Annotated in this window: 45 protein-coding genes (1 of these 45 only partly in view); 23 read left to right on the top strand and 22 right to left on the bottom strand. The window is 63.7% G+C overall.

Annotation, left to right across the window (positions count from 1 at the left end; all coding sequences use genetic code 11):
- The 6 genes in view from OIT41_RS03495 to OIT41_RS03470 are tightly spaced (at most 36 nt apart) and all read right to left on the bottom strand, a layout consistent with a single transcriptional unit that may run on beyond the window.
- Positions 1-658 carry the 5' portion of a glycoside hydrolase family 3 protein gene (locus OIT41_RS03495; RefSeq protein WP_241708040.1) on the bottom strand. 1,223 nt of this gene lie to the left of the window's left edge, so only the first 658 of its 1,881 coding nucleotides appear in the window; it begins with the start codon at positions 656-658; the stop codon falls past the left edge of the window.
- A 31-nt stretch (positions 659-689) separates the two neighbouring features.
- The gene (locus OIT41_RS03490; RefSeq protein ID WP_241708039.1) at positions 690-2,606 is read right to left on the bottom strand and encodes an ABC transporter ATP-binding protein; all 1,917 of its coding nucleotides are present in this window, start codon (positions 2,604-2,606) and stop codon (positions 690-692) included.
- A 1-nt stretch (position 2,607) separates the two neighbouring features.
- The gene (locus OIT41_RS03485) at positions 2,608-3,513 is read right to left on the bottom strand and encodes an ABC transporter permease (RefSeq protein ID WP_241708038.1); all 906 of its coding nucleotides are present in this window, start codon (positions 3,511-3,513) and stop codon (positions 2,608-2,610) included.
- Positions 3,513-4,505, bottom strand: a complete 993-nt coding sequence (locus OIT41_RS03480) for an ABC transporter permease (protein WP_241708037.1) — start codon at positions 4,503-4,505, stop codon at positions 3,513-3,515. Before OIT41_RS03480 ends, OIT41_RS03485 begins: the two co-directional genes overlap by 1 nt.
- Before the next feature lie 15 nt (positions 4,506-4,520).
- Positions 4,521-6,179, bottom strand: coding sequence for an ABC transporter substrate-binding protein (locus OIT41_RS03475; protein WP_241708036.1), 1,659 nt, complete (start codon positions 6,177-6,179; stop codon positions 4,521-4,523).
- Between the two features lie 36 nt (positions 6,180-6,215).
- On the bottom strand, positions 6,216-7,214 hold the full coding sequence (locus tag OIT41_RS03470) for a LacI family DNA-binding transcriptional regulator (RefSeq protein ID WP_241708035.1): 999 nt from the start codon (positions 7,212-7,214) through the stop codon (positions 6,216-6,218).
- 118 nt (positions 7,215-7,332) lie between these two features.
- Between OIT41_RS03470 and OIT41_RS03465 the strand changes: the two genes are divergently transcribed.
- From OIT41_RS03465 to OIT41_RS03455, 3 genes are all read left to right on the top strand, one after another.
- The gene (locus OIT41_RS03465) at positions 7,333-9,825 is read left to right on the top strand and encodes a beta-galactosidase (RefSeq protein WP_241708034.1); all 2,493 of its coding nucleotides are present in this window, start codon (positions 7,333-7,335) and stop codon (positions 9,823-9,825) included.
- Positions 9,826-9,828: 3 nt separating this feature from the next.
- Entirely contained in the window at positions 9,829-10,872 is a 1,044-nt protein-coding gene (gene mgrA, locus OIT41_RS03460; RefSeq protein ID WP_284762511.1) for an L-glyceraldehyde 3-phosphate reductase, read from the top strand.
- 135 nt (positions 10,873-11,007) lie between these two features.
- Positions 11,008-12,231 carry an amidohydrolase gene (locus tag OIT41_RS03455; protein ID WP_241708033.1) on the top strand — a complete coding sequence of 408 codons (1,224 nt, stop codon included), beginning with the start codon at positions 11,008-11,010 and terminating at the stop codon, positions 12,229-12,231.
- A gap of 384 nt (positions 12,232-12,615) precedes the next feature.
- Here the strand turns inward: OIT41_RS03455 and OIT41_RS03450 are convergent, their stop codons facing one another.
- Entirely contained in the window at positions 12,616-14,229 is a 1,614-nt protein-coding gene (locus OIT41_RS03450; protein ID WP_241708032.1) for a phospholipase D family protein, read from the bottom strand.
- Positions 14,230-14,339: 110 nt separating this feature from the next.
- On the opposite strand from OIT41_RS03450, the gene OIT41_RS03445 reads away from it, so the two are divergent.
- Positions 14,340-15,197: a phosphatase PAP2 family protein gene (locus OIT41_RS03445; protein ID WP_241708031.1), complete on the top strand. Its 858-nt coding sequence runs from the start codon at positions 14,340-14,342 to the stop codon at positions 15,195-15,197.
- A gap of 36 nt (positions 15,198-15,233) precedes the next feature.
- Here OIT41_RS03445 and OIT41_RS03440 read toward each other — a convergent pair whose 3' ends face one another.
- Positions 15,234-15,425, bottom strand: coding sequence for a hypothetical protein (locus tag OIT41_RS03440; RefSeq protein ID WP_241708030.1), 192 nt, complete (start codon positions 15,423-15,425; stop codon positions 15,234-15,236).
- 63 nt (positions 15,426-15,488) lie between these two features.
- On the opposite strand from OIT41_RS03440, the gene OIT41_RS03435 reads away from it, so the two are divergent.
- Positions 15,489-15,611 carry a hypothetical protein gene (locus tag OIT41_RS03435; protein WP_264637437.1) on the top strand — a complete coding sequence of 41 codons (123 nt, stop codon included), beginning with the start codon at positions 15,489-15,491 and terminating at the stop codon, positions 15,609-15,611.
- Here OIT41_RS03435 and OIT41_RS03430 read toward each other — a convergent pair.
- The 6 genes from OIT41_RS03430 to OIT41_RS03405 all read right to left on the bottom strand — a co-directional run bounded on the left by OIT41_RS03430 (position 15,608) and on the right by OIT41_RS03405 (position 23,135).
- A complete protein-coding gene (locus OIT41_RS03430; protein WP_241708029.1) occupies positions 15,608-16,585 on the bottom strand; it encodes an NAD-dependent epimerase/dehydratase family protein in 978 nt (325 codons plus the stop codon). The genes OIT41_RS03435 and OIT41_RS03430 overlap by 4 nt on opposite strands.
- Positions 16,582-19,278 (bottom strand): alpha/beta fold hydrolase, encoded by a 2,697-nt coding sequence (locus tag OIT41_RS03425; RefSeq protein ID WP_241708028.1) that lies wholly within the window; start codon positions 19,276-19,278, stop codon positions 16,582-16,584. The genes OIT41_RS03430 and OIT41_RS03425 overlap by 4 nt, the downstream gene beginning before the upstream one ends.
- Positions 19,272-20,324, bottom strand: a complete 1,053-nt coding sequence (locus OIT41_RS03420; protein ID WP_241708135.1) for a 3-oxoacyl-ACP synthase III — start codon at positions 20,322-20,324, stop codon at positions 19,272-19,274. The genes OIT41_RS03425 and OIT41_RS03420 overlap by 7 nt, the downstream gene beginning before the upstream one ends.
- 85 nt (positions 20,325-20,409) lie before the next feature.
- Positions 20,410-21,702, bottom strand: coding sequence for an MFS transporter (locus tag OIT41_RS03415; protein WP_241708027.1), 1,293 nt, complete (start codon positions 21,700-21,702; stop codon positions 20,410-20,412).
- Complete coding sequence (locus OIT41_RS03410; protein WP_241708026.1) at positions 21,699-22,157, bottom strand: MarR family winged helix-turn-helix transcriptional regulator; 459 nt, start codon at positions 22,155-22,157, stop codon at positions 21,699-21,701. The genes OIT41_RS03415 and OIT41_RS03410 overlap by 4 nt, the downstream gene beginning before the upstream one ends.
- 93 nt (positions 22,158-22,250) lie before the next feature.
- A complete protein-coding gene (locus tag OIT41_RS03405) occupies positions 22,251-23,135 on the bottom strand; it encodes an SDR family oxidoreductase (RefSeq protein WP_241708025.1) in 885 nt (294 codons plus the stop codon).
- 84 nt (positions 23,136-23,219) lie between these two features.
- Between OIT41_RS03405 and OIT41_RS03400 the strand changes: the two genes are divergently transcribed.
- A complete protein-coding gene (locus OIT41_RS03400; protein ID WP_241708024.1) occupies positions 23,220-23,792 on the top strand; it encodes a TetR/AcrR family transcriptional regulator in 573 nt (190 codons plus the stop codon).
- Positions 23,793-24,100: 308 nt separating this feature from the next.
- Entirely contained in the window at positions 24,101-24,628 is a 528-nt protein-coding gene (locus OIT41_RS03395; protein ID WP_241708023.1) for a hypothetical protein, read from the top strand.
- A 1,241-nt stretch (positions 24,629-25,869) separates the two neighbouring features.
- Here the strand turns inward: OIT41_RS03395 and OIT41_RS03390 are convergent.
- The 4 genes from OIT41_RS03390 to OIT41_RS03375 form a co-directional block, all read right to left on the bottom strand.
- Positions 25,870-26,832: a carbohydrate kinase family protein gene (locus OIT41_RS03390; protein ID WP_241708022.1), complete on the bottom strand. Its 963-nt coding sequence runs from the start codon at positions 26,830-26,832 to the stop codon at positions 25,870-25,872.
- A gap of 118 nt (positions 26,833-26,950) precedes the next feature.
- Positions 26,951-27,745 (bottom strand): ATP-binding cassette domain-containing protein, encoded by a 795-nt coding sequence (locus OIT41_RS03385; protein ID WP_241708021.1) that lies wholly within the window; start codon positions 27,743-27,745, stop codon positions 26,951-26,953.
- Entirely contained in the window at positions 27,742-28,788 is a 1,047-nt protein-coding gene (locus OIT41_RS03380; RefSeq protein WP_234750546.1) for an ABC transporter permease, read from the bottom strand. The genes OIT41_RS03385 and OIT41_RS03380 overlap by 4 nt, the downstream gene beginning before the upstream one ends.
- A 95-nt stretch (positions 28,789-28,883) precedes the next feature.
- The gene (locus OIT41_RS03375) at positions 28,884-29,999 is read right to left on the bottom strand and encodes a substrate-binding domain-containing protein (protein ID WP_241708020.1); all 1,116 of its coding nucleotides are present in this window, start codon (positions 29,997-29,999) and stop codon (positions 28,884-28,886) included.
- Between the two features lie 166 nt (positions 30,000-30,165).
- Here OIT41_RS03375 and OIT41_RS03370 point away from each other — a divergent pair, with 166 nt between their 5' ends.
- Both OIT41_RS03370 and OIT41_RS03365 read left to right on the top strand, forming a co-directional pair.
- Positions 30,166-31,164: a LacI family DNA-binding transcriptional regulator gene (locus OIT41_RS03370; RefSeq protein WP_241708019.1), complete on the top strand. Its 999-nt coding sequence runs from the start codon at positions 30,166-30,168 to the stop codon at positions 31,162-31,164.
- A gap of 46 nt (positions 31,165-31,210) precedes the next feature.
- Positions 31,211-31,504, top strand: a complete 294-nt coding sequence (locus OIT41_RS03365) for a putative quinol monooxygenase (RefSeq protein ID WP_241708018.1) — start codon at positions 31,211-31,213, stop codon at positions 31,502-31,504.
- Between the two features lie 543 nt (positions 31,505-32,047).
- Here the strand turns inward: OIT41_RS03365 and OIT41_RS03360 are convergent.
- On the bottom strand, positions 32,048-34,654 hold the full coding sequence (locus OIT41_RS03360) for a GH32 C-terminal domain-containing protein (RefSeq protein WP_308196776.1): 2,607 nt from the start codon (positions 34,652-34,654) through the stop codon (positions 32,048-32,050).
- A 377-nt stretch (positions 34,655-35,031) separates the two neighbouring features.
- Between OIT41_RS03360 and OIT41_RS03355 the strand changes: the two genes are divergently transcribed.
- The 8 genes from OIT41_RS03355 to OIT41_RS03320 all read left to right on the top strand — a co-directional run bounded on the left by OIT41_RS03355 (position 35,032) and on the right by OIT41_RS03320 (position 45,205).
- Positions 35,032-36,102 carry a LacI family DNA-binding transcriptional regulator gene (locus tag OIT41_RS03355; protein WP_241708017.1) on the top strand — a complete coding sequence of 357 codons (1,071 nt, stop codon included), beginning with the start codon at positions 35,032-35,034 and terminating at the stop codon, positions 36,100-36,102.
- Positions 36,103-36,180: 78 nt separating this feature from the next.
- On the top strand, positions 36,181-37,857 hold the full coding sequence (locus OIT41_RS03350) for an ABC transporter substrate-binding protein (RefSeq protein WP_241708016.1): 1,677 nt from the start codon (positions 36,181-36,183) through the stop codon (positions 37,855-37,857).
- Between the two features lie 127 nt (positions 37,858-37,984).
- On the top strand, positions 37,985-38,962 hold the full coding sequence (locus OIT41_RS03345) for an ABC transporter permease (protein ID WP_241708015.1): 978 nt from the start codon (positions 37,985-37,987) through the stop codon (positions 38,960-38,962).
- Positions 38,963-38,972: 10 nt separating this feature from the next.
- On the top strand, positions 38,973-39,899 hold the full coding sequence (locus OIT41_RS03340; protein WP_241708014.1) for an ABC transporter permease: 927 nt from the start codon (positions 38,973-38,975) through the stop codon (positions 39,897-39,899).
- On the top strand, positions 39,896-40,858 hold the full coding sequence (locus OIT41_RS03335) for an ABC transporter ATP-binding protein (RefSeq protein ID WP_241708013.1): 963 nt from the start codon (positions 39,896-39,898) through the stop codon (positions 40,856-40,858). Before OIT41_RS03340 ends, OIT41_RS03335 begins: the two co-directional genes overlap by 4 nt.
- Positions 40,855-41,925: an ATP-binding cassette domain-containing protein gene (locus OIT41_RS03330; RefSeq protein WP_241708012.1), complete on the top strand. Its 1,071-nt coding sequence runs from the start codon at positions 40,855-40,857 to the stop codon at positions 41,923-41,925. Before OIT41_RS03335 ends, OIT41_RS03330 begins: the two co-directional genes overlap by 4 nt.
- Positions 41,922-43,478, top strand: a complete 1,557-nt coding sequence (locus OIT41_RS03325) for a glycoside hydrolase family 32 protein (RefSeq protein ID WP_241708011.1) — start codon at positions 41,922-41,924, stop codon at positions 43,476-43,478. Before OIT41_RS03330 ends, OIT41_RS03325 begins: the two co-directional genes overlap by 4 nt.
- A 233-nt stretch (positions 43,479-43,711) precedes the next feature.
- Complete coding sequence (locus OIT41_RS03320) at positions 43,712-45,205, top strand: glycoside hydrolase family 32 protein (protein WP_241708010.1); 1,494 nt, start codon at positions 43,712-43,714, stop codon at positions 45,203-45,205.
- A 672-nt stretch (positions 45,206-45,877) separates the two neighbouring features.
- Here OIT41_RS03320 and OIT41_RS03315 read toward each other — a convergent pair.
- On the bottom strand, positions 45,878-46,864 hold the full coding sequence (locus OIT41_RS03315; RefSeq protein ID WP_241708009.1) for a response regulator transcription factor: 987 nt from the start codon (positions 46,862-46,864) through the stop codon (positions 45,878-45,880).
- A gap of 358 nt (positions 46,865-47,222) precedes the next feature.
- Here OIT41_RS03315 and OIT41_RS03310 point away from each other — a divergent pair, with 358 nt between their 5' ends.
- The 4 genes from OIT41_RS03310 to OIT41_RS03295 all read left to right on the top strand — a co-directional run bounded on the left by OIT41_RS03310 (position 47,223) and on the right by OIT41_RS03295 (position 53,062).
- Positions 47,223-48,386: a LamG domain-containing protein gene (locus tag OIT41_RS03310; RefSeq protein WP_264637436.1), complete on the top strand. Its 1,164-nt coding sequence runs from the start codon at positions 47,223-47,225 to the stop codon at positions 48,384-48,386.
- Between the two features lie 123 nt (positions 48,387-48,509).
- Positions 48,510-49,916, top strand: coding sequence for an APC family permease (locus OIT41_RS03305; protein ID WP_241708007.1), 1,407 nt, complete (start codon positions 48,510-48,512; stop codon positions 49,914-49,916).
- Between the two features lie 438 nt (positions 49,917-50,354).
- Positions 50,355-50,702, top strand: coding sequence for a hypothetical protein (locus tag OIT41_RS03300; RefSeq protein ID WP_241708006.1), 348 nt, complete (start codon positions 50,355-50,357; stop codon positions 50,700-50,702).
- 5 nt (positions 50,703-50,707) lie between these two features.
- Positions 50,708-53,062: a N,N-dimethylformamidase beta subunit family domain-containing protein gene (locus OIT41_RS03295; RefSeq protein WP_241708005.1), complete on the top strand. Its 2,355-nt coding sequence runs from the start codon at positions 50,708-50,710 to the stop codon at positions 53,060-53,062.
- Between the two features lie 432 nt (positions 53,063-53,494).
- On the opposite strand, the gene dctA is transcribed toward OIT41_RS03295, so the two are convergent.
- Both dctA and OIT41_RS03285 read right to left on the bottom strand, forming a co-directional pair.
- Entirely contained in the window at positions 53,495-54,805 is a 1,311-nt protein-coding gene (gene dctA, locus OIT41_RS03290) for a C4-dicarboxylate transporter DctA (protein WP_241708004.1), read from the bottom strand.
- A 57-nt stretch (positions 54,806-54,862) separates the two neighbouring features.
- Positions 54,863-56,002 carry a PrpF domain-containing protein gene (locus OIT41_RS03285; RefSeq protein WP_241708003.1) on the bottom strand — a complete coding sequence of 380 codons (1,140 nt, stop codon included), beginning with the start codon at positions 56,000-56,002 and terminating at the stop codon, positions 54,863-54,865.
- Between the two features lie 125 nt (positions 56,003-56,127).
- Here OIT41_RS03285 and OIT41_RS03280 point away from each other — a divergent pair, with 125 nt between their 5' ends.
- Positions 56,128-57,063, top strand: coding sequence for a LysR family transcriptional regulator (locus tag OIT41_RS03280; protein ID WP_241708002.1), 936 nt, complete (start codon positions 56,128-56,130; stop codon positions 57,061-57,063).
- Between the two features lie 167 nt (positions 57,064-57,230).
- The gene (locus OIT41_RS03275; RefSeq protein ID WP_264637435.1) at positions 57,231-57,521 is read left to right on the top strand and encodes a single-stranded DNA-binding protein; all 291 of its coding nucleotides are present in this window, start codon (positions 57,231-57,233) and stop codon (positions 57,519-57,521) included.
- Positions 57,522-57,671 lie beyond the last annotated feature (150 nt).

Genomic DNA, 57,671 nt, shown 5'->3' with positions numbered 1-57,671 from the left:
GATAGGCCGTCGCGAAGTCCGAAGTCCGTTGCCAGTCCTGTCCAAAGGTTCCGGCCTGCCGCGCCCATCGCGGTTCCGTGGAGAGGTCGACGGTCGGGTGCAGCGCGGCCCGAATGCCGACGGCGGTGTATTCCTGCCGCGCTATGTCGGCGAAGCGCCGGATTAGCGCCCGGTCACCCGTGGCGGCCAGTCCGATTGGTTCGGGCCATTGCGAGAAATGGTTGGCTTTGAAGGACACGCCGGAGTTTTCGATGAAGGCGTGGCGGGGGTCCGTGGAGATGGTGACCGGGATACCGTGGGGGTTTCCTTCCGCGAGCTTCTGGAGAGCGTTGCTCCAGCGCGCGGCTTCCCTCGGAGTTCCGAGGGCATGAACGTTGAAGTGGTTCATTTTCTTGTCGAGGATCACGACGCTCGTGGCGGATTTGCTGATGTTGCCTGGCCGTTCAAGGAGTGTGCCTTCGGGGCCGGTCTCGATCACTGTGTGGAACATGAGGCCGGCCTTCTCTTCGAGGCTGAGCCTTGGTATCAGGTCCGCCACGCGCTCTTCAGCGCTGAGGTGCGGGTTCTCGAAGGGGTCCATGACCCCGTTGCCGTTCAGGTCCCGGAACTTTGTTCCGTCAGGGGCGGTGAGGGTCTGCAGGCCGGTGGTGGGAATCATAAGTTGATGGCTTTCTGTTGAATTTCAGGCGCTAGGCCCGGGCAGAAGTACTTGAGGCTGCGGGAATCGAAGGGACGTTTCGACGGGATTGCCAGGGATTCGGGATCGAGGACAGGAGCAATTTGGTGTAGTCATGGCGGGTCTGGGTGAGCACTTGGTTCGTGCTGCCCGTCTCGACGATCTTCCCTTCGTGGAGGACGAGTATTTCGTCCGCGATCAATCGTGCGCTGAGCAGGTCATGGGTGATGTAGAGCATGGCGATGCCGTTGGAACGTGTGAGTTCGTTGAGGACCTGGAGGATCTCGGCACGAATGGACACATCGAGCATGGAAATGGGTTCGTCGGCGACGATAATCTCAGGCTGCGCGGCCAGGGCTCGTGCGATGACCACCCGCTGTCTTTGGCCGCCGGAGAGCTCGTGGGGCAGCCGGTCACGATATTCGCTAGGCGGTGTCAGTCCGACTTGGCCCAGAATCCTGTCCACCTCCTCACGCACTTCGCTCCCCCGAAGTTTTCTGTGATTCACGAGGGGCCGGGAGATGGCGTAGCCAACGGAGGAAGCCGGGTTGAGCGCCTGGAACGGGTCCTGGAAAATCAGCTGGACTTTGCTCCGGTAGTTCCGGAGGGTCCGACGCTTCAGCGACCCGACATCCACGCCGGCAACGGTGACCGTTCCCGAACTGGGCTTTTCAACGCCAGTGAGAATCCGCCCGATAGTGGTCTTGCCCGATCCGCTTTGTCCAACAAGGGCCGTCACCGAGCCTTTCCTGAGCTCGAAACCGACGCCTATTACAGCGTGGTTCTCGGTGTGTTTCAGGCCCTTGCGCGTCGAGTAGGTCTTGTTCAGGTCCTCGACCCTGCAGACCACTTCGCCGGCGCCAAGAGCTGCGTGATGGACGTCGATCTGTTGGCCGACCTCGTCGAAGATCGTCGGTGCGGGCAATGGATCACTGGTTTCGGATCCGAAGAGCACGCATTTGATGGAGCGGTGTCCCGCCGGGGAGTCGATTTCCGCCGTCGGAATCTTTGGTTCCCGGCACTCCTGCGTGGCCAGGCCGCACCGGTCCGCAAAAGCACAACCGACCGGAACCGAGTCAAGGCTCGGCGGGCGGCCCGGTATGTATCGGATATTGATCTCCGCGTCGCGAGGGTCGGCGTAGGAACCGAGCAGCCCGATCGTGTAGGGATGGGCCACTCCGGACAACGCATCGGCTGCCGGGGAATTTTCGACAACCTCCCCGGCATACATGATCATCACCCGGTCGGCCATTTCCATAACCGTGCCCAGGTCGTGGCTGATGAAGAGCACAGCAAATTTCATGCTCTCCTGCAAGGTCTTCAGCCTGGACAAGATTGACTTCTGGACCACGACGTCCAGCCCCGTGGTGGGTTCGTCGAAGACGATAAGGTCCGGGGACAGGAGCACGGACATCGCCAAAGCGACGCGTTGCTTCATTCCGCCGGAGAGCTGGTGGGGATAGAAGTCGAGGTATTTGTGGTCGATGCTCACCAAGTCGAGGGATTTTTCAACCGTCATCTCCCGTTTCGCGCCAGAGGCACCACGGTGGGCGGCAAAGACGTCCTCCATCTGGGCACGCACAGTCATCACCGGGTTCAAAGACGCCATGGAGGACTGGAAGACGGTCGAGATTTCAGACCACCGCAGGATCCGCAGGTCTTCCGCCGGAATGGTGAAAAGGTTCCTGCCTCTGTACAGCAGCTCTCCGGAAGTAACCCTCGCTGTGGGAGTGAGGAGATTCAGAATGGCGTTGCCAAGGGTGGATTTGCCTGATCCGGATTCGCCAAGGAGACCAACGAATTCGCCAGGACGGATCTCGAACCCGACATTGCGGATGACCTGGCGGTCATCCCGGTACTTGGAGACAAAGGAAATATTCAGATCCTTGACGGTCAGGATCGGTTCATCAATGCTGTTCGCGGCGGGCATCTTATTCCTCACGCAATTGCGGGTTCGATAGCGCGTCAATGCCGAAGTTGATCAGCGTGAGCGCGGTGATGAGCAAGGACAGGGCAAGGCCGGGGGCAAGGAGCCAGGCCCATTGCCCGGTCAACATGGCCCCGTTCGAGTTTGCCCAGTAGGACATGCTCCCCCAGCTCACCGTGGACGGGTCGCCCAAGCCAAGGAAGGACAACCCCGCCTCGGCGCCAATCGCCCCGATGGCAGCGCCCATGAATCCAGCCACCACCAGCGAGACCATGTTGGGCACGAGTTCGCGGAAGACGATGCGCCACAGCCCGTCGCCGGAAAACCGTGCCGCTGTCACGAAGTCCTGGCTTCGCAACAGCAGGACCTGGGCGCGCTTCATCCGGGCGCCCCAGGCCCAACCTGTCAGGGCGATCACGAAGATGATCAGGGACAGGCCGTGAACCGGTGAATAGGCTGCGATGGTCACCATGAGCGGCAGGGCAGGGACCACGAGCGCCAGGTTGATGGAGAAGCTCAGGATCTCATCCACGACCCCTTGGAGCAGGCCTGCGACCAGGCCGATGACCAACGCGATCAGTGTGACCACGACGCCTGCCAACAACCCGACAATCAAGGAAACTTGGGCGCCGTACACCAGTTGGGAAAAGATGTCCTGGCCCAGGTTGGTGGTACCCAGGAGGTAGGCGCCACCTGGCTGCAAACCAGGGGGCAGAGTCGAGTCTTTAGGGTTGAACGGGGCTATCACGGGAGCACAGACGGCCACCGCCACGAACAGCGCCAGAATGACGATTCCGGTTCGCGCTTTGCCGTTTGACCAGACGACCTGCCAGCCGTTGCGGCGTTTGACGGTTTTCGCCGGCCGGTCGGGGGGAGTTTCCCTGGGGACCAGGGTTTCTACTTCGGTCATTATGAACTCTGCCTCCTAACGCGGGGGTCAAGGACACCGACGAGCACGTCAGCCAGGAAGTTGGCCAGCAGGACCGCCACTGTAGTGATGAGGAAAATCGCCTGAAGCAACGGGAAATCCCTGTTGCCTATGGCGTCGTACATGAGTTTTCCCATCCCGGGATAGGAGAAGATCTGCTCAACGATCAAGGTGCCGCCGAAGACGCCGCCGAGGGAAATGGCAAAGCCGGTGAAGTTGGGCAGCAGGGCGATCCTGGCCGCGTAGGTCCAGGCGACGCGCCGTTCCTTGAGGCCTTTCGCGACGGCGAGGCGGGTGTAGTCGCTTCCGAGCGATTGCACCATGTTGTTGCGCATACCCAGGATCCATCCGATGGAGCCGGTGATCAGCAGTGCAAGCGCCGGCAGTACCGCGTGGTAGGCAAGGTCGGCAACGAAGCCACTGGAGAATGCGGGGACGATTTCTCCGCTGTAGGCGCCGCCTTCGGGGAACCAGTGAAGCGTGTTCGCCAAGACGTAAATCAGCATCAGCGCGATCCAGAAGAACGGCAGGGTGCTCAGGAACGTGGACCCCAAGGAAATGAATGAGTCGATTTTGGTATTGCGCCGCCAGGCGGCCCAGGCCCCAAGGCCTGTGCCCGCAACGAACGCGATGATTTGGGTGACTCCCACCAGGGTCAAGGTATAGGGAAGCGCCTCGGCAATCATGTGTGTCACCGAGTATGGAAAGTATCCGTAGCTCAGGCCGAAATTTCCGTGCACCAGCGCGTTCAGATAGTCCCAGTATTGGTTCCAGAGCGAGGTGTCGGGCACGCCAAGCATGAGGCGGATGGCGCGGATCTGTTCCGGATCGACTTGTTGGGCCTGGCCGGCAAGTTTCTGGACGATTGCTTCGGCCGGATCTCCGGGCTGCAGGCGCGGAATCAGAAAATTCAGCGTCACTGCAGCCCAGAGGGTCAGCACAAACAATCCCGTCTTACGCAGGAAGTAAAGCATCTGGATCCGATACCGCTATTTGGCCGGCGTCAGGTGCGTCAGCCAGAGCAGCTGATCTCCTGGATAGGCGTAGGGATCATCCTTGCTGGGCCAGCCCACGGCGTTGGCCGTCCGGTACTCGAACCACACGGCGCCGTACCACAGCGGGATCATCGGAACCTGGTTAACCATGATCTGTTGGATCTGGCTGACGATCTTGTGCTGGCTATCGGCATCCGGGGCGGCGGCGAGCTCGCCGAGGAGCTTGTCGGTCTGCGGGTCCTGCCAGCGGGCAAAGTTGCTGGACGCCTTCTGTCCCACGGGTGCGCTGAAGCTGCTTCCCAGCGGGAAGGCGAAATTGCGGTACATGTTGCATTCCCCGCCCTGCACGCCGAACACCATGTCATAGTTGCCGGTGGCCCGGGCATCCTCAACCACTGATGGAGCCGGAGTCTGGACGTCCACCGAGATACCAAGGTTCTTCATGTCGTTCTGCAGCAATCCGGCCGCCTGGACCCAGTCGTTCCAGCCCTGCGGGACTTTGAAGGACATGGTCAACGGTTTCCCGTCCAGGCCGAGACGGGTTCCCGAGGAATCCTTGGTGTAGCCCGCAGCGGTGAGTGCCGCGTCGGCCTTGGAAGCGTCGAAAGCGACCATACCCTTGTCTGCGACCGAAGGATCAAGCCAAGAATCCTGGATTGGAAGCTTCAGCCCCGTTTGGCTGGCCTGGGTCACATATCCCAGCTCGGCCTTGTCAATCATGGCCTTGCGGTCGATCCCGCCCGAGATCGCCTTGCGGAAGTTCACGTCGTTGAACGGCTTCTTCGTCAGGTTCATGTCCAGGGTGATCGATGATCCGGCAGGGAACCAGTACTTGTTGTGGGCCGGATCTTTCTGTACGTAAGCCTGCTCGACCTGGGGAATGAACATCGCGTTCGTGTCGTAGCCGCCGTTGGCGAGCTTGAGCTGGTCGACCTGGCCGCCGCCGTCGGCCTTGGTGTACTGGATCTGTTCGACCTTGATCTTGTCCGCCTGCCAGTAGTCGGCGTTGCGCTTCATGGTCAGCTGGCGCGGGTTGAATGTGCCCAGAACGTACGGGCCGGTTCCGATAGCGGTCCCGTTGACAAAGGTCTTCGGATCGCCGGCGGTTTCGAATATATGCTGCGGAACGATCATCTGTTCGGTGATCTGCTGCTGGAAGGGGATGCCTGAAGTGTTGAAGCTCATCACGAGGGTGTTCCCAGTGGCTTTGACGTCGGTGAGGACTTTCCAGAGCCCGAAGCTGTCGATGGCCGGGTATTTCTTCATGAGGTTGAACGTGAAGGCGGCGTCGTCCGCGGTGAAAGCCTTGCCGTCGCTCCATTTGACGTTGTCGCGGATGTCGAAAGTGAGTGTCTTGGAGTCCTGGGACCAGGTCATTTTGGTTGCCAGATCCGGTACGCTGTCGCAGTTTGCGTGGTTTGTGGTCATCAGCGATTCGAAGATGAGGTTGGTGCCGGAGAGTTTGTTGGGAGAAAAGGGATTGAAGTTGACCTGAGGGTTGGAACCTCCCCCGAAGTCACCGAAATTCAACTGGGATATCATCCCGGCGTTGCCCGACGACGTCCCGCTGTTCACGGTCTGGGTGGGGCTGCACCCCGTCAGAACCATGGCAAAACCCGTGCACATCAGGACAATCTTGGTGGTTTTTTTCATATTCTTCCTTGAATAGTCTGGCCGAACCCGTGGACGTCAACATCCACAGCTTTGGCGAATGATCAGTTCCGTAGGGAGGCACATGGATTCCATGCCGGTGCCCTGCAGGGCCGGCCGGGCGCGCTCCAACAGGATTTCCGCCGACCGCGCGCCGATGTCATGGAAAGGCTGCCGGGCCGTGGTGAGTGAAGGGGTGATCAGTGAAGCAAGCTCGATGTCATCGAACCCTGTCATCTTGAGGTCGCCAGGCACCGAGATGCCTGCAGCCGAGCAGGCCAGAAGGGCTCCGAGGGCAACTTCATCCGTGGCGCAGACGAGGCCTTCGGGGCGCCCGCCGCGATCCAGAATTGCCCGCATGGCCTTGAAGCCGCCCGCCTCGGTGAGACTGCACGGTTCAGCGGGGCGCCGAACCTCCACCTGGGCCTCGGCAAGGGCATCCTGGAACCCTTGGAGTCGCTGTTGGACATCCGGCGATTGGGCCGCTTCGCCCAGGAAGAGCAGGTCACGCAGGCCGTGCTCCCCGAGCAGATGCCTCGTCAGGCCCCGGGCTGCTTCGAAGTTGGTGACGTTGACGCTGTGAGTGGCTGCGTCGGGGTTTCCGGCAACGCGAACAATCGGCATCCGGTCCGCGATGGTCGACACGATGCCATCTCCGGCGAATGAGCCGAAGACGCACATGCCATCCACCCTTGTTGACAGATCCTTCAGCTGCGTCTGGAAGCGGTCTGGGTCCTGGGCGACGAGGACGTGGAACGTTATCCCGGTCCCAGCAAGTGTGGCTTCGAAGCCCTTGAGCAGGCCGGCGAACAAGGCGCCGCCCAGGCCCGGAAGCACCAGCGCGAAGGCGTTGTGACGCTTCAGCGCCAAGGCCTGGCCCAGCCGGCTGGGCTCGTAGCCCAAGCTCGTCAGGGCGGCGTTGACCCGGTTGAGTGTGTCCTCGGAAACCTTGGCATTTCCGGAAGTTACCCGTGACACTGTGGCCACTGACACCCCGGCCCTGCGTGCTACGTCACGGATCGTGATCGACGGCGTCATGACAACCCCCTTTCAAAATGTGATCTGCGTCTCTAGTATGTAACCGGTTACATGACTATAAAGCGAACTTGGCATCCTGCCAAGGGGCAATCCGGCAACGTGAGGAACCAGTGATTTGATGACTGTTGAATTTGTTCGCCAACAGGTGGTGATCGACGGCAGGCCCACGCTGGTCATCGCCGGGGAAGTCCACTACTTCCGGCTGGAGCGGAGTGAATGGCGTAGACGGCTGGAGCAGCTGGCGGCAGCCGGCGCCAACGCGGTCGCCACGTACATTCCCTGGCTTGTCCATGAACTTCCCGATGGAACCATCGATGTCGAAGGCACTTCGGCGGAGTGGCGAGATGTCGGGGCTTTCCTGGACACGGCCCGGGAAGTGGGTTTGTATGCCATTCCCCGGCCCGGCCCGTTCATCATGGCAGAGCTGAAAAACGAAGGCATTCCCTACAGGCTCTACGGCATCGAGGGAACCCGTGCCCGCAGCTGGGGAGGGGCGGAAAATCCGACCCGGACCCTGGACTATTCCTCGCCGGAATTCCTGGCCGAAGTGGAGGGCTGGTTCGCTGCCATCGTCCCGGTACTGTCCGCAAGGCATATCGACCGGGGCGGCAATGTCATCGCCGTCCAGCTGGACAACGAAATCGGCATGCTCAGCTGGGTGTCCAACTCCCCGGATCTTTCCCCCGCCGTGGCACGCGAATTCGCGGCATGGCTGGCATCGCAATACGGGACCGCCGAGTTGGCCGAACGGTACCCCCTGCTTCCCTTGGACCCTGCTGCCGCCGCAGCACATCTGCAGAGAGGCGGGGGCGGGGCAGGAGGCGCCTCGGACCCGGCCTCGGAGCATCGGCTGGCGCTTGACCTGGCGCGGTTTTCGCGGCATCGCTTTCGAGCCTACTCCCGGGTTCTCGTCGGCCTCGCGGAGAAGCACGGCTGCACCGGCTTGCCCTTCCTGATCAACATCCACGGCACATCAGCGGGCCGTGGCCGCACCTACCCCATCGGTATTTCCCAGCTCCTGGGGACCTGGGCCGGCGAGGAGTCCATCCTGGCGGGCTCGGACATGTACCTGGGTGAGCTGACCACGGGAAACCTTCCGGACTTCGTCACCGGAAACCTCTTTGCGCACGCCACCCAGCCCGCCAACCAGCCCTTGGCGGCGCTTGAATTCGAAACCGGGAGCAGCGACTACGGAGAGGACCTGGCCAACCAGACCTCCCCGAACGCCACCGATCTCAAGACCCGTCTTGCTGTGGCCCTCGGCAACCGGATGCTGAACTACTACTTGTTCGCGGGCGGCCGCAACAAGCCTCTGGAAGCGCCGGTCGGTGACGGCAACAACCGGGTCGCCTTCACCGGAGAACGGCACGGCTTCGCCGCGCCCCTCACGCCTGAAGGCGAAACGACGCCCCACTACTTCGCCATCCAGGATGCCGCGCGGACGCTCCGGGCCTACGAGCGCTGGATCTGCACCAGCCGACCCAGGCGCACAGGGCTAAGCCTGGGATTCATTCCAGACCAGTACCTCACCGAATATCTTGTCCCAGGAGACGACTACGGCAAGAAGATCCGGGAGGACCACGAACGCTACCGGGGCATGGGGCCTCGGGACATCCTCGCCCGTGCCATGTCGCTGTCCTCACTGGATTTCAATGCGGTGAACCTCTCGTCGCTTTCCGAACTCGGCGCGGCGAATCCTGCAGGCGAAATACCGGAATCGACCACCACCCTGATGGTCGCGAGCGGTCACTATATGGCCGCCGATGTCCAGTCCAGGCTTGGAGAGTTTGTCCTTAGTGGAGGGAAATTGCTTGTCGCCGGGGTGCTGCCGACCCACGACCTGGACGGCGCCCCCTGCACTGCCCTCTCCGATGCCTTGGGCATCGGGATCAGCGGCGAGGTGGGGGCCCACCGGATCGATGGTTTCGGGATGACCACCGACTATTACCCGTCCGTCAAGATCGTCGACGGCACGGGACTGCCCTCCCGGGCGGAAGTCCGGGTGGGTTCGGCGCAGCTCTACGATGCCGAGGGGTCCACAACCCTATTGAGGGAGGTCCAGACCGGAGAACCTTGCGCCGTCGAGGTCGCCGTCGGACGGGGACGGGCAATTGTGTGGGGAGCGGACTATCCCTGCGACCTTGAGGTCCATCGGGAACTTTTCCGGCGCCTGGACGCCACGGCAAGGGTGCACTTTTCAGAGTCCGCCCCGGGCCTGATCGCCTACACACAGGTGTCGGACGCGGATCAGTCCGAATTGCTGAACATTTTCAACCTTGCAAGCTATCCGGTCACCACCACCGTGGCCGTGGACGAGCAGCCGGCGTTTGGCGGCGCGAAGATCCGCCTCCCTGCCCGGAGCGGCTTGCTCCTCGGCCGCAACCTGGACCTCGGCAACGGCCGCAGGCTTTTGTGGTCCAGCGCCGAGCTCGTCGGCACGTCCGCCGCTGAACTCACCTTCCGCCTGCACGACGGCGACAACCTTGCGTGCTTGGAACAAGACGGTGTCCGTTCGATCGTCGAACTCGACGCACAGGCGGGGTCGCGGCCGCTGGAGGACCGGAGCCGGTTCGCCACCATTCAACTCCCCGTGCAAGAAAGGAAACACTGACCCGTGTCGTACCAACCTTCCGAGAACCGATACCCATCAGCCGGACAGACTGCCATGCCCTATCGCAGGATCGGCCGCAGCGGATTGCGCCTGCCGGCCGTATCGTTGGGGCTTTGGCACAACTTCGGAGACGAAAAGCCCTTCGAAACGCAGCGGGCGATCCTGCGCCGTGCCTTCGATCTCGGGATAACCCACTTCGACCTCGCCAACAACTACGGAACGCCGGACGGTTCGGCCGAAACCAACTTCGGGCGGCACGTGAAAGAAGACTTCGCTCCCTTCCGGGATGAATTGATCATCTCCACGAAAGCCGGCTACCGCATGTGGCCCGGACCGTACGGGGATGGCGGTTCCCGCAAGTACCTGCTCTCAAGCCTGGATCAGTCGCTCAAACGGATGGGGCTGGAATACGTCGATATCTTCTACAGCCACCGATTCGATCCCGACACCCCGCTCGAGGAAACCATGGCTGCGCTGGACACCGCAGTGCGATCGGGACGTGCCCTCTATGCGGGTATTTCCAGCTACTCGGCGGAATACACTGTCAAAGCCGCCAGAATCCTCCGGGAACTCGGTACTCCCATGGTGATCCACCAGCCGAACTACAACATTGTTGACCGCTGGATCGAAAAGGGCGAACCAAGCCTTTTGGACGTCCTGGAAGACGAAGGCGCGGGGACAATCGCGTTCGCACCCCTTGCAGGGGGCCTGCTCACTGAGCGGTACACGCAAGGCATCCCCCAGGATTCCCGCGCAGCCACGGGGTTCTTTTCCGAAACGTCGTTCACCCAGCAGAAAAAGAAGCTCGTCCACGACCTCGCCGGCATCGCCGCCGGGCGCGGCCAGACGCTTGCACAGATGGCCATTGCCTGGGTATTGCGCGAGCAGCACAAGGGCGCGACTGTGGCGTCTGCCTTGGTCGGTGCCTCGAGCGTGAAGCAGCTGGAGGACAACGTGGGCGCCGTGGCCACGCTTGATTTCCAGGCAGAGGAATTGGCGGCCATCGACTCCCTCCTCACAGGAGACAGGGTCCCCGCTCACAGCTGACGGACGCCTCGCGACCCGGCAGAAACCTGTGGGGCCGAAGAGCACTCCCCTGCTTCGGTTTCCGGGTCTATGCTGGGTTTCCTGGTTGCGCCGCCTCGCCCAGGCGCTCCGAACTTCTACCGGGAGCGATGATCCATGAACAGCTGCGAAACAGTCCTGGCAGGCCTTGAAGCAGAATTAGGCTGGATCCGGGACACGTACATCGATCTTCATAGGCACCCCGAGCTGAGCCTTGAGGAGCAGGGGACTTCAAAGCTCGTCGAGGGCAAACTCGCGGCATTCGGCTATGACGTAACCCGCGTCGGGGGCACCGGCGTCGTCGGAATCCTTGCAAACGGGGACGGCCCAACAGTGCTTGCCCGCGCGGACACGGACGCGTTGCCCGTCGCCGAGGCGACCGGGCTGCCTTATGCCTCGGCCGTGGACGGGGTCATGCACGCGTGCGGGCACGACCTTCACGTCGCCGCACTGCTCGGCGCGGCCAAGCTCATGGCGGACGCCCGCACAGCCTGGTCCGGGACGTACATCGCGCTGTTCCAACCCGGGGAGGAGATCGGAGCCGGATCCCAAGCAATGCTCGACGACGGACTCGTCGCCAAAGTGCCGCGGCCCGACGTCGCCTTCGCCCAGCATGTGATGCCGCTCCCGGCGGGGATGGTCGCCACCACGGCCGGGCCTGTCCTCTCCGCCGCCGATTCGCTCAGGATCACCGTGTACGGGAAGGGCGCGCACGGCTCGATGCCGCATATGTCCGTTGACCCCGTGGTGCTGGCTTCCTCTATCGTGCTACGGCTGCAGTCCATCGTCTCGCGGGAGACCAAGCCGGGCGATTTCGCGGTTGTCACGGTGGGGGCGCTCAACGCCGGAGCGACGGCGAACATCATCCCCGACCGCGCCACCCTCCTGCTCAACATCCGCACGTACGATACCCAGGTCCGCGCGTCCGTGCTCGCGGCCATCGAGCGGATAGTCAAGGGCGAGTGCTCCGCCGCCGGATCGCCGCACGACCCCGATTTCGAGTACTACGACCAGTTCCCGCTCACCAGCAATGACCCTGCGGTAACGGAGAAGGTCCGGGCCGCATTCCTGGACCGCTTCGGGGCGGACTCCGTGCGCCAGGCCATACCGCAGACAGCGTCGGAGGACTTCAGCCGCATTCCCGACGCATTCGGCGTGCCATACACGTTCTGGCTCCTGGGCGGCGTGGACCCCGGAAGCTACCGGGCCGCCGTCGAACGCGGGACAGTGGCCCGGGACATACCGGCCAACCACTCGCCGCTCTTCGCACCGGTGATCGACCCGACCCTGTCCCTAGGCGTCCAAACCCAGGTGGCTGCAGCGCTGTCGTATCTGGCTTAGGAGTACCACTGCCACTCGGGAGGGGCCCAGCCCGCCGGAACCTGATGGCTGTCCTTCGTACCGCACCGTGCGCAGCTGTAGCTTGCCGACGGGGGCCGCAATCCGCTGCCATCGACGGCGTAGACCGCCGGAACATACTCATGGAATGTCAGGGGAAACCCCGGGCCGCACCGCCCGCATGCCGGCACCCTGGGGGGCGCGGCGGGGACACAGGCACGATGAGCGGCCATTCGATGTACAGCACGAGCAAGCGGCATGGTTCTCCCTCACCTCATCCAGCGGGTAGTGGGTCAAACCTTATGCCAGGATTCGCCGAAGGGCCATGGGCACGTCGAAAGAGATGGTTCGCAATCAGTTATGGTGTGGCGCTGTGGTGCTTCCTTGCTAGAACCGGGTAGTGCCGCGCAGCCGGCGGGGACGGCCGTCCGGGTCCACGACGAAGCGGCTGAGCGGATCCGCCCACAGACGTTGGAGGGACGGCACGGGTTCCGGGGTGTGGTGCCGCACGTTTCCGGTGGGGCGGGGCGAGCGGCGCCCGGATTCATGCCAGTGGTCCAGAATGTCGGCGGCGGCGTTCCATAGCTTGAGCCCGGCCGCCGGGTCGTGGAGCACGGGATCGTCCTGGTCCAAGCCCAGGTGTTCGGCCCAGAGCTGGCGCCGGAGCCCGCTGGCCAACGGGCGGGAAGCGTCGCGGCCGTTATCGGATCGAGGCAGTTCCCCCTCGTCGGTAGTCGTGTCGACTACGGCACAGGTGAGCTCGCTGTCAGTGGTCCAGGAACGGCGGTTGAAATTGTCTGAACCGCAGGTGAACCAGATGTCGTCGATGATGCAGATCTTGGCGTGGACGTAGATCGGCGTTCCGGAACTGTTCTCCAGGTCGAACACGCCGACCCTGTCTGGTGCCGTCCGACGCAACATCCTGAGGGCGCGAATTTGCCCGATCCGGCTCGCCGGCCCCATCAGCGAACCGTCGGAGTCGGGGTAGCGGGGCACGACGGCGATCACCCTCAGCTCGGGGTTCCGTTCGAGGGCCGCTGCGATTCCGGCCGCCACCTCTGCGGACCACAAATACTGGTCCTCGATGTAGATCAGCGAGCGGGCGCGGGCGAAGGCTTTCGCGTAGCCGCGGGCAATGCTGCGTTCCCCTTCGGGCGCGAACGGGAACGGCGGACGTTTCACCCCGTAGGTGCGCAGGAGCTGGACGGAATGGGGGCCGGCCGCCGGTGGCGGCGGTGCAGCCGCAGGGAGCGGCTCGGGGTGCCGGGGCATGCGGGCCAGGCACTGCAGCAGCATCCGGTACGGGGTGCGCCGGTCCAATGGATGGGGGTCGTTCCACCGTTCAGCGAACACTGCCAGCACATCCGCCACCACGGGTCCACGCAGTTCGAGCGCGGCATCATGCCACGGGGGACGTTTCCCGTACCACGGATCCATGGTCACCGCCTGCGGGTCCCCCGTATGGCCGGCGTCGTCCCGGCGGCTGTGCGAAAGGTCGAGACCGCCAATAAACGCGACGTCCCGCGACGGATCGTCACGACGCCGGATGACGAACATCTTCTGGTGGTGGGAGCCGAACAGGCGCACACGCTGATCCAACAGCACCTCTCCGCCGGCGTCGTTGATCTTGCGACTCAGGAGTTCGTTGGATCGCCCGCTCATCGGGGCCGATACCCGTTCTCCGTGGGATCTCCAGACAAGGCCCCGCACTTCCACCCCGGAGCGGGCCAGCCCGGCCAGCAAGTCACCGATCGTCGGCCCGTCTTCCAGAAGCCGCTCGTCCGCGTCGCCGCGCCAGTCGGTGAACCACACGCGGTCTCCCGCCCGCAAGGCAGTCAGCTCTTCATGCAATCGGGCAAAGTAGCTCGATCCGTGAATCAAGGGCCGCACGAGGTTGCCGTCGGACCACGATGGAGAACCCGCACCGCCTGAGTGCACCTCCGTGGCCAGATTCCCCCGCTCAGCGCGGCTCAGGAACCAGCTACCAGCGTCGTTGTCCACTCAGTGCTCCTTCCGGGGGCCCGGAGGCCAATCCTCGAATGTCCCGTCTGCAAACAGCATAGAAGGTAACCTTACTGATCAAGTCCATGCGCATTGGAAGGCGGAAGACGATGGGTGTTCACCCCGAAGGCACGTCGGACAACGAGTCAGCCGGAGGCACGGGCGAACTCACTGACGACCGGTTCGTCGGTGACGCCGACCTTGCCCGGTGGAAGACCCCTGCCGGCAGGTGGCTTGCCTCCCGCGCGCAACGCGTCAGCGCCCGGCTCGGCCCCTATGGCGTGCTGATCCTGATCCTGGCTGCCGGAGCCGTGGTCGCATCACTGCTGGCCTTCACGACAGGCCTTGTATATGAGGCGGTAACAGAAGCAGATGGCGTCGCCGCCCTGGACCACCCGGTCCTTGAAGCAGCGATGACCCTGCGCAGCCCCGCACTGGACGCGGCAGCCACTGCATACACCGATCTGGGTGGAGGAATCGGGATGCCGATCCTTGCGGTGATCGCGACGGCCGTTCTGGTTCTGCGGCGCCGTTCCTGGACCCCCGCGATCCTCATCGTGACAGCCGCGGCCGGTTCCCTGCTCATGACAGTCGCCGGCAAGCAGCTCATCGGCCGGGCCCGGCCGCCGCTCAGTGACGCTGTGCCGCCCTACGAGTATTCGCCGTCGTTTCCCAGCGGGCATTCGCTCAACTCGTTCGTGATCGCCGGAATTGTCGCCTATCTGATCATCCTGCGCTGCCGCTCCCGCCGGGCCCGCGCCTGGACGGTGACCGGGGCTGCCCTCTTCGCCCTGACCATTGGGCTGAGCCGCGTGTTCCTGGGTCATCACTGGCTCACGGATGTCCTGGCGGCGTGGACCCTTGGCGCCGCCTGGCTGGTCCTGGTCATCACCGCGCATCGCCTTTACCTCACCGCCCGAAAGACTGAGAAGCAGGGCCATTCCCTGGGCGGGACCGCAGGCGGTTGAAAGCCGGACCCGCTGCGGCCGGGCGACAGGAACACATCATGGGTGCTGTTGGTCCTTCATGGCAGGGTCCGCCTCGTCGAGGGCGGTGATCATCCGTTCCAGGCGGGCCACGCCGGCAAAGCCGCCGGCGTTGTCCGTGACCAGCAGCGGACTGAACCGGGTGTCCTGGGTCCGGGTCATGGAACGCGCCAGCGCCTCGCTGAGCGGTGTGTCGAGATTGACCTTCATTCCCGGAGTGGCGCCGGATCGCAGAAGCTCGCGCTCAACCCGGGCCAGGCCAAGACTGTTGTGATGCAGACTCAGGGCGGCTGGTACGACCTCAAGCTCACCGCTGCGGCGGATCCGAAGCTCCTTCGGATCCTGGCAGGACGGCTCGACGACGGCCGGGCGCTCACGTCCGACCCCCGGCTTTAGCCCCCGGCGCCCCGATAGTGCTCGGCCAGCCGTGCCAGTCCCTCATCAAGGGAGACCGCGGGCGTCCAGTCGAGGAGTTCCCGGGTCTCGCGCTGGTCGAACCAGTGGGCGGTGGAGAGCTGCTCGGCGAGGAATCTGGTCATCGGCGGCTCTTCTTGGCGCCCTGTCCAGGTCCAGAGCCTTTCCACCACGGCTCCCGCCGCCCGCGCCACAGCACCCGGCACGGTCCACGACGGCACGGCGACGCCCCCTGCTGCGCATATGCCTGCGAGCAGTTCGCCGACCGGGCGCGGCTCGCCGTTGCTCACGACGACGGATCGGCCATGGACATGTTCCATGCGGTGCAGCGCGGCGACGATGGCCGAGGCGGCGTTGTCCACGTAGGTGGTGTCGATGAGGGCCGCACCGGCGTCGAGCAGCGGGAGGCGGTTGCGGCTGGCCCGGGCCAGGACCCGTTCCACGAGCTGGGTGTCGCCGGGGCCCCAAACGATATGGGGGCGCACCGCGGCGACCCGGAAGTCCGGAGCGTCCGCTGCTAGCGCCAGCAACTCAGCTTCGGCCTTGGTGCGGGAGTAGTTGCCGTGCGCATGCTGCGGATCGGCTGGCTCCGCCCCCAGCCCGACGATCGAGGTGCCGGAGTTGGCCACCGACGGGGAGGAGACGAAGACTACGTCCCGTACCCCGGCCGCGCGGGCGGAATGGAGCACCTTGCGGGTCCCCTCGACATTCACCTCGTCGAACTCCGCTGCACGGCCCGTGAAGGATACTTTCGCGGCCAGGTGGATGATTCCCTCCGAGCCTTCGACTGCTCTCCGGAGTGCCGCAGCGTCCGTCAGGGAACCGCGGAAGTCCGTCGCGCCGTCGACTCCTGAGGGACGGCGCTGAAACGTGGCCACGACGTGGCCTTGGCGGACCAGTAGCCGGGCAACTTCCCGTCCGAGCAGCCCGCTCGCGCCGGTGACGAGGACCCTCACGGCTCTCCAGGCCGGCCGCCGGCCAACACCCGTGAAGCCCAGCGGGACAGCCGGGTCCTGTCGATCTTGGCGTTGTGTCGGATATCGGTGGGCTGCGCGGGGACCGCGAGCACAGCGGAGACCATGACGCCAGCCTCAAGGGCTGCCTCGCGGACACGTGCGGCGAGCGCCGGCGCAGCAAGGCCGGCTTTGCGGGAGGGAGGGACAGTCTCGACGACGGCGACGACGGCCTGGGTCCCCGCCGGTCCGACGCCGGTGATGGCGGCCAGCCGGACGCAGTTGAGGCTTTCGATCGCCCGTTCGGCACCCACGGGCGTCACCACCGCCCCGGGCGCCGTCACGACATGGGCGAGACGTCCTTCCACCCAGAGCCGTCCGGCGTCGTCGAAGTGGCCCACGTCGCCGGTGCGGTGCCATCCGGGCGGGCTGATGCTCCCCCGCTGGGTCAACCACAGCCTGTCGTAGGCTTCCTTGACGTGTGCGGCGCTGACGAGGATTTCCCCGGTCACGCCAGCTTCCGTCACTGCATGGGATCCAGGTGCGGTCCCATCCGCAGCCAGTGGGACGACGGCCACTCTGGCGCCATGCACGGGCTTCCCGACGCACACGCCGTTGCCTGCTCCCGCAACCGTACCGGCGGCGGCTTCGGCGTCGGCGGCCTGGATTTGTTCGAGGCTGATATCGGTGACAGGCAGCGCCTCGGTCATCCCGTACGGGGTATGCAGCGAAGCCCGGGGCAGCAGCTGCTGCACCTGCGCCAAGAGCCGTTCCGGGACGGGCGCGCCGGCAGAGAGAAGCAACCCGACACCTTCCAGGGCTGGATGCCCTGCCCCGCTCACGTCATCCCGGGTGGCAAGGACGTTGCGCAGCGCAGCCGGAGAAGCGAAGACGACGGTAGCGTCGATGGCCGCTGCTGCGTCCGCCAGCGCGCGGGCCGTCAAGGTGCGGGGCGCAGTAACGTCCATGTCTGGCGTCACCGAAACAGCTCCGAGCGCGGGCCCCAGCAGGGCGAACGGGGCGAAACCCGCCACGAGCCGGGCACCGGGACCGATCCCGAAAGTTTCGGCCAGCGTATCGCGCATCGCGGCCAGCTGCCTGTGCGTATAGAGCACGCCTTTCGCCGGACCGGTGGAGCCTGAGGTGAAGAGCACGGCGGCCGGCGCATCCGGGTCCACAATGTGCACGGGCAACCCTGAACCATGCTTGGCACCGAGCCCGGCCAGGGCGGTGAGAGAGGTTTCGACACCCAGGATCCGGCGGCGGGCAGCCGGTAGGTCCCGGACGCTGATCCGCCGTCCCGGCCAGCCGAGCACCGAGGCGGCTGCCAGCGCTTTGTCGATTCCGATGAGGAAATCGGCGGTGGCGCCCTTCAGCGCCCGGCTCAGGCCTCTGGTTCCCAATCCGGCGTCGGCCACGACCACTACCGCGCCGATCCGCAAGCACGCGTAGAGGGCTACGGTCAGGTCCACTCCGGGCGGAACCATCAGGCTCACCCTGCTGCCGTTCCCTACCCCGGCTTCCCGCAACCCCGACGCAAGGTCAAGGATGTTCCGGTCCAGCTGCTGCCAGCTGAGGGAACGGCCGACGCTGCCGTCCGGAGCCATTTCCGCAACGGCGATATCTTCATTCGCCGGTCCCGTCGCGAGCTCGCCGAGCGATTCCCAAAGCGCCCGGAAACCCGCCTGCGAGCGCTCGGCCGCACCGTTCCGCCCGTGACCGCCGCTCGTTGGCTCTTCGACTGTGTCAGGCTGGCTTGCACTCACACCCCCGTGCTCGGCAAGCCACTGGAAGACAGGTGTGGCAATGTCCCGGTCTTCCGCCACGAGGTGTCCCGCGCCTTCGAAGCGGTGCACGTCGGCGTGCGGAAGCCGCGTGATGAGGTCTTTGAGGTACCGGTCGGAAAAGATGGGATCCCGGGGGCCCCAGAGCATCAGGGCCGGGACCTTCAGCCCGCGCAACCCTTCCGCGACGCATGTGAGCGCAGGGAAGCTCGGATGGGAAGCATCCGCGGGAATATCCGCCACAAAGTTCCCTACCCCGGCCCGGCGGGAGGCTCCGCGGTAGGGGGCCATGTAGGCGTCTCGAATGTCGGCGGGCAGCGGCGGGTTCGCCAGCGAGTGTGTCACCCGCAGAAAGGCGTCCGACGTCGTCGTGCCCCACCGGTGAACGAGCGGGTGCAAGGCAAGCCGGAGGGCTGGCGGGATTGCCGAATCGGAGGGGTGATGCACGGCGGTGTTGGTCAGCACCACGCCCTTGACCTGCCGCGGGTGCGCCAGTGCCCAGCCCAGGCTGATGACGCCGCCCCAGTCGTGACCCACCGTCACCACCGGGCCGTCCAGGTCCAGTGCGTCCGTGAGGTCGCCCAGGTCGTTGATCCGGTCCGCCAGGCGCCGGAAGGTGCCGCTGCGCTCGGAGTAGCCCATGTCCAGTTGGTCTACCGCCACAACCCGCCACGGATGGGCCGCGTCCGATCCGGCGGCCAGCAGGGTCCGCCACAGATAAGACCATGTGGGGTTGCCGTGCACGCACAGCAGGGTGCCGGCGGGAGCCAGGCCGCGGCGGGAGAGCTGGGCGCCGTTGTCCAACACGTGCCAGCGGCGCACGGTGCCTGGCGCATCGACGGCGGAAGTGGACGGGACGCCGATTGTCCGGGACCACTCCGGATCGACCCCGGGCCAGAGGGTGGCTACCAAACGATTTCCACCATTCCCGCGTTCAGCCCTGAACCAACACCCATGCACAACACACGGTCTCCGGAGCTCAGCGACTGCGCCTCGGCTGCCAGGGTCATCGGGAGCGAGGCCGGGCCAACGTTGCCCCAGTGCGGGAACGTGATCGGAACCTTGTCCGCGTCCAGATCAATGGCATTGATGATCGCTTGGGTGTAGGCATTGCTGACTTGATGCGTGACGTAGCGGTCCATGGCGGCCCAGTCCCACTCCGGCTGGGCTTCCTGCCAGGCGTCGACGACCAGCTGGAGGCCGCCATCGAGCAGCCCTTTCGTGTCGGTGGTCATTCCGTCGATGCCTCCCACGCACAATTCGTGGTGTTCCGTGCCGGCACGCATCACGCCGCCAATAAGCCGATGCGCCCCGGGGTGCTCGTCCGCGGGGCCCAAGACTGCTGCGGCAGCTCCGGAACCGAGCGTGAGGGTGGCGAACTCCCGGCCGAAGTCTTCACGGGTGGTCTCAGGCCGCTGCAATCGGGCCAGTGTGGCTTCCTGGGTCACCTGGGCGTCCTCGCCGTTGACGATGACCGCGTACTTGATCTGTCCGGAGTCGATCATGTTGGCCGCCAGGATCAAGGCGTTCACGAATCCAAGGCAGGCGTTGGCCAGGTCGAAGTTCATGGCCGACGACGGCAGGCCGAGTTCGTGGTGGATCTTCACCGCCACGGATGGTTCGAGATTGCGCCGCGTGACCGAAGTATTGATCAGCAGGCCGATTTCGGACGCTTCGACGCCGGCCTCTGCCAAGGCCTTCGCGCCGGCTTCGACCGCTGCGTCATCGAATGATGTCCCGGCGGCCCACCAGCGGCGGTGCGTGATGCCGGCCACGCGCTCAAGCAGCCGCGGCGGGAACTTCAACCGCTGCAGCGTTGAAGCCAACCTGCGGTCGAAATCCGTGGAACTCACGATCCTCGGAGCCTCGATACAGCTCACCGAGAGGAGCGCGGTGTTACTGTGCCTGAAGGTTGCATTCCCTGCCAAGTCAAGCCCCTGTTCGTATCCGTGCTGCATCCATGCGGTGACTGTACCCATAAGTGCAAGCCCAAGAGCTTAACTATGCCCGTCCAACCGCGGATCCCGCGCATTTTGTGTGGAATTACGCAGCTTCCTTGGTTTCGGCGTCGTGAATATTTCGATCCCGGTGAGCCATTCGCACGAAGACGGTCCGGACTTGGCTGCGAAAGGTCAGGTCGTTTTTCCGGCTGACCACGATCACTGCGCAGAAGGCGGTCAACAGCACAACAGTACCGGCGACTGCCACCGCCCACCGCGGACCGAATTCAGTGCCGATCCACCCCATGAGTGGGGCGCCCAAGGCAGTCCCACCCTGCATGACAGCCATGTACAGCGCCAGCACGCGCCCCCGGAATTGTGGTTCCGCCGAGAGCTGGATACTCGTATTGCAACTGTTCAGGAAGGTCATGGATCCGATGCCGACCGGAATCAGCGACGCTGCGTAGAGCCAGAATGACGGAGAGATACTCCCGATGAGGGTGAAGATGCCCATGGTGATGGCCCCGAGCAGCAAAAAACGCATCCGCGGACCGGACCTCCTGGCCGCCATGAGCGCCCCGGCCAGCGTCCCCACCGCCATGATGGAACCCAGAAGGCCGAATTCCCCGGGCCCCATGCCGAACGCCGTCGTGGACATGAGCGCATTGGTAACGGGAAAATTCATGCCGAATGCCCCCAGGATCCCGACCATGACAAGAATGAGCACCAGGTCCGGGCGTCGGCTCACGTAGCCAAGGCCCTCCACCACCGGATGCTTCCCGTTGCCTGCCGGTGCCGAGGGGAACAGCGCGGAAGGCTGAATGCGCCACAATGACACGAGGACGGCGGCGAAACTGGCCGCGTTGAGCAGGAAGACGGGTCCCGTGCCGATCCAGGCGATCAGGACCCCGGCGATGGCCGGTCCAGTGAGCCGGGCGGTGTTGAAGGAAGCAGAGTTCAGTGCCACGGCATTTGCAACATGCTCTTGCCCCACGAGTTCGGAAACGAAGGCCTGGCGAGCCGGCCCGTCAATGGCGCTGGCCACTCCAAGGCAAAGGGCGGCCACATACAGTTGCCACAACTGCGCCGAGCCGGTCAGGACCAGAAGCCCGACAAGCAATCCACAAAGGCCCATGGCCGACTGTGTCCACCGCAAGATCCTCAGTTTGCGGTATCGGTCTGCAATCACGCCCCCGTAGGGACCAAGCAACAGCATGGGCAGGAACTGCAGCCCCGTGGTAATACCCACGGCTGTGCCGGAATGATTGGTCAGGACCGTCAGCACGAGCCAATCCTGCGCGACCCGCTGCATCCACGTGCCGATGTTGGACACCATGGCTCCCGAGGCCCATAACCGGTAGTTGCGGTTTTCCAATGCCCGGAACATCGCGCTCATCGTGCGCTCAACTCCTGCAGGATGTGCGCCGCGCGGCTGAGCGTCAGGCGCTCTTCCTCACTGAGTCCGGCAACCCGATGAGCCAGCCACGCCGTCCGCTGGCTCCGGGCCTCGTCCAGGACTTCCTCACCGGCCGGAGTGATTCCCACCTGGACCTGGCGGCCGTCCACCGGATCCGCTGACCGCGACGCAAATCCCTTTTCGGTCAGCGAATTCACGATCCGGGTCATCGACGGCGCCTGAACATGTTCCCGCTCGGCCAGTTGCCGAAGGGTCTGGGAGCCGCTCCGAAGGTGCGCCAAGACGGTGTACTGGCCCGGCGTGAGGACATCGCCGCTCGCCTCGATCCGCAGCCGCCGGGACGTGCGCATCACGGCAGTCCGCAGATCGATCGCAAGCACGTCCGGTTGGATGTCATCCGTCGGGTGCGGGGAATCTTTGTTGGTGTCAGTCATGGTGCCTCCAGGGGTGGCCGCCAGCCACGGTTAGCGACGCTAATTAGCAATGCTAACTATATTCTAGCCCCTTTCGCCACACGGGGCTTCTCCCTAGGCGCCCGGGTAGTCTCCAGCTGCGATATCCGCGAGCAAGCTGGGGTGCGTCGGTTCCCACCCGAAGGTCTCGCGTGTCCAGACGCTTGACGCGGGCTGGTCGACGCTGAAGATGGCCCCGAGCGGCCCGAAGGTCTCGGCCGGCACTTGCCGGAGCGGAAGGCCGAGCTGCTCGCCGATCGCGGACGCCAGCGAGAGCATCGTGTCGCCCTCGTCCGCAACAGCGTTCACTGTCGTTCCGGGCTCACCCCTCTCCAGCATGATGCGGAACAATGCCGCGGCGTCGCGACGGTGCACGGCCGGCCAGCGCTGGCTGCCGTCGCCGACATAGGCGGACACGCCGGAACGCTGCGCCGCGGCAATCAGGATGCCGGCGAAGCCATACGCGACGTAACGCTCGTGCACCGACCGGGGCAGGCGCACGGTCGACGTGCGCACCCCCTGGGAGGCGAGATCGAGGATCCGTTGCGCGTTGATCCCACGGCCCCCGACCGGCCCCGCCGTGATCAGCGGATCCTGCTCGGTTGAAGAGCGGCCTTCCACCGCCGTCGTACCGGAGACGATCACGAAAGGCTTGTCGGTTCCAATGAGAGCGGCACCGATGGTGTCCATCGCCAGGCCTTCCTCGGCGATGCTCCGCTCGAGATCGGAGAAGTCATTGCTGAAGGCCAAATGGATCACGCCATCAGCGTCGGTGGCGGCGGCCGTGAGCACCTCAAGATCGCCGAGGCTCCCGCGCAGCGGCGTGCCGCCCGCGTCGACGACCTTCTGCTCGGATGACTCCGAGCGGGCAAGCCCGACGACTTCGTGACCGTGGGCGACGAGCTCCTGGACGACCGCCGATCCGATTCCCCCGGACGCTCCGGTGACGAAAACACGCATGGGCAAACTCCTTCCTGATGCGACTTGTATCCCATCACTTTAGCATCGTTATGCGACTAAAGTCTCATCACTTACAATGGGAGAATGCCACGCTGGAAACCGGATGCTCGCGAGCGCTTTGTCGTCGCAGCTCTGCACTTGTTTACCGAACAGGGTTACGACGAGACGACGGTGGCCGAGATCGCCGATCGGGCGGGTCTGACCAAGAGCACGTTCTTCCGTCATTTCAGCGACAAGCGCGAGGTGCTGGCCGCCGGCCAGGAGACCCTGTCGCGACTCCTCGCCGGGGGCATTGCCGCCGCTCCGGCCGGGGCGAGCCCGCTATCCGCGGTTGATGCCGGCCTCGCGCACGCCGCCAGCACGATGACCTCGTTCAACCGCGAACTCGGCCCCCGCCTCGAGGCAGTGATCGCAACCAGTTCCGAACTGCAGGAACGCGCCGCGCTCAAGAGAGTCGGCATGGCCGCGGCGATGGCTGATGCGCTCCGCGACCGAGGTATCGAGGAGACGATCGCCATAATGGCGGCGGAGCTCGGCGTGCTGGCCTTCAAAGCCGGATTCGAAGCGTGGACCGCCGAGGGTAACAAGCAGAGCCTCGGCCAGCTCACCTCGGCCGCCCTGCACCGGCTTCGCTCCGCCGTCACGCAGCTCAGCTAAATGCTTGGCCAGATGGAAAGGGCGATCGGCACGAGGGTTGTCTTCGGCGCGTGCGACGTAGCCAACGAGAGACCAGGAGCGTCTTGGAAGACCACGTCGAAATCCGCAGTCCCTCAACGATCCACCAGCCAAGGGCCGGAGGGGTGATTTCCCTCTTCCCGGGCTACGCGACTACCTGAGGCCATAGCCGCCCAAAAATCAGCCGGTCCAGACCGGATGCTTCGATTGTTCACGGAACCTTGGAGAAACCGACAAATAACCCGGGCCGGGATACTTCGCGAACTCGGCGAAGCCGTACACTTTCGGCCATGGGGAGTGAGTCAAAGTCCACCGCATGGTCATGGCCGGTCATCGGACGGGCCGGGGCTGGCCTCTGCGCGGTGGCCAATCTGTCCATTCTTGGTGTGATCATCGCCGACGCGGAGACCAGCAGCACTGCGGCAGTCCTCGCCGCCATGGCGCCCCCGAAAGGGCCGCTCGGGCTGCTGGCTTTCGGGGTACATGCCTCGATCATCCTCGGCGCTGTTGTCGCGGTGAACTCCCTCCCGGGCCCCGGTTACGGGAAGAGTATCTTCAGGCGCAACAATCTCTCCGGGCTGAGAAAAGCGGCCCCCGCACTACCGCTTTTGGCCGTTTCGTCCCTGCTCTACTGGTGTGGCTACATGGGCGTCACATGCTTCGCCTGGAGACGCAACGAGCCCGCGTCGGAGATTGCGGGCGTCAGCGCAGATGGCGCTGTTCTTGGAGCTGCCGCTTTCGCCCTTTGGCTGATCTTCGTCGCTCTCGGAATGAGGTCACAGCACGCTCCGGGAAACGCGTCGCCGGAACAAACGTAGCCTCACCCGCCGTCGCGCATCTTTCAGCGCCGCCGCTGGCCAATTTGGCCGCTATACCTGCAGCTCAAAGCCGCAATCGGAGCCCCCTGTCGGATTCGAACCGACGACCCCCGCTTTAGGACCCAGGTCCTCTGTGCGCCTTGAATATGTCCCTCTCCCCCGGAATCTAGGGGTTTTTGTAGGCGACGATGGGTGATGAATTGTCATTGGTTGACGCTGATTAAGGTGAGTTAAAGGTGAGTCGGTTGCAATCTCCGGGGCCTCGCTCGGCCAAGTCGCCGCTTGTGGAGCTCGTCCCCTACTTGGACATTCTCGTGCTCGACCACAGGAGCACAGGAGCACAGTAAAGCCCAACAGCTCTGCTGCTTTCCCGCACAGATGTGGCGTCGTGTTTGGGCCCTTACCGCTGACCACAGGCAGCCGTAGTCATCGCTGTTTGTCATTCTGATCGTCGATTATCGCTGGGCCGGCCCTCCGCGCAACCAGGGCGTTTTGCGCCGGCCCCAATCCAAAACTTCGCTCGGCGCTCCGCTTCTTTCCTCGCGAACTTTCGGATCGTTCCCGGTTCCCCAAGTTGCACTCCGGCCCCTCATGCCCAGCGGAGGCGCCTCTATCAGAACGACGCCGGAACCTAACGCCCACTCGCCCACTGGCGACGCCGCCTCGGAAAGAGAAGGACCATGGAAACGCTCATGATCAAAACTGCTGCCGATGTCCTCAGTTTCCCCGGCCACACCCCAAGTTTCTGGCCGCACGAAAGCCTCGTGTGCATCACCCTGGACACCGACCACATCGGCGTGACGGGGTGATAACACCGATACAAACACGGCGAGTACGGGTCCGTCCTGGACCCCGGACAGGACGGAGCCGAGCATTTCCAAATCGAATTCGACGGGTCCAGGGTCCGAACTGCCGCCTCGCTCGACGGGAAAGATGGAACCGGCTCGGGGCCTACTGGATATCAGCTTCATCAGCGACGACCATGCCGGGCTCTTGCGTTTCACAGAAGCTCTCGCTGGGATTGCCGCAAAGGATCTGACGGAGCGCCGACTTTGAGAGCGTCACCTTTACGAGCTGAACCTTGGCCAATGCCCGGGACTCTCAGCTGGGGCTTCCGTCGCAGTGCAGGAACATGAAGAGCATTAGCGTCGTTGAAGATCTCGCTTCTTGGCCTGAATGAGCGCACACACAAGTGGACGGCGGTGCGTCGAACTGACAGCCGAAGATCGGGCGGTGGATGGTTAAGAATAGGCGACGGCGTGCCGACGTCGCCGAGGGCCTGCCAGACGCGTCTGCAACTCTTCGGCGGTCGGCGGGTTGGCGCCCGGGCGGCTCACTGTGATTGCGGCGGCCATCGACGCGGTCTGCCCAATGGCTTCGAGCCCGGGCGGCGTAAACGCTTCGTCGCCCCGGGTCAGCAGTCCGAAGATGAGTGCGGACATGTAGGAGTCGCCGGCGCCGATGGTGTCGGCAACGTCGGTTTTCACGGACGGGATGCTGAAGCGGCCGCCGGGTGTGGCGACAAGGGCACCGTCGGCGCCCTTGGTGATGACGGCCAGGCGCGCGCCATGTTGCAGCAAGTGGGAGGCGACGTCGTCCGGGGACCATCCGGGGTAGAGCCAGTGTGCATCTTCGTCGCTGAGTTTGACGACGTCCGTGAGCGGAAGCAGGTCCTCGAAGATCGTCGTTGCCTCGGTGTGGCTGCCAAGGAGAGCAGGGCGGATATTGGGGTCGTAAGTGACCAGGCAGGACTGGTGGCACTGCTCGAGAAGAGTGCGGACGGTGCCGGCTCCCGGGGCCAGGAACGTAGCGATCGAGCCCGTGTGCAGAATTTTCGGGATCATGGCCGGCGCCACAGGTGCCAGCTGCCAGGCGATGTCGAACTCGTAGCTGGCTGAGCCGTCGGCAGCCAATGTCGCGGTGGCGGTTGCCGTCCGTTCAAGGGAAGCGGATCCGGGAAGAAGCTCGACGCCTGCGCTGTGGAGGTGGTTGGTGATGGCGGTGCCGTGCTCGTCGTCGCCGATTGCCGTGAGCAGCCCGGTCCGGATGCCGAGCCGCCCGAGGCCATAGGCGACGTTGGCCGGGGACCCGCCCGGATAACTGATGGATCCTTCGGGGCCGTTGACGATGTCGATCAGGGCTTCGCCGATGACAACAGCGTCTATCAGCTCGTGGTTGGAGCCGTCCGGTTGGGGTTTGTGCATCGGGGTTCTTTCTTCGGGTTGACTGGTGGGAGCCCGGTATGGATCCGTCCGCGGACCTGTTGGCAGGTCCGCGGACGGAGAAGGGGCTCCGGTGGAGCGGGAGGTGCCGGTGGGCCCGTCAGGCCTTTGCGGCTCCTGTCATGATTGCGACGGCGTCGGTCATGCTGTGGGACTGCGGGGTGATGGTGGCCGCGCACTTGCCCAGGCGCTGGATGTGGATCCGGTCGGCCACATCGAACACGTGCGGCATGTTGTGGCTGATCAGGATGACCGGCAGGCCGCGGTCGCGCAGGTCGCGGACCAGTTGGAGGACCTGGTTCGATTCGCGCACGCCCAGGGCCGCCGTCGGCTCGTCCAGAACGACCACCTTGGACCCGAAAGCCGCCGCGCGTGCCACGGCGACGGCCTGGCGCTGGCCGCCGGAAAGGTTCTCGACCGGAACTGTGACATCCTGCAGGGTGGAGATGCCCAGCCGGGTCAGCTCTTCCTTCGCCTTCCTGCGCATGCCTTTGGTGTCGAGCATCCGGAACACGCTCCCCAGGAGGCCCGGGAGTCGTTCTTCACGGCCGAGGAACAGGTTCGAGGCGACATCGAGGGCCGGGGAGACGGCCAGGTTCTGGTAGACCGTTTCGATGCCGTGGACCCGCGCGTCCTGCGGTCGTTTGAAGTGGACCTGCTGTCCCGATACGTAGAGCTCCCCGGCGTCGGGGACTTCGGCGCCGGTGAGGCACTTGATGAGCGTGGACTTGCCGGCGCCGTTATCGCCGATGACGGCCAGTACCTCGCCCGGGTACAGGTCCAGGCTCACGCCGTCGAGGCCGACGACGCGGCCGAAGGTCTTGACGAGGTTCCTGGCCTTGAGGATGGGTTCGCGGGTGTTGGTGTGGGAGGCTGCAAATTCTGTCGTGGTCATGACTTGACCTTTCGGATCCACTGGTCGATAGACACGGCAACGATGATCAGGATCCCGACGGCGAGAGTCTGGTAGAGGACGTCCAGGCCTGCGAGTGAGAGACCGTTGCGGAAGATGCCGACGATCAATGCGCCAAGCAGGGAACCCCAGATGGAGCCGCGGCCGCCGAAGAGGCTGGTTCCGCCGATCACGACGGCGGTGATGGAGTCCAGGTTCAGGTCGACCCCGGCGTTCGGGCTGGCGGCGTTCGTCCGGCCTATCTGGATCCAGGCACCGACTGCCAGCACCGCCCCGGCGGCAAGGTAGACGCTCATCAGAACGCGGCTCACAGGAATGCCGGCCAACCGGGCGGCTTCCTTGTCATCGCCCACGGCGTAGACGTGCCGTCCCCAGGCGGTCTTGCCCAGGATGAAAGCGACCACGACGTAGAGCAGGATCATCATGACGACGCCGGTGGAGATGCGTACGGGTCCGATCGGGAACGTGCTTCCCAGCCATGTGAGCACCGGCGGCATCGCGGATCCGCGGACCGTGCTGCCGCCGGAGTAGAGCAGCGTCAAAGCGACGAAAATGTTCAGCGTTCCGAGGGTGACGATGAACGGCGGGAGCCGGAATCTGGTCACCAGGAAGCCGTTGAGTGCCCCGGCCGCCAGACCGACGGCGAGACCTGCAATGAGGGCGAGCGGCCCGGGGATGCCGTTGCTGACTGCGAGCTGGGCGATCACCATTGAGGACAGGATCATGACCGCCCCGACCGAGAGGTCGATGCCGGCCGTCAGGATGATCAGGGTCTGGGCGATCGCCAGGGTGCCCACCACCGCGACCTGCTGCGTGATGAGAGACAGGTTCTCCACCCGCAGGAAGCGCTCATTGAGGATCCCGAAGACCACCACCGCGATCAGCAGGACAATGGCGGGGCTGAGGGCCGGGTAGCGGTGGAGAATGTTGCGGATTCTGCTGAGAGGGGTCTGGCGGTCGAGGAATTCCTCGGCCAGGTCAGCATGACCGGCGCTCGGCGGGCCGGCGGTCTGTTGCTGGGTCACTTGAATTGCTCCTGAACTTCAATGTTCTATAACTGTTGTCGTGCTGGGTATTCTGCGGGGAGGCGCTTTTAGCGCGCCCCCCGCAGAGAGAGGCGTTACTTGCCCCAGCAGATCTGGGAAGCAGCCGTCGTGTCGATGCTCTGCAGTCCGGAAACTGCCTTGTCCGTGACGAGTGCGGAGCCGGTGTTGAAGAAGTCCAGGCCCGCTGAGACCGTGGGCTTCTTGCCTGATGTGGCCAGGTCCTGGATGGCCTGGACGCCCAGCTGGGCCATCTTCACCGGGTACTGCTGGGCAGTGGCACCGATGATGCCGGACTTGACGTTGTTCACGCCGGTGCAGCCGCCGTCGATGGAGACGACCAGCACGCCCTTGTCCTTGCCCGCGGCCTTCAGGGCCTCGTAGGCGCCTGCCGCGGCAGGTTCGTTGATCGTGTAGACGACGTTGATGTTCGGGTTCTTGGACAGCAGGGTTTCCATTGCCGTGCGGCCGCCGTCTTCGGCGCCCTGGGAGGCCTGGTTGCCGACGATCTCGTAGTCCCCGCCCTTGCCGCCGGTGTACTTGCCGGTCTTGGCCTCGTCACCGTTTTTCGTCTTGTCGGCGGTGTCGATGCCCAGGCCGGTCAGGAACCCCTGGTCGCGGTTGTAGTCAACCGAGACGACCTTGTCGCTGAACAGGTCCACCAGCGCAATGGTGGCCTTCTTGCCGTCCAGCTGCGCCGCGGTCCACTGGCCGATCTGCTTGCCGGCCGCGAAGTTGTCGGTAGCGAAGGTGATGTCCACGGCACTTGCCGGGTCCGGCGGGGTGTCCAGGGCGATCACGTACAACCCCGCGTCGCGGGCCTTCTTGATCGCGTCGACGACGGCCGGGCCGTTCGGGGTGATCAGGATGCCCTTGTCACCGCTCGAGATGGCGTTCTCGATGGCCTGGATCTGAGTGTCCTCGTCGCCGTCGGACTTGCCTGCAGCGAGCTTCAGGTCAATATTGCCGCCTTCGGCTGCCTTCTTCGCGCCGTCCTCCATCGCCACGAAGTACGGGTTGGAGGTGGTCTTCACGATCAGCGAAACGCCGATCTTTCCTGCGGCACCTCCGCTGGAGGAAGAGCTAGAGGAACTGCCTCCGCAGGCGGTCAAGCTAAGTGCGCCGAGGGTCAGGACTGCGCCGGCGGCAAGAAGGCGGGTCGCGGCCGGCCTCGGGGCTTTGGAACTCAACATTGAAACTCCTGTGTTTGTGGCGCCTTTCCGGCGCCAGACAACGATGTCATGTATCATGTAACCAAGCTCACACTGGGGAGTCAAGTGTTAATCGATGATGAGGAGCAGTTCGTTGACAACGGTGTCTAATCGTTACCAATCCGTTTCCGGGCGGAGGCCTCCGACGATGAAAAACGTCGCGGATCTCGCGGGAGTCGGGATCAAGACGGTCTCAAGAGTCGTGAACAACGAACCAGGCGTTTCGGAGGAAACACGCCAGCGGGTGCTCAGGGCCACGGAACAGCTGCAGTATCACCTTGACATGACGGCGGGCAGCCTGAAACGGTCCGGACGCAAGACCCAATCCATCGGGTTATTGCTGCCCAGTGTTTCCAACCCCTTCAGCGGCGAGATCCACAGGGCACTGGAAGACGCACTGACCGAGCGCGGGATTGCGGTTTTCGCCTCAAGCCTGGATGACGATCCGGAGCGGGAGAAAAAGCTGATTTCCGCTTTCCTGGGGCGCCGGGTCGACGGACTTGTCCTGACCCCGATCGCCAGAAGCCAGGCCTACGTCATCCCGGAGCACTCACGGAACCTGCCCATGGTGTTCATCGACCGCGAGCCGGTAGGCATCGAAGCCGACGCGGTGGTCACGGACAATGAGACGGGCGCCTCAAAGGCGGCCGCGCACCTCATCCGCCACGGCCACACCAGACTCGCCTACCTCGGCGACCGGACAGACATCCAGACGGCAACGAAACGCCGCACGGGGTTCCTGGAGGAAATCGGCAGGGCAGGAATTGCGACCTCGACCATCCCGGTGCGCAACGGACTCCACGACGAGGAGACCGCCCTCCGGGCGGCGATCGAGTTGCTCACCTCGGAGAACCCTCCCACCGCGATCTTCTCCAGCCAGAACCTGATCACCTTCGGTGCCATGCGCGCGCTGAGATCCCTTGGGTTGCATCACAAAGTTGCCTTGATCGGATTTGACGACTTCACCCTGGCCGACATGATGGAACCGGGGATCACCGTGATCGCCCAGCACCCCGAGCGCATCGGCAAACTCGCCGCCGAACGGATCCTCGCCAGAATCGACGGAGACGACGGCGCCCCGAAAACCTACATCGTCCCGTCAGAACTGATCCCTAGGGGATCAGGCGAGCTCCCGCCACTGAACTAACAACCAACTCTGCAAGACATCCGAACCCACCAAGTAAGGACCGGACATGACCAAAACACTGTACGCGGAATTCACCGTCAGACAGGGCAGCGAAGCGAGGGTGGCCGAAATGATGGCCGAGCTCACCGCTCACGTCCGCCGGGAACCCGGGAACGTCATGTTCCTGCCCTACACCCGCGAAACCAACCCGCGGGAATACTTCGTGTTCGAGGTCTACCGCGACCAAGCGGCATTCGAGGAACACATCGGAGCGGAATACGGCCGGAAATTCAACGCCGAACTCGCCGAGCACATCGAAGAAGACGGCTCCGTCCTGACCTGGCTCCACCCACTGATTTAGGGCCCGCCAAGGCAGAAAAGTGCGCAGGGCTGAAAAGCGCCTGCACCCCAGCGGTCGTTGCTGCTCCCGGACTACTTCGGGAGCAGCAACGACCATTGCGCATTTAATACGCAATTCAACTGAAGCCAGGAAGCACAGGCAGCACCACAAGGGATCCGTCCATCTCTATGCCCGGCCACGCTCCAGCAAAGGACACCATGGGGCGGGTGCAGAAGCATACTCAAGAGTGGATGATGCGCCTGGAAATCTGGCACCACCGGGCAGACGACCCCCTCCGTCATGGAAGCGATGGGCACTGGCTGGAAGTGCCATTCGTCGTGTCCCATCCTCCTCAGGAGGACTCGTGGACGCCTGTTTCCTGATGCGGCGCCGCTCCGGCGCATTTTCGTAGCCCGCTCCGGTTGCAGGATGAGGTCTGCTGGCTGCTCTCCTGACCCGGCATGATTGCCCCGGTACGTGCATGATGCAAGGGCCGCTGGGTGCGGCGCCCGCAACGGTGAAGTTGCGGGCGCCGCGGTCTGATCAATGCGATGGGGCTTCCGGTTATTGCCAGGCCGACTTCATCTGCTTGACGTCCAGAGAAGTAAGAACAGCGTTTCCTCCGTTGGCGAAAGCTTCGATGCCTTGGCTGGATGGGTCCGGGAAGATCTGGTCTGTCAGGACGATTTTCCCGTCGTCGGCGAAGACTTCGACCGAGGACCAGTCAACCAGGATCCGGAGTTTGACTGTTCCTCCGCTTGTCGTGAGCGGCGCGGTCTGACCTCCGGGGAAGCTGGGGTTGAATCCCACGGCGCCGGACTTGGTCCGGTCGATGTAGACCTGTCCGGATTTGTTGTCATAGCCGATGAGTGTTTCCTGGCCGGACCCGGTGCGGACTTTCAGTCCGTAGGAGCTTGCAGTACCGGCAGTGAAGGACGCCGAGATGTCGAGCGCCTTCCCTGTGGCCGGCAGGACGATGCTTCCGGCAGGGACGGACATGTTCTCCTTGTGGACGGACGGCCCCGTAGTGAGCTGGTTGAGCTGCTTGACCGGTGTCTGCATCAGGCGGGGTTCGCCGTCGACGGTTTGGAGGGACAGCTCCCGCGGGACGGTCATGGCGCTGCGCCATGGTGAGGTGGGAATGGATCCTCCATAGTCCCAGTTGTTCATCCAGCCGATCATGATCCGCTTGCCGCCAGGGGCGTCATTGAAGGTGACACCGGCGTAGTTGTCCTTGCCGTAGTCGACCCAGTGAGCGCGTTGGACTGCGGATTGTGCCGCTGTGTCTGAGAGGGTGAAGTCGTCGGCCAGGATGTGTCCCCAGCCGCCGGTGTTGTGGTCGACGACCTGGATCTGCGCCTGCTTGCCGATCAGGTCGCTCAGGTCCCACGACGCCCAGTCCAGGTTCTCGCTGTTTGCGCCCGTGGCGGAGCGCACCACCTTGCCGTCGACGACGAGATTAACGGAGGTCTGCGTGTCCCAGGACTTGGCCGGGGCGTTGGCGAAGACGATGTCGCCCACCATGAGGTGGCCCCATCCGCCGGTGGACCCGTCGTTCTGGTCCACGACCTGGATCTGCGCCTGCTGGCCTTGGTACTTGCTCACGTCCCAGTTAGTCCACGTCAGGTCAGGGCTGTTGGGGCCGGTGGTGGTCGCGACGACCTGTCCGCCGATGATCAGGTTGACCGCGGTCGCGTTCGCCTGGCCCCAGGGGTGGTTCCCGCCAGCGACTTGCAGGTCGATGTACGGGCTGTTGACCGTGAAGGTCGGCGAGGTGATGGTGCCCGTGCCGGGATCTCCGGCGGGCGCATAGGTGTCCAGCACCTTGGGGCCGAGCTGGTTGGGCAGGCTCTCTGTCGAGGGCCCGGAGCTGGCGAAGGAACCGGTGGCGGTCCAGCCGGCACCGTAGGTGGTCCCGGAGAAGTCGTTGAACACCTGACCGGCCGGCAGGGTGCCGAACGGGACGGTGTCGGCGGCGTAGGGGTGGTTGCCGCCGCCGACGAGGAAGTTCAGGTGGGATTTGTTGACGGTGAAGGTCTGGGAACTGAGTGTGCCGGTGGGGCCGTCCCCGCCGTTGAAGCTGTTGGCGAAGCCGGTTCCTTCAAAGCCTGTAACGCTGGACTGGCCCGGCAGGCTTCCTGTGGCCGGGGCAGTGCCGAAGGCGGTCCCGGTGGTTTGCCAGCCATCGTAAGTACCGTTATCGAAGTTTCCCAGAGATGTCCCGGCCGGGGGGACGTAGGGTTTGTCATCCGAGGTGAACTTGGTGCCGTCGAAGCTTCCGGTGAAATATTGGACGCCCGAACCTCCTGCGATCCCGCCCGGGTTGAGGTTGACCGTCAGTACCCACTTCTGTTTGCCGGGGTTGGCGGGATCCGGCAGGGGGAACAGGTCAGGACATTCCCAGGCACCGCCCGTGGCACCTGCAGGACCGAAATCACTCAGATGCTTCCACGTTTTCAGGTCAGGAGAACTGTAGAAAGACACCTTGTGCTGGTCGGACAACGCGGCCGACATCAGCCACTCGTGTCCGGCCTCGTACCAGAAGACTTTCGGGTCCCTGAAGTTGTTTGACCCGATGTCCAGCACTGGGTTCCCGGAATATTTGGTGAAGGTCCGGCCTTTGTCCGTGCTGTAGGCGAGTGCTTGGGACTGCTTCCCGGTAGCCTTGTCGGCGGCGGTGTAGATTGCCACCATGGCGGGGTTGCCCGGCCGGCCAAAGCCCGTCGTGTTGTCTTTATCGATGACAGCACTGCCCGAGAAGATCATGTTTTTGTCGTCCTGCGGAATGGCGAGCGGGAGCTGCGTCCAGTGCACCAGGTCCGTGCTGACGGCGTGGCCCCAGGACATATTGCCCCAGGTGTCCCCCGAGGGGTTGTACTGGAAGAACATGTGGTATTCGCCTTGGTAGTAGACCAGGCCGTTCGGGTCGTTCATCCAGTTCGTTGCCGGGCTGAAGTGGAACTGGGGCCGGTATGTCTCGGAGTAGGGCGAGGAAGTTCCGACCGCGCCGGAAGCCGTCGAGGCCGCCCCGGAGGTGTCCGCGGCCAGAGCCGGGCCGGACAGCGGAAGGGCGCTGCCAGCGGCCATGGCGGCGGCGAGGATCAGGGCGTTGAGACGTTTTTTTGATATTGGTCCGGGTGTCAGACCGGGACCGGAATGTGTGCGGCGCACGTATTCACCTTTCGTGTCGACAGTGACAGGCAGGTAATGCCGGTTGTCGCTCGGCTGGTTGTGTGGGGGCCTTGATCGACTCAAATGCTGCACTTGCGTCAGATCCACCGAACGAAGACAACGTTGTCAAAAAGGGAACCTACGGCTTGTCCACCGGACAAGTCAACAGTCAAATCCTCCGACGCCCGGCCTGGCTCAAGTGGTCGTGAACCAACTGTCCGCATGCCGGTGGAAGCCGTTGACAGCCACGAGGTAACGCGTGTAACCTCAATCACACCGTTGAAGGTAACCCGCGTTACTTGCCAACGATTGCGATACGACCTCAGACCGAACCCTTGGTACTGCGCGCAGGATCAACGAAGACACCGGAGCATTCAATGGCGAAAACCACCACCCACCAGAAAGCCGCCGCTGTGCGGCAGCGGGGTGTCACCATGAGTGATGTCGCTCGGCACGCCGGTGTCTCCCGGACGGCGGTCTCGTTCGTGCTGAGCAACCGAGAAAACGCCAGCATTTCTGAGGAAACACGCATCCGCATCAACGACGCCGTTCAGGCATTGGGTTACCGCCCGAATGCCGGAGCGCGCGCACTGGCTTCCCAGCGCAGTGATTGGTACGGACTCGTCACCGAGATCGTGACGGCCCCGTTTGCGGTGGACATCATCAAGGGCGCCCAGGATCAAGCCTGGCTTGACCACCGGTTCCTGCTCATCGCGCCTTCCGACCAGGCCGATGCCGTGGGACCCAACCAAGGGCTGGAAGATGCAGCAACGGAAAAGCTGCTGGAACAACGAGTAGAAGGACTTTTGTACGCGGCAACATACCACCGCGGCGTGCACGTTCCGGAAAGCGCCCACGAGGTTCCCACCGTCCTGATCAATTGTTTCGACGCGGACGGGAAGCTGCCCTCGATCGTCCCGGACGAGCGCGCGGGCGGCAGGGTTGCCGTCGATCGTTTGCTCCGGGCCGGCCACAGCAGGATCGGAGTCATCAATCTGGACCCGCACATTCCCGCGGCCATCGGGCGTTTGGAGGGTGCACGAGAAGCACTCGCGGGCGCCGGGCTGGAACTGGATCCGGAGCTGGTGGTGTCCGGGCATGCGACGGCGGATGGAGGCTATGAGGCGGCGTGCCAAATCCTGGATCGTTACCCCCAGCAGGACAGGCCGACCGCACTGTTCTGCCTCAATGACCGCATGGCGATGGGCGCTTATGACGCCATCAAGGAACGGGGACTGACCATCCCCGGCGACATCGCCGTGATCGGCTTCGACAACCAGGAACTGATTGCGGCCTACCTCAGGCCAAAGTTGACCACGGTTGCGTTGCCGTTCGAAAAAATGGGCGCTCTGGGAGTCCAGACGCTCGCAGCTCTCACAGCAGGACAGCCGATCACTGCCGACCAGCAATTGGTCGACTGTCCGCTGCTAGAACGCTCTTCGGTCTGACCGTGAAATCAATGTCGAAGAGCAAACCCTTACCCACCACTTCACCTTGCTGATGAAGATAGGAAAGAGATACCCATCATGACACAACCCCGATTCTTGAGGTCTGCCCGCATTGCAGCGGCCGGACTGGCTGTGGGTGCAATGCTGCTGACTGGCTGCGCTGCCACCGTCAACAAGTCCGCCGGCACCGACGCCGGAGCCAACGCGAACGCCTTCCTGACCATCCCGCGTGAGGACATGAGCACCTTCGACCGTAACTTCAACCCCTTCGCCCCCACTGTGAACCCCATGGTCCAGCAGGCCATCTACGAACCCCTGATGGTCTTCAACCCGGCCAAAGGCAACACGGTCCCCTGGCTGGGCGCCTCCTGGGACGCTGCCAAGGACGGCAAATCCGTCACCTTCACCCTGCGTGAGGGCGTGAAGTGGTCCGACGGGCAGCCTTTCGTCGCCGATGACGTGGCCTACACCTTCCAGCTGCAGAAGAAGCTCAAGGGCGGCTTCGAGTACCTGGATTCCGTCACTCCGTCGGGCACCGACAAGGTGACATTCACCTTCAACAAGCCCTGGTCCCCCGCGCTCTATGAGATCGGGCAGCTCCCCATCATCCCCAAGCACATCTGGTCATCCATCGCCGATCCCGCGAAGGACACCAACGCCAACCCCGTAGGAACCGGCCCCTACACCCAGGTGGACAGCTTCCAGTCCCAGTCCTTCGTGCTGAAGAAGAACCCGAACTACTGGCAGCCTGACAAGCAGAAGATCGCCGGCATCAAAATGCTGGCAATGTCCGGAAACGATGCCGCCAACCTGGCCAGCGTCAACGGCGATGTGGACTGGTCCACCCAGTTCATCCCGAACATCGAGAAGACCTTCATCGCAAAGGACAAGGACCACCGCCACTTCTGGTTCCCGCCCACGGGCGCCATGATCAACTGGCAGTTGAACACCAGCAAAGCGCCGTTCAACGACGCGACAGTGCGCAAGGCCCTGAGCATGGCGGTTGACCGTGACCAGGTCACCAAGATCGGCATGAGCGGATACGCCACCCCGGCCGACTGCACAGGCCTCTCCGGCAACTACGCGAGCTGGAAGAACGCCGATGTGGCGAACAACTGCACCTGGACCAAGCTGAACGTCGACGAAGCGAACAAGATGCTCGACGCAGCCGGTTACCCCAAGGGCGCGGACGGCAAACGCACCCTCAAGGACGGCAAGCCCTTCGAGTTCAAGATCTCCGTGGGCGCCAGCTCCTCCGACTGGCTCTCCGTAGCAAACGTGATCTCCCAGAACCTCCAGGCCATCGGCGTGACCGCCAAGGTTGACTCCCCTGACTGGGCCTCCGTCGTCTCCAGCTACGAGCAGGGAACGTTCGACACCGGCATCGTCTGGAGCGCGAACGACCCCAGCCCGTTCAAGTACTTCAGCTCCACCATGGGCACCTCCACCGTCAAGCCGGTGGGCGCCAAGGCCACCGAGAACTACCACCGTTTCGGCGATCCAAAGGCCGATGATCTCCTGCAGCAGTTCGCTGCTGCCGGCGACGAAGCCGCACAGAAGCAGATCGCGAGCCAGCTTCAGGCGGAATACAACGCGGTGGCCCCGACGGTTCCACTGTTCTCCGGCCCCGAATGGGGCGACTACACGGACGTTCACTTCACGGGATGGCCCACTCAAGACAACCCCTACGCAACGCTCTCCGACCGCTCCCCCACCACGGTCCTGGTCCTGACCACTCTGGAACCACGCAAGTAGCCGGCACCAGTTCCCGGCCGGTGGCTGCCGTTGCCATATTCCGGTTCCCACCGGCCGAGAACCTTCTCATCTTTCCCGCCCGGGACCACTGTCGTCCCGGACCCCGCCTTTCCCGAACGGAGCAACCGTGCGCTTCATCCTGCGCCGCCTGGGTTTCTACCTGATCGCCTTCTGGGCCTCCATCACCCTGAACTTCCTGCTCCCGCGCTTCATGCCGGGAGACCCCGTCTCACGCATGTTCGCCCGTACCCAGGGCAAGATGCAGCCCGAACAGATCGAAGCCCTGCGCAAGATGCTCGGCGTGGATACGCGGCCGCTCTGGGAACAGTACGTCGACTACATGCACAACATCCTGACCGGCCAGATGGGTGTCTCCATCTCGCGCTTCCCCACCCCGGTCACCGAGGTCATCGCCAGCCAGATCGGCTGGACCCTTTTGCTGGGCGGAACCGCCCTGGTGTTCGCCGCCATCATCGGCAATCTCCTCGGCATCCTGGCCGCCTGGCGACGCGGCGGCGCGATCGACTCCGCCCTGCCACCGCTCCTGATCTTCATTGGATCCTTCCCGTACTTCTGGCTGGCCATGGGAGCCCTGTACCTGTTCGGCGTAGTGCTGGGCTGGTTCCCGATCCGCCACGCCTTCACGGATGGACTGGAGCCCGCCTTCACCTGGGAGTTCATCGGCGACGTCGGCGCGCACCTTGTGCTCCCGGCGCTGACGATCGTCCTGGTGTCCATCGGCGGCTGGATGCTGGGCATGCGGAACACCATGATCGCCACGAACGCCGAGGACTACATCACCATGGCCGAGGCCAAGGGTCTCCGGCCGGGCCGCATCATGCTCCGCTACGCCGCCCGCAACGCGATGCTCCCGTCGGTCACGAGCTTCGGCATGAGCCTGGGCTTCGTGGTGGGTGGTGCAATGCTCACCGAGGTGGTGTTCGCGTATCCGGGCGTCGGCTACCAACTCCTCAACGCCGTCCAAGGCCTCGACTACCCGCTTATGCAGGGCCTGTTCCTGACCATCACCGCCGCTGTGCTGCTGGCGAACTTCCTGGTGGACATCCTCTACGTCCGCCTCGACCCGCGTGTGCGCAGCAACTGAGGGACCCATCATGACAACCGCAATTCTCAAGCAGCCCACTGAGCCCACAGCTGCCCGCAAGCCCAACCGCAGTTTCGTCCACGGACTTATCACCAACAAGAAGGCCCTGGTGGGCATGATCGTGATGCTCGTGTTCATCGCGCTCGCGTTGCTGGCCCCCGTGCTGTTCCCCGGAGACCCATCGCGGATCACCGCGATGGCCTCGCTGGAACCGTCTCCCGAGCACTGGCTCGGCACCACGGCCAAAGGTCAGGATGTGCTTGCCCTGACTGTCCATGGCTCCCGCAGTTCCCTGTTCGTCGGGTTGACTGTGGGCTTCGCATCCACCTTCATCGGCATTTTGGTGGGCCTGGCGTCGGCGTACTTCGGCAAGTTCATTGACGAAGCACTGTCCCTGGTGACCAACGTCTTCCTGCTCCTGCCCGGACTCCCGCTCCTTGTCATCCTGGCCGCGTTCCTGCCGCCGGGTTTGGGAACCGTGATCCTGGTCCTCGTGGTCACCGGCTGGGCTGGTTCGGCACGTGTACTGCGCTCCCAGGCGTTGTCCATCCGCTCAAAGGACTTCGTGGCCGCGGCCGTGGTGTCCGGCGAACGGGCGGGCCGGATCATGTTCCGGGAAATCCTCCCGAACATGGCCTCGATCGTCATGGGAACCCTGCTCGGCTGCGTGATCTACGGCATCGGCGCCCAAGCAGGCCTGGAGTTCCTTGGCCTGGGCGACGTGAGCACCGTTTCCTGGGGCAACAACCTCTTCTGGGCCGGCAACGAGGGCGCCCTCCTGACCGGCAGCTGGTGGGTCTTCGTTCCCTCGGGTGTCTGCATCGCGCTGGTCGCGTTCGCACTGGCCCTCATCAACTATGCCGTGGACGAAGTCACTAATCCGCGGCTACGGAAGATCAAAACCCCAAAGAATACCGAAAGGAGCGCCGGCAAGTGACAGTCTCACAAGTTTCCTTCGGCTCCCATGAGCCCGTCCTGGACGTCAAGAACCTCAGCGTCAAGTACATCGGCGACACCCGCTCCACCACCGCCGTCGACCGTGTTTCCTTCAGCATCGGCACCGGTGAAGTGTTCGGGCTGGCGGGCGAGTCCGGCTGTGGAAAGTCCACCATCGCCAACTCGATCATGCGCCTCCTGAAGGATCCCGCGAAGATCGCCGGCGGCAGCATCTCCTTCGGCGGCAAGGATGTCCTGGCCATGAGCCCGGAGGAACTGCGGGGCTTCCGCTGGCAGGACGTCGCTATGGTCTTCCAATCGGCCATGAACTCGCTCAACCCTGTGCTCACCATCGGCGAGCAGATCGTGGACATCTTCACCACACACGCCGGCTACTCCCGCAAGGAATCCCTCCGACGCGCGGGCCAGCTGCTGGAACTTGTCAGGATCGACCCCGCTCGACTCAAGTCCTACCCGCACCAGCTTTCGGGCGGCATGCGCCAGCGTGCGGTGATCGCGATGGCCGTAGCGCTCAAGCCGTCGCTGCTGATCCTCGACGAACCCACCACGGCCCTGGACGTGGTGGTCCAGCAGGAAATCATGGCCCAAATCAAGGAACTCCAACGCGAACTGGGATTCTCCGTCCTCTTCATCACCCACGACATGTCCCTCATGGTGGAGCTCTCGCACCGCATGGCCGTGATGTACGGAGGCCGGATCGTGGAGACCGCGAAAGCCCAGGACGTCTACGCCAACCCCCGCCACCCCTACACTCAGGCCCTCATGGGTGCGTTCCCACCGCTCACCGGTCCGCGGGTTCCGCTGACCGGACTGCCCGACGGCGTGAAGTTCCGGAACATCCCCGACCTCACCGAAGCAGCACCCGGCCATTTCGTGGCACCTGTCAGTGCCGACGCTTCAGCGGCTGACACCGCCATCATGGAAGGAGCCGCACGATGAGCCACGCTGTGCTGTCATCCCGGCGCCCCTCCGCCGACACAGAAGCTGCGGCCCTCGAGGTCCGCGGACTAGGAAAGTCTTTCCCTCTAGGTGGTTTGTTCTCCCGGGAGTCCGTCCGGGCCCTGCACGGCGTAGACCTGGCCATTGGCCGCGGAGAAATCGTGGCCCTCGTGGGAGAGTCCGGGTCGGGTAAGAGCACCCTGGCCCGCTGCGTTGCCCGGCTGGAACGACCGAGCGCCGGGGAGATCCTGATCGACGGCGTCGACGTCCTCAAGCGCGACCGCTTCCAGGCATCGCGCGCCTTCCGCTCCCAACTGCAGATGGTCTTCCAGGATCCCTTCGGCTCGCTGAATCCTGCCCACAGGGTGGAGCATTTCCTGCGGAGGTCGCTGGCGATCCACCGGAAGGGCGGCAGCTCCGAGACAGAGACACGGCAGCGACTCGAGGAGCTTATGACTACCGTAGGCCTGCAGGCCGACATGCTGAACTCCTACCCGCACGAGCTCTCCGGCGGGCAGCGCCAGCGAGTCGCGATCGCCCGGGCCCTCGCCGTGGAACCACAGGTCATCCTCGCTGACGAACCCACCTCCATGCTGGATGTTTCGGTCCGCATCGGTGTTCTGAACCTGATGCGCAAACTCCGCGATGAGCAGGGAATCTCCATGCTCTACATCACACACGACCTCGCTTCGGCCCGATACCTAGCGGATCGGACGGCCGTCATGTTCGCCGGTGAGCTCGTTGAAGAGGGCGAGTCCTTGGACCTCCTGGCCAATGCGGCCCACCCGTACACGCAACTGCTGGTCTCAGCCGTCCCGGATCCGGCCAGGGCGGGCTCCTACGATCCCGTCCGCCGGGCCGAGCTGCGGCAGGCTGTGATGGCTTCGACCAGCTGCGCTTTCGACGGCGACCCAAACCAGGCCTGCTCGGCCGAGGAACCCGTTCGCCACGGTGTGGGCGACCCCGAAAACCGCCACTGGGTGCGCTGCCACCTCTACCGCCCGCAGGCTGGAGCCGGCGGCCACGCCCTGGCAACTGAACCTACCGATAACAAGGCCTCCGCATGACTGAATCGACGCACCCACTCGGCACCGTTCCCCAGGACGAACTGATTGCCCGCGCCGATGCGGACCCCCTTCGGCCGCGCTTCCATTTCGTGTCCCCGGCCGGTTGGCTGAACGACCCCAACGGCGTGAGCCAGTGGAACGGCACCTATCACCTCTTCTACCAGTACAACCCCGAAGGCGCCTTCCACCACCGCATCCAGTGGGGCCACGCCACCAGCACCGACCTCGTCCGCTGGACGGACCAGCCGGTGGCACTGGAACCTTCCGCAGGTCCGGACGCCGACGGCTGCTGGTCGGGGGTGTTGGTGAACGACGGCGGAACACCCACGTTGGTGTACTCGGGACGGCTGGGCGAGCAGGAGTTGCCCTGCGTTGCCGTCGGATCCGCAGACCTCCTGAGCTGGAGCAAAATTCCTCAGAACCCGGTCATCGCAGCTCCACCGGCCGGCGTGGACATCACGGCGTATCGCGATCACTGCGTCTGGCGCGAGGGTTCCATCTGGCGGCAGTTGGTGGGATCGGGCATCCGTGGGCGCGGCGGAACTGCGTTCCTGTACGAGTCCCGCGACCTGCGCTCCTGGGAATACGTCGGGCCCCTGTTCATCGGCGACGCCTCCCAGGGCGATCCTGCCGAAACCGACTGGACCGGGACCATGTGGGAATGCGTTGACCTGTTCCGGGCAGGCGGGGGCTCGTTGGGTACGGTTCCTACTTCTGGCGACGCGCCCGACGTGCTGGTCTTTTCCGCATGGGACAACGGCGACACCAGACACCCGCTGTACTGGACCGGCCGCTATTCGGAAAACACCTTCGAGCCGACCGGGCTGCATCGGCTCGACTACGGAGGACGGTTCTTCTACGCGCCACAGTCCTTCCAGGATCAGTCCGGCCGACGCATCATGTTTGGCTGGCTTCAGGAAGGCCGCAGCAATGCCGCGATGATCGAGGCCGGGTGGTCGGGCGTCATGAGTTTGCCGCGCGTCACCACCCTGGCCGACGACGGATCCCTGGTGTTCGCGCCCGTGCCTGAAATCGAGAAGCTGCGCCGGGACCACGTCGGCCTGCCGGTACAGGAATTGGTGCCCGGGGCACCTGTGCCGACCGGGGTGTCCGGCAACCAACTGGACCTCGAACTGGATTTGCAGCTCGAGCCTGGTGCCGTGCTGCGGCTGGGCTTGCTGGGATCAGCTGACAATGGTGTCTCCGGCAGTTCCAAGGAGGAAACAGTGATCGAGCTGCGCCGGACCACTGAAGGCGGCAGCCAAGGCACACTCCGCCTCGACCGTACTCAGAGCAGCCTCGATCCAACCGTTGATGTCGACGACAAGGCCGGACCACTCCCGATGCCCGACGGCCGGGTGCACCTGCGCGTCCTGGTGGACCGGTCCGCCGTCGAAATTTTCGCCAACGGCAAGCCGCTCACCGCCCGCGTTTACCCGACCCTGGCCGGCGAGCACGTGAGCCTGACCGCCGAAGGTACCGTGAGGCTGCTCTCCTTCGATGCCTGGACCATGGCTGAGATCTTTGGAGAAGCTCGGAACCTCTTCCCCTAACTCAGGATCCGACCTCTCCCGCCTTTGGAGTCATCACCAAATCGCTCAATCACCTAAGACATCCAGCTCACGGCCGCGGGCATCCCGCCGCGAAGCAGACGTACGACCTATACAAGAGCAACTGCCAACCCCAGCATCCGTCCAGCCGCCGAACAGCGCCCCGCACCGTTCGCCGGCTGGATGGCCGCACCCACCCTTCCTCAGGAAGACGAAATGAAACGAGACTTTGATTCATGACTGCGGTAACCGCGCCCACACGTGAGGCTTTCCGGCCGGCGATGCATTACGCCAGCAAGGACACCTGGCTCAATGACCCCAACGGCCTCATCTACTACGAGGGTAATTACCACCTCTACTACCAGAACAACCCCTTTGGGAATGTCTGGGGAAACATGTCCTGGGGGCACGCCACCTCCACGAACCTCATCACGTGGACAGAGCAACCCGTCGCTATTGCCTGCGACGAATACGAGGACATCTTCTCCGGCAGCGTCGTTTACGACCAGCACAACACCAGCGGCTTCGGCGACGGAACTGCTGCACCCCTGGTCGCCATCTACACAAGTGCCTACAAGGAGAACTCACAGCACGCCGGGATCCAGGCCCAGTCACTCGCGTGGAGCACGGACGGCGGCTACACCTGGTCCAAGTACCACGGAAACCCGGTCCTGAACCGCAATTCCGCGAACTTCCGCGACCCGAAGGTGTTCCGCTACAACGGCCCGGCCGGCGCCTATTGGGTAATGGTCGCTGTCGAGGCACTGGATTTCACGGTCGTGATGTACCGTTCGGATGACCTGAAGAGCTGGGACTACCTCAGCAGTTTTGGGCCGGCCAACGCTACTGGCGGAGTCTGGGAATGTCCTGACCTGTTTCCTCTGCCACTTGACGGGAACGAGGACCTGATCAGATGGGTGCTGACCGTTAACCTCAATCCCGGCGGGCCGAACGGAGGATCTGCTGGACAGTACTTCGTGGGAGACTTTGACGGCGTGACGTTCAGGTCCGAAACCACGGTCACTGGAGGCGACCAGGATCCGGCGCACATGGCCGAGTATCTTTGGCTCGACTGGGGCCGGGACTACTACGCGGCTGTGTCCTTCAGCAACGTTCCGGACGGTCGCCGGCTCACGATGGCCTGGATGAACAACTGGCAGTACGGCAACGACATTCCAACCTCCCCGTGGCGAAGCCCCATGTCGCTTGTACGCGAGGTCTCGCTCGTCACCTCTGAAGGGGCACCGCACCTCACCCAGCAGGCCGTGATTGACCCCGCAGCGCTTACCCGCACAGTTGCCTACACAGAGCTGGACGTCGATGGCATCCGTTCCGTGGCAGGCGGGGGCTCCGTGCAACTCATCGAGGTAACGTTTGTGCCCGGTTCCGCAGAGGAATTTGGCCTCGTGATCCGCGGCAACGGCAACGAAGGTATAAGGATCGGCATCCGTCCGGGTGACGGCAGACTGCTCGTGGATCGAACGGTCTCGGGCAACACGGCGTTCCACAGCGCCTTCGCATCGATCGACACCGCGCCCCTGCGTGCCGTGGATGGAGCGTATAACCTGCGCATTTTCGTTGACCACTGCTCTGTGGAGATCTTCGCCCAAGACGGAGAAATCACCCTCACCGAACTGGTCTTCCCAGACCCCTCCAGCACCGGCGTATCGCTGTACACCACCGGAGGAACAGCAAAGGTCACTTCGCTCAGGCTCATCACCCTCGCCTGACCATGGCTGCCCAACCGCCGGATGGTTTCAGACCCACCCAATCAACGCGGCGGGTGGACGACGGCGGCCCAGCTTGCCGGCCAGGGCACGCGCCTGAAATAGAGAGTCCCCTGGCGCGCGTGGGTTTGAACGCCTTGCCGCTGCCCTGCAGTCACTACCTCCGCCGCGCCGAACTGCTGTTCCCGGTCCTCACCGAGTGGAGGAAAAGAACTCCATCGCGATCGCCAGCAATGAGTCCTTCTCGAGTGACATGTGGACCTGCAACCTGTCCTTGGAAGGTGATTTGGCCCGGGAGGCGGCGCCTGACTTTCAGGTTTCGTGCTGCGACCGACTGCACGCCTCCCGGCCCAAGAGTGTGGGGCTATACACACCGAGGAATCTGTGGAAGCCCGCGCGGCTTTCCTGGTCCGCCTACTTGGAGATGGTGGTTGGTAGCCAGGCGGGTCTGGTTCTCTCAAAGTCAGTAATTAGTTCTTGGTCTTGCAGGGTCAGAAGTCCGATTGACGTGTCTAGTAACCCCTCCGTCTCAAAACGCAAGACTTACAAGACAAAACAACTGGCACGTCAGTCCATATCTTGGAATGCAGGCCCGGACGACGAACCCTTGGCGCCCGATCCTGTTCCAAGGTCCGTGAAGGGCCTGACTGCGTTGCGCCTCCGCAACGACGGTCGCTACCTTAGGTCGAGCCGACGCAGGCCCGCACCGATGGCCACCGAGGCCACACCCGAGCGGGATTCCTGTGCCATCTTGACGAGGATGTTCTCCACGTGTGTTGTGACGGTGCGGATGGAAATACCGAGTTCGGAGGCAATCTGCTGATTTGAGCGCCCCGCCGTTATCCGATCGATGACCTCCGCTTCCCTCGTGGTCAGTCCGAACGGAAGTTCCATCGGTGTTTCAACGATCAGGGCAACGTCACGGTGTCCTGCCCATGCCGCGGCCGTGCGGGTGATTTCCAGCGCGACCGTGCCGTTGTCCGTGGCCCACAGCCCTGAGACGGAAGCTGCGTCGCCTGCGAGGAACCGGGCGACGAATTCGCGGAAATGCGGCCGGAAGACCACGCTGCTCATGGCCCTGGAGATGACGGGGCGGGGATCGTCCTCTCCGTCGAAGAGGGCGGCTTTGCAATCTTCCCGAAGCCGGAGCGTGGGGTAACCCGCGGTTTGACGTCGGCACAGCTCAGCGACGATCGGTGAGAGAGCGCCGATGAGGTCCCGGGCATCATCGTCGAAGTTGTGGAAATGAGCGGCCGAGAGATGGAGCATTCCCGAGTATTGGCCATCGTCGGAAATCAGGCACGTGCTCATCCCATCGGAAAAGCCTGCCGGTGCCAGCGCGGTCTGATACAGACGGGTTTCCCGGTAGTCGTACTTCAAGTCATCAATGCGCAACGGTCGATGCAGTTTCAACAGCTTCCGATGTGCCTTGGTTGCAGCGTAAGGGTCGCCCAACGCGGCCAGGGTTTCCGGCTGGTAGCCATCATTTGCCAAGACATCATGCCGGGCTTGGACTGGGTCCCAGAAGAGCAACGCCGCAGCGTCATGCCTGGTGCCATCGGCCAGGATGTGCAGGATCTGGTCAGCACCGTCAAGGTGATATTGCGCCGCACCGGCAGCAAAAGCCGCCTTGAGTAGAATCCGGGACTTTCCGCTGACCATCAAGGCCTCCAAGACAGGAGGAACGTGTCCTCCGGGTATGCGGCTTAATTATACGGCTCACGATCCGGGTCGCTCATGCCCGGGTTCCAACATCTGAACGGCCCCCGTGATTTCCATGCCTTCGTCCGCCCGGTTGCTCGGCAGTACGTATAAATACCGATACTGCAGGCGCGGCCGCATTCATAGGCTTGATTACACAAAGCGGTGAGCCTTGTATCGGTCGTGAAAGAGCACAAAGTGAAAAGCATTGAGCCAAAACCCGGTGAATCCATCATGGCGTGCGGGCACAGTTGCCTACTCGATCAGCGAATCCGACCCGCCTCGTGCGGCGGCAAGGCCGGAACGAAGGACCTGAGCGATGGCCGCTCCTGAGCTTCACGGGCAGGCGGACCGGTTCACTGTCAGCCCGTCGGCGGGCATCTGTTTCACCATCACTTGCCGGGGCGCATCCAGTTTTGAGACGCAACTGCTGCGTCTCAAAGGCAGCCGAGGCGAAGAAGCGAATCCGGAGCTGGGAGGAACTGCGGTGCGCAGCAGTATCAATGCACGATATGAACGCCGCCGGCATGGAATTTGCCGCCACCCCTACCTGGAAGTGCCAGGCAGCGAAAATGTCTTCAGCGGGGCTGCTGGCGTTACCTTCGGGGCTTTCATACGCTCCGACGCGCCGACGGCCGCCCGGCAAGCGGTTCTCACCGCGTGGGACACAAGCATGGGCGCGGGATTCGGAATATTCCTTCAGAAGGGAAAGCTGACGCTTTTGGCCGGCCACGGCGAGGCCAGGATGGAGCTCAGCATCCCCGAACCTCTCCAGCCGGGCATCTGGTACGAAGTGGCCGCGACCTACGACCTCGCATCAGGTCTCGGGGCCCTGTCTCAGAAACCATGCTCCGCGGGCGTGGGGTCCCGACGTATAGCGTCCCCGAGAGCCCGCAAAACCCGGACAACAACTGATCATTGCAGACTCGCGCAGCTAACGCCCGCGCCGATCATGATCGGCGCCAGCGCCAAGCTCACTTCACACTGGACGGCTGCCGAAGAATCCTTCAGGGGAACGATTGAATCCCCCTACGCCATCGCGAACGCAACAAGTGCCTCGGATCTGCCGGGGCTGCACGCCCGGCGCTTGGACTCTCCTGCCCTACTTGCGGCATGGGATTTCTCCCAAGGGCATTCCGACGACGGCATCCACCCCGATGAAGTGCCCGACATCACCGGTTCTTTTGACGCCCGCTGCGTGAATGCACCGCTGAGGGCGGTCCAGGGGCATCTTGGCAACGCGATCGAAAACTTCAGGACCGCGCCGGAAAGGTACGGCGCCATCCGTCTGCTGGACAGGCAGCCTGATCCCGAGAGATGGCAGTCGCAGATCACCCTCGCAGTCCCGGAATCCCTGGAAAGCGGGTTCTATGCCGTGCGGATACGCGCCGCGAATACCGAGGAATATGTCCCGTTTGTCGTCTCGCCGCCGAGACAACCGACGTTGCACAGGGCAGACGGCACGGGGGCCGCACCCGATTGAGTTCCGCCCACGAGGCCAAGTCGCATCATTGAGCACCCACCAACCGCTCATCCAACTAACCCAGATCCACTTACGGAATCCACAGCCCAAGTCTAGGATTCTTCCGAGAGGCACAGATAGCCCATGAAAAGCGAAAGTATTGCTACGTCGCCCGACGACGCCGGAGTCAACGACGTCGAAGAGCAAAAACTAGGGGCGCTCGGCTACAAGCAAGAGCTCAACCGCACCATGACCTTGACCGATGTCGTCGTTTACGGCCTCATCTTCATGGTCCCGCTGGCCCCGGTGGCCGTGTTCGGTACCATCTTCAATTTCTCCCACGGCATGGCCGCGCTGGTCTACCTCGTTGCCGGAATTGCCATGTACTTCAGCGCCGTCAGCTACAAGGAAATGGCCAAGGAGTACCCCGTTGCCGGGTCCGTATATTCGTATGTCCGCCTAGGTACCACGAAGTTCGTGGGGTTCCTGTCGGGGTGGGCCATCCTCCTGGACTACCTGCTCCTGCCGGCGCTGCTGTTGATTCTCGCAGCGTCCGCCATGGCAGCGCTCATGCCCGATGTTCCGGGCTGGATCTGGGTCATAGGTTTCCTCGTTGTGGTGGCCTTTATCAATCTCCGCGGCATCGTTGTCACGGCCCGGATGAACATGATCTTCCTGATCATCCAGGGCGCGGCGCTCATCGTTTTCGTCGGCGGGGCCTTGGTCGCGATCGCCCAAGGGCGGGCGCAGTTCAGCCTTGCCCCGTTCTACCAACCTGAATTCTTCTCCTGGGACCTCGTTTTCACGGCCATCCCGGTCGCTGCCCTGAGCTACATCGGCTTCGACGCGATTTCGACGCTCAACGAGGAAGCCAAGGGCGGCGGAAAAACCGTGTCGAAAGCAACCATGATCGTCCTGTGGCTCGTGATCGCGTTATTCGTCGCACAGGTCTATTTGGCGGCCCTGTTTGTCCCCAACAACACGCCATTCGCCGACGGCGACGCGGTGAACAACGCCTTCTACTACATCGCCGAAACCGTAGTGGCCCCCTGGTTCAAGATCGTCTTCACCCTGATCACAGCCATGATCGCACTGTTCGCCAACGTCCTGGTTTCCCACGCCACCACATCGAAGATGATCTTCGCAATGGCCCGTGACGGCCAGCTGCCCCGCCGTCTGGCCGTCGTGAGTAAAAAGCACCAGGTCCCGACAGCGGCCATGATCGTAGTGACGATCCTCACCACCATCATCGGAGTGCTGGGAGTGGGACAGATCGATGTCATCGTCACCATGGTCACCTTCGGCGCCCTCACGGCCTACATCCTGCTTCACATCAGCGTCATTATCCACTTCGGCGTACGTCAGTCCAGCAGGAAGTACTTCATCCACTGGATCTCTCCCGTGCTCGGCATTGTCGTGCTCGGATACGCGCTCTACAGCACCAACATCCTGGCCAAAATCATCGGCATCTCATGGCTGGCCATCGGCACCGTCGTCGCACTCGTTCTGAAACGGTCCGGCCGCACGCTTGAAACGGAAGACGGCCTCTAAATCCCCGCCGAGACCAACCCTGCAGCCGCCTTCTGGGGAAGGATCACCGGTTCTGACTCTCAAGCCAGAACCGGTGATCCGGTACAGCTCGCGGACACCGGGTTCAGCGGGGCCAATCCACGGCTGGGTCCGTGAGAGGGTGCTTCGGCTACATCAATGTCCGTGAAACTCCACGGCCGGGCCACCACCTAAACCAACTCCGTGAGCGACCCGACCGGTACGTACAACTACCGATACCTCCACAGCCAGCCCGGTCATACCGTGGAAGTTATAGCCAACAAACGTCTGGGCACGGTCAACGCAAGCAGGCTGTCTCCCTGCCAGCCAGCCCGTCGCACGACCGGCACCACCTCAACAACGAAAGCGAGACCCTTACATGACTCCGCGGACCAGTCCAAAGCCTGGCTACTTCCACCGTGGCCGAACCGGGGCGAAGTGATGCGTACCAGCGCGGACCGCTCATCCGAGCTCATGAGCATTTTCGAGGAACGTTTCTCATCCCGGCTCCGTCGCGACTTTACAGGTGACGTAACAGCCGCCTACGACCGCTGCCCATTAGGCCCCCACGACGACAAGACAGCCCGCGTCGTGCGGGCACTCGGGAATGCCTCCGCCAACGGCAAGGAGATCATCCTGAACCTTGGCCCCAACGGGCCGTGGGGCATCGGCAGGATCACCCTCGGAGCACCAGGAAATCTCCTCCTCCTGCCGGGAACATTCCACAGTTACGAAGACGCGCTGCGCCGAGTGTTCTCGCTGCGCCGCAAGAATTTTTTGGAGAGCTAAACAAAATGACCGCAGCACCCAAACCAGAGACCCGGCCCGAACCGAAAATCTTCGGCTACACCGACCGCTTCGCTGCCCGCCCCGGAGAGAGCCTCTCCTTCCACGTCAGCTGCGAAGGAGCCTCCGCCTACCAGGCGTCGCTGGTCCGGCTACGCCACGGGTTCACCGGCGAAGCCGGACCGGGATTCCTCGAAGCACCGGTCCGTTCAGAAATCGATGGTGAAAAAAAGGGGACGACGTACGCCTGCCAGCCAGGATCCTACGTCGAGATACCCGACCCTTCCTCACTGCTGACCAGCCCGGAGGGACTGGTCATCCGGGCCAAGGTATACCCCACCCTGCCCTTGAGCTCGCGCTCCGGGAACTTCGGCGCCTACCACGTCACCCAGAACTCGTTCGGGGGCGGAAACGACCGGCAGGTCATCTTGGGAAACTGGGCAGAGGAATCCGCTACCGGTTACGCGCTCGTCCTGGATGCCGGGCGACCCACCTTCATCTGGAGCGAACAAGGGGCCGTAAAGTCCGTTTCACTGGACAGCCCCTTGGAAGGCCATCACTGGTACACGCTCCACGTCGAAGTCGACGCGGCGGCCGGCCGCATCCGCCTCATCCAGGCTCCGCTGTCCAACATCATGAACCGGTACACCGACCAGGCGCTGCCCCTGGAGCCCGAAGAAAAAGTCGTGGCCGCCCGACCGTCCGCAGCCGCAGTCGCGGACGCTCCTTTCCGCATCGGTGCCGGCGCCCGGTCGGACGGGGAACGATGGCTCGCGGCCAACGGCTTCAACGGCAAGATCGGCGGCGTCTCGATCCAGCGCTCCACCCCGGGCACGACCGACACCATCGCTGACTGGCACTTTGGGCGCAGCCGCCGCGAGGACGGACTGCTCCTGTGGGACGTACTCGACCAATCCACAAACCAGCTCCACGGCAGATGCCACAACGCACCCACCCGCGCCGTAGCGGGCCATTCGTTCACAGGTCTCATCGACGACTTCCGGCTGGTTCCCGATGAATACGATGCGATCCACTTCCACGATGACGACATCACCGACGCCGGCTGGCCGGCCGCGTTCACCCTGAACGTTCCCTCGGACCTGCCCAGCGGAGTGTACGCAGCCAAACTCACCGCGGACGGAGCAGAGCAGTACCTTCCCTTCTTCGTCCGGGCAGGCCAAAAGAAAAACGACGTCGCCGTGCTCTTCTCTACCGCCACGTATCTGGCCTACGCCAACGACCGGATTGCCTTCGAAGCAGACGGCGCCGAAATTATCGTCAGCCGCACCCCCATTCTCGACCGCGAAGACCTCACGCTCCAGGACCATCCCGAATTCGGGCGCTCCTGCTATGAGATCCACAACGACGGGTCCGGGGTCGTCTTCGGCAGCGTCCGCAAACCCATCCTGACCCTGCAGCCCAAACACCGTGCATGGTTCCAGGCAGAAGGTGTGTGGGGGCTTCCAGCGGACTTGTGCATCGTGCACTGGCTCGAAGTCGAGAACTGCGACTTCGATGCCATCACCGATGAGGACCTCGACCGCGAAGGCTACGACCTGCTCCGCGACTACCAGGTGGTCATCACCGGCAGCCATCCCGAGTATGTGACGCGCAACGAGCTCACAGCGCTGGAGGAGTTCACATCCAACGGCGGCAGACTCATGTACCTGGGCGGCAACGGTTTCTACGCCACCATCTCCTTCGACCCCGAACAACCACATCTGATGGAACTCCGACGCTCGGACGGTGGCACGCGCCCCCACCAATCCCCGTATGGAGACAAGCGCCACGCCACTTCCGGTGAACTTGCCGGGATCTGGAGGAACAAGGGTCTGCCGCCCCAGAAGCTCGCAGGAGTAGGATTCGCCGCTCAAGGCTTTGACCGTTGCACCTACTATGAGCGGCTCGAGGACAGCCACTCACCGGCCGCCGGGTTCATCTTCCAGGGAATCGGCGAAGACGAACACATCGGCGATTTCGGCATCATGGGCGGCGGAGCCGCAGGCGCCGAGGTCGACTGCTACCAGCCCGGACTGGGTTCACCGCCCGGCACCCTCGTACTCGCCACCTCCGGGCCCCTTTCCGACGCGTACCTCCTGGCCGCAGAAGAAGTCTACGAATCCATTCCCGGCATCGGAGCCACAGAGCAACCCGGAGTCCGTTCCGACATCGTGTACTGCGCGCTGGACGGCGGAGGCGGCTTCTTCTCCGTCGGCTCCATCGCCTACACCGCGGCACTGTCCCACAACAACTACGACAACAACGTCGCTAAGATCACCGGCAACGTCCTCAGGCGCTTCCGCAGGACCGAACCGCTCCGGGAAATCCTCAGCGAAAGCTCATTCCAGCCAGCTGGGAGCTGATTCTCGATCCAAAAACCGGATCGGCGCGCCACCAGCCCGGCCACTTCTAGAAAGCACCTGCTGGACAGGAGTGCAGACGGCGGGCCATCTTCAAGATGAACTGCTCCCCGAAAGTTGGACTGAGAATTCAGTTCTGACTTACGGGGAGCAGTTCAGTTTTGAGCCGGTCCCCGTGGGGACGCGGCGGGGAGCAGCGTTCTGCTCCCCACCGCGTTGGCATCGGACCCGTGCTCCTGCACCCCGACTTTCGGGTTACCTGTTGCGATGGAATATGCAGGGCCTGGTGTCCGATGCGGCTTTGTGGAGGGGACCCCTGAGTGTTGGTTCGCATTTCGCAGGCTCCCGGGGCGGCTGCTCTGAGATGTTTCGGTGCTTCTTACTCTGGCGTCAGGCCCCTGCCAGGGGCAGGAGCCCGACGCGCAGTGGGCTCTCTCAGTGGGCCAGGGCCGGTTCGCTCAGCTGGTGCTTTTCCGCCTCGGCGGGCACGAAGCCAGCTTTGAGTTCGGTTTGGAGCTTGTCGGTGTCGAGCGCGTGCTGCCACTTGGCGATGGCGACGCACGAGACGATGTTGGCCATGGTGCTGGTGAGGGCGCGGGCTTCGCTCATGAAGCGGTCGATGCCTACGATGAGGGCCACGCCGGCAACCGGCAGCGTGGGCATGATCGTCAGGGTCGCGACGAGGGCGACGAAGCCGCTGCCCGTCACGCCCGCTGCCCCTTTGGAGGTCAGCAGCATCATTCCGAGCATGAGCAGGATCTGGTCCCAGCTGAGATGGATGTCGCAGGCCTGGGCAATGAACATGGAGGAGAGCGTGAGATAGACCGCGGTGCCGGTGAGGTTGAAGGAGTAGCCGGTCGGGACCACGAGGCCGACGACACCGCGGTCGCAGCCGAGGCGCTCGAGCTTGGAGAGCAGGCACGGAAGGACGGGTTCGCTGGAGGATGTGGCGAGGACGATGAGGAACTCGTCGCGGAAGTAGCGCAGGATCCGCCAGAGGCTGAAACCGGTGAGCTTTGCGAGGATGCCGAGGGCGAGGACCACGAAGATGATGCACGCGGCGTAGAAGGCGAGGATCAACATTCCAAGGTTGCCGATCGAGTGGGCTCCGTACTTGCCCACCGTGAACGCCATGGCGCCGAACGCCCCGATGGGGGCGACCTTCATGAGGTAGCCGAACACGACGAACAGCAGTTTGTTGAAGCTGTTGACCACGTTCAGGGCCAGCTGGCCGGGTGCGCCGAGCTTACTGAAGGCGAAGCCGCAAAGCAGCGCGATGACGAGTACGGGCAGGACTTCGCCGTCGGCGAAGGCTCCGATGAAGGTGGTGGGGATGATGCTCAGCAGGAAGTCCGCCGGGTTGCTGCTGGGCAGCTGGGTTGTGTACTTCGAGGCGACCGAGGTATCGAGGTGGGCCGGGTTGATGTGCATGCCCACGCCCGGCTGGAAAAGCATGACCGCACCCAGGCCGATGGCCAGCGCCACCAACGTGAGCACGTAGAACAAGCCCAGTGAACGGATCAGGGTCGGGCCGACCTTCTTGGTGTCGGTCAGGGAGGTTATACCGCTGACGATGGTGCAGAAGACGATCGGCGCGATCATGAACTTCACAAGCTTCACGAAACCGTCGCCGAGCGGCTTGAGGGAGGAACCGAGGTCGGGCCACAGCGCGCCGACGAGGATGCCGAGCGCGACGCCGATGAGTACCTGGACATAGAGGTGTCCGAGAATGGATTTGATCTTCATTGAACAACTTCCTGGGTGAATGCCGCATCAAATGATGGCTAGGGCGGATTGAAGGGGCTAGGCAGTCTGTGCCACAGGCTGAGCGACGTCGATGTCGGCGACGGCGAGTTGGCGGGCCGCCCGGTGGAGGCCGACCTCGCTGACGCAACCGTTGTCGTCGCTGACGACCTCGGTGGTGATGACACCGGCAGGCGTTCCGATGCGCAGAAGCCGGCGCCCTTGGTGAGCACTGTCCGCCGGGCGCAGCGCCTTGGCCACAACCGATCCAGGCAGGGCAGCAGCGAGGGAAACTGCCACGGCGGACGTCAGGCCGATGGCGGGGTGGGGCGCGAGCATCGAGAGCATCCGCACCCGCAGATCATGGCTGTCCGCCGCGATCCTCGTTCCGTCGGCCGCGATGTAGTCGCCGGGCGCTGCAACGACGCCGACCTTCGGCACAGCGTTCTGCGGAGGATCTTCAGGCTTCCTCAGCCCCATCTTCAGACCGGCAGACGCGCGGGCTGCCACGAGCCTTGGCAGGCGCTCGGACAGATTGCCCGTCATCGAGGACAGGTCGATGCCTGCCTCGTCAGCCGGAATCAGCACCGCCGGTGCCCCCGCGTCAACCAGGGTCGCCGTAAGAATAAGCCCGTCAGCAGCGATTTTGTCGGCCGCGCTTCCCGTCGGCAGAACCGCGCCCGTGGTCCGCCCCCACGGGGCGTGGAACGAGAGGCTCACGGGCACGCCCGGCGCGCTGCTGCCGGGGACCAGGGCCATGCCCGACGTCGGGATGCTGCCGCCGGGGGTGGCGATCGTGCCGCTCAGCACGGCTCCGGTGTTGAGGTTGCGCATCCTGACCCGTGTTGTTCCCGCCCCGGGGGGAACGACACCCGACTGGACGGCGTACAGGGCGATCGCGGTGGCGCAGTTGCCGCAGTTGGAACCGAGTTCCACGGTAGGGTCACCGATCCCGACCTGTGCGAAGAGGTAATCGAGGTCGGCCGGGCCGTCGGGGGTGGCCCGGACGACGGCTGCTTTGGACGTCGTTGAGGTGCCGCCGCCGACGCCGTCGAGCTGGCGGGCATCCGCTGCGCCGAAGGCATCGGCCAGCAGGTTGCGGATCTCCTCGCGGCTCCCGGCGTGAGGTGCCACGTCTTCGGCGTCGAAGAGCCAGCACTTGCTCGTGCCGCCCCGGTACCAATGACCGCGCAGTTGCATGGTCTTCTTCCTTCACGTGTCGTGGTCGCGCCTCGCGGCGCCTGCTCCTTCTACGATCCACTCCCCGATAGTTCAGCACAATCACAGGATTCTTGATGGGCCTTCACTTTTGCTAAACTCAGTGCATGGCCGACCTTGACCTGCACAGGCTCCATCTGCTCCGCGAGGTAAGCCGTTCCGGCTCCTTGACGTCCGCCGCGGCGGCTCTCTCCTTCACGACGTCAGCCGTCTCCCAGCAGGTCGCGAAGCTTGAACACGAAGTAGGCGTCGCCCTGATCGACCGGCATCCCAGGGGCGTCGTGCTCACCGATGCAGGTCAGGCTCTCCTGCGATATGCGGACGACATCGACAGGACAATCGAGGCCGCTCGGGCCGAGATGGGCGAGTTCGCCGGGCTGAGGCGAGGCCAACTGCACATGGGGACGTTCCCCACCGTCGGGGCTTCCCTCATGCCTGACGTCGTGCTCGCCTTCCGCGCGCGCCATCCGGAGGTCGCCGTCACGGTGGTCAGCGCGCGTCGCGACGGCCTGCTCGAACGGCTGCGGCGGAGGGACATCGAGCTCACGCTGCTGTGGGACTACCCATGGGAGCGCATCGAGGACGAGGACCTGAACGTCGTTCGGCTCATGAATGACCCCACCATGCTGCTCGTACCGCGCGACCACCCTGTCGCGGCGCGTCGCGCCGTGCGGATCGACACGCTGAGAGACCAGGAGTGGATCGTCCGCGACGAACACCCCGTGGCCGACGTCCTCCGACGGGTCTGCCGCGATGCCGGCTTCGAACCGCGCATCGCCTTCGCGGCCAACGACTACCAAGAGACGCAGGGTATGGTCGCCGCGGGCATCGGCATCGCACTGGCCCCGCAGCTCGCCCTGAGCGCGCTCCGTCCAGACATCATCGCCGTTCCGCTCGCCGGCTCCCCGACGCGGAGGATCCTCCTCGCCCACCTTGCCAACCGCAGGCTCAGCCCCGCCGGGCAGCAAGCCTCGTCCGTATTCCGGGCAACGGCGAAACGCTTGCAAAGCACCGCACTCGCATCAGGCAACCCCAGTTCGTAAGTCCCGTGCCGCCACTACGCGCGGATTCTCGTTCCTTGAGCCATCAACGTAGGCACGTGTGCCCTCTGGCGGATCGGTCGGCCCATACCGAAATGACCGCTGCCTGATTCCGAGGGCAGAGGACTTCTGGCATCCCGTGCAGGCGACTTCGGAAACTGACACACATCATGGCCGGCGAAACAACCATTACAGTGATCGAAAATCTAAATGCGGATCCAGAACTGAGATTTTCTCCCGTTTCCCGTGGGTTCGGGAACACTGAAGGCACTCCCGTCGCGAACTTCACGATTGCTTCGACGCCTCGTACCTTCGATCCGGCCTCCAATGAGTGGATAGACGGGGAGACGCTTTTCCTCCGGGCCACTGTGTGGCGGGATATGGCCGAGAACGTCGCCGCGTCCCTGCGGATCTCATCCCACAACTCATCGCGCTCACCCAGGAAACGGTCACCTACCTAGAAAATTCGGTTACGTCGCCCTGGACGCCTTCTACGGTCGCGCCGCATCCGCGTCCATCTAAGCAGGCAACGCAAGCGGTATAACAATCCTCATCCCTCGACCCGCTGAAGGAGCACGTGCATCATTTGAACATCCGCATCATCCGAACAT

The sequence above is a fragment of the Arthrobacter sp. YA7-1 genome (assembly GCF_025960325.1).
Lineage (GTDB): Bacteria > Actinomycetota > Actinomycetes > Actinomycetales > Micrococcaceae > Arthrobacter > Arthrobacter bambusae_A.
Note: the sequence above shows the minus strand (reverse complement) of the source record. Positions and strands in the feature narration are given on the sequence as shown.

Bases quoted from the DNA above. Each gene is read 5' to 3' on its own strand.
- OIT41_RS03275 (WP_264637435.1), top strand. From the start codon at position 57,231: ATGGCCGGCGAAACAACCATTACAGTGATCGAAAATCTAAATGCGGAT.
- OIT41_RS03285 (WP_241708003.1), bottom strand. From the start codon at position 56,002: ATGCAACTGCGCGGTCATTGGTACCGGGGCGGCACGAGCAAGTGCTGG.
- OIT41_RS03465 (WP_241708034.1), top strand. From the start codon at position 7,333: ATGACTGTTGAATTTGTTCGCCAACAGGTGGTGATCGACGGCAGGCCC.
- OIT41_RS03445 (WP_241708031.1), top strand. From the start codon at position 14,340: ATGGGTGTTCACCCCGAAGGCACGTCGGACAACGAGTCAGCCGGAGGC.
- OIT41_RS03420 (WP_241708135.1), bottom strand. From the start codon at position 20,324: ATGCAGCACGGATACGAACAGGGGCTTGACTTGGCAGGGAATGCAACC.
- OIT41_RS03455 (WP_241708033.1), top strand. From the start codon at position 11,008: ATGAACAGCTGCGAAACAGTCCTGGCAGGCCTTGAAGCAGAATTAGGC.
- OIT41_RS03305 (WP_241708007.1), top strand. From the start codon at position 48,510: ATGAAAAGCGAAAGTATTGCTACGTCGCCCGACGACGCCGGAGTCAAC.
- OIT41_RS03440 (WP_241708030.1), bottom strand. From the start codon at position 15,425: ATGAAGGTCAATCTCGACACACCGCTCAGCGAGGCGCTGGCGCGTTCC.
- OIT41_RS03435 (WP_264637437.1), top strand. From the start codon at position 15,489: ATGCAGACTCAGGGCGGCTGGTACGACCTCAAGCTCACCGCTGCGGCG.
- OIT41_RS03480 (WP_241708037.1), bottom strand. From the start codon at position 4,505: ATGCTTTACTTCCTGCGTAAGACGGGATTGTTTGTGCTGACCCTCTGG.
- OIT41_RS03375 (WP_241708020.1), bottom strand. From the start codon at position 29,999: ATGTTGAGTTCCAAAGCCCCGAGGCCGGCCGCGACCCGCCTTCTTGCC.
- OIT41_RS03300 (WP_241708006.1), top strand. From the start codon at position 50,355: ATGCGTACCAGCGCGGACCGCTCATCCGAGCTCATGAGCATTTTCGAG.
- OIT41_RS03315 (WP_241708009.1), bottom strand. From the start codon at position 46,864: ATGGTCAGCGGAAAGTCCCGGATTCTACTCAAGGCGGCTTTTGCTGCC.
- OIT41_RS03470 (WP_241708035.1), bottom strand. From the start codon at position 7,214: ATGACGCCGTCGATCACGATCCGTGACGTAGCACGCAGGGCCGGGGTG.
- OIT41_RS03395 (WP_241708023.1), top strand. From the start codon at position 24,101: ATGGGGAGTGAGTCAAAGTCCACCGCATGGTCATGGCCGGTCATCGGA.
- OIT41_RS03405 (WP_241708025.1), bottom strand. From the start codon at position 23,135: ATGCGTGTTTTCGTCACCGGAGCGTCCGGGGGAATCGGATCGGCGGTC.
- OIT41_RS03385 (WP_241708021.1), bottom strand. From the start codon at position 27,745: ATGACCACGACAGAATTTGCAGCCTCCCACACCAACACCCGCGAACCC.
- OIT41_RS03415 (WP_241708027.1), bottom strand. From the start codon at position 21,702: ATGAGCGCGATGTTCCGGGCATTGGAAAACCGCAACTACCGGTTATGG.
- dctA (WP_241708004.1), bottom strand. From the start codon at position 54,805: ATGAAGATCAAATCCATTCTCGGACACCTCTATGTCCAGGTACTCATC.
- OIT41_RS03365 (WP_241708018.1), top strand. From the start codon at position 31,211: ATGACCAAAACACTGTACGCGGAATTCACCGTCAGACAGGGCAGCGAA.
- OIT41_RS03325 (WP_241708011.1), top strand. From the start codon at position 41,922: ATGACTGAATCGACGCACCCACTCGGCACCGTTCCCCAGGACGAACTG.
- OIT41_RS03350 (WP_241708016.1), top strand. From the start codon at position 36,181: ATGACACAACCCCGATTCTTGAGGTCTGCCCGCATTGCAGCGGCCGGA.
- OIT41_RS03410 (WP_241708026.1), bottom strand. From the start codon at position 22,157: ATGACTGACACCAACAAAGATTCCCCGCACCCGACGGATGACATCCAA.
- OIT41_RS03330 (WP_241708012.1), top strand. From the start codon at position 40,855: ATGAGCCACGCTGTGCTGTCATCCCGGCGCCCCTCCGCCGACACAGAA.
- OIT41_RS03280 (WP_241708002.1), top strand. From the start codon at position 56,128: ATGGCCGACCTTGACCTGCACAGGCTCCATCTGCTCCGCGAGGTAAGC.
- OIT41_RS03490 (WP_241708039.1), bottom strand. From the start codon at position 2,606: ATGCCCGCCGCGAACAGCATTGATGAACCGATCCTGACCGTCAAGGAT.
- OIT41_RS03310 (WP_264637436.1), top strand. From the start codon at position 47,223: ATGGCCGCTCCTGAGCTTCACGGGCAGGCGGACCGGTTCACTGTCAGC.
- OIT41_RS03295 (WP_241708005.1), top strand. From the start codon at position 50,708: ATGACCGCAGCACCCAAACCAGAGACCCGGCCCGAACCGAAAATCTTC.
- OIT41_RS03390 (WP_241708022.1), bottom strand. From the start codon at position 26,832: ATGCACAAACCCCAACCGGACGGCTCCAACCACGAGCTGATAGACGCT.
- OIT41_RS03485 (WP_241708038.1), bottom strand. From the start codon at position 3,513: ATGACCGAAGTAGAAACCCTGGTCCCCAGGGAAACTCCCCCCGACCGG.
- OIT41_RS03475 (WP_241708036.1), bottom strand. From the start codon at position 6,179: ATGAAAAAAACCACCAAGATTGTCCTGATGTGCACGGGTTTTGCCATG.
- OIT41_RS03370 (WP_241708019.1), top strand. From the start codon at position 30,166: ATGAAAAACGTCGCGGATCTCGCGGGAGTCGGGATCAAGACGGTCTCA.
- OIT41_RS03320 (WP_241708010.1), top strand. From the start codon at position 43,712: ATGACTGCGGTAACCGCGCCCACACGTGAGGCTTTCCGGCCGGCGATG.
- OIT41_RS03355 (WP_241708017.1), top strand. From the start codon at position 35,032: ATGGCGAAAACCACCACCCACCAGAAAGCCGCCGCTGTGCGGCAGCGG.
- OIT41_RS03340 (WP_241708014.1), top strand. From the start codon at position 38,973: ATGACAACCGCAATTCTCAAGCAGCCCACTGAGCCCACAGCTGCCCGC.
- OIT41_RS03400 (WP_241708024.1), top strand. From the start codon at position 23,220: ATGCCACGCTGGAAACCGGATGCTCGCGAGCGCTTTGTCGTCGCAGCT.